We start from the raw sequence: 55580 nt of genomic DNA, 5'->3' as shown, positions 1-55580 counted from the left end.
CGAAGCCCAGACGCGTTTTGGTGTCTTTAGTGCCGTCGGATTCCGTGTGGTTGGCGGCGATCTGATATTCCCACTGGCCGTAGCCGGTCAGCATATCGTTAATCTGAGTCGCGCCTTTAAAGCCGATACGCACGTAGGTTTTATCACCGTCGTTGCCGGCATCATCGGAGAAATAATGCAGGGCCTTTACACGACCGTAAAAATCGAGTTTGTTACCGTCTTTATTGTAGATTTCTGCTGCCTGTGCCGCTTGCGCAAGTAAAAGTGCCGGAATAATAACGGCCAGAAGATTACGTTTCATGGGTTACCCTGCTTTATTCGATTGAAAGACGCTTATCATCAGTTGCATTGCTGTTTTACTGTGCCGCCTGATTGTTGGCGGCGGAGAATTTTTACCGTAGTAATGTGATCTATTTATGACAAAAAATTCATTTTCATGTCGAACGATTAAAAAAGTCGCGTAAAGAGTGAATTTTTTCTTCGGCCGACGGTCGGCGGCTGGTCTACAGTTATCGATACCTTGTTCCGCTGCGGGAGGAATCATGCACGATACTTATACTTTGTTCGGCACGCAGGGCTGCGGCTCGACGATCGTGGCCGCCGCGTTGGTGTTGACCGCTTTCCCCTGGGGCTATGAGGAGGTGGACTACACGCAGGACGGCCCGGAGCGCGATCGCCTGCTGGCGCTGAACCCGTTGGGCCAGGTGCCCACCTTAGTGTTGCCCAATGACGAAGTGATGACGGAGAGTGCGGCGATCATTCTGTTGCTGCACGATCGCGCGCCGCACGCCGAACTGGCGCCGCCCGGCGGCTCGCCGCTGTTGCCGCGTTTTCTGCGCTGGCTGCTGTTCATCAACGCGGAGATTTACCCCACCTTCACCTATGCCGACCATCCGCAGCGCTGGCAGCCGCAGGCGGCGGGGGCGGAACAGCTGAAAAACGCGGTAATGGATTATCGCGAGCGCTTATTGCGGCAGCTGAACGCCGCCGCCGGCGCTGCGGGCCCGTGGTTTCTCGGCAAGAGCTTCAGCGCGTTGGATCTGTACGTGGCGGTGATGTGCAACTGGCGGCCGGGCCGCGCGTGGTTCCGGCAACACTGCCCGCGGCTGTACGCCATCGCAGAGCGGGTGGAACAGCGGCCGGAGCTGAATGCGTTGCTGAGCGCCCATTTCGACGGTGTTGCCCCGTTGGAATCGTGATGCCTCCCCGCCGCCCGGCGGGGAACCCTCCCGTTTTTCTGAACCGAGACTGCTGAAAATCCCGATTTTCACTCGCTGCGGCGGCGGGTAGCGTAAGGCTATCTGCAACTGACAGGAGAGTGTGATGCCATCAGAATCCCAGGCCGGGCAGCAGGCGTTCGGCGATATTGCCCCCAAGCTGGCGCAGCTCAGCGACAGCGTCTTGTTTGACGATATTTGGCAGCGGCCGGCGCTGAGCCCGCGCGAGCGAAGCCTGATTACCGTCGCCGCGCTGGTGGCGCTCAACCGCGTGGAACAGCTGCCGTTTCACCTGCAGCTGGCGCAGCGCAACGGCGTGACGCGCCAGCAGCTGGCCGAGCTCATCACCCATCTGGCGTTCTACGCCGGCTGGCCCGCGGCGGCATCGGCCGTGGCGCGCCTGCGCGAGCTGGAACAGGAGGCCAATCATGCCGTTTAGCCGCATCGCCCTGCATCAGGGCAAATCCGCCGACTATCTGCAAACCTTGTCCGACAGCCTGCATCAGGCGCTGGTGGAGGCCTTTGAGGTGCCGCCGACGGATAAATTTCAGGTGATCGATCAATACCGCCCCGGTGAGCTTATTTACGATCGCGACTATCTCGGCGGGCCGCGCAGCGCGGATTTCGTGCTGTTTTACATCACCGCCGGGCGGCCGCGCGACACCGACACCAAGCGGCGCTTCTACGGGCGGCTGGCGGCGCTGCTGGCGGAAAACCTGCGGCTGCGCCCCGAGGATGTGATGGTGGTGATCACCACCACCCAGTTGGACGAGTGGTCGTTCAGCGCCGGGCGCGCCTCGATGATCGATCCGCAGGCGTAACTCGGGCTGACGCCGCGGGCGGTCTGTGGGACAATGGCGCCATCATTTCGTTTAGATAAGAGTTGAATGGCGCTCTCCTCCGCAGTTAAAGATCAGATTGGCCAGTGGTACAAAGCCCTGCAGCAGCAAATACCGGATTTCATTTCCCGTGCGCCCCAGCGCCAGATGATCGCCGAGGTGGCGAAGACGCTGGCCGGCGACTACCCGCGCCATCTGGCGATCGAGGCGCCGACCGGCGTCGGCAAAACGCTGTCTTACCTGATCCCGGGCATCGCCGTCGGGCGGGCGGAGAGCAAACCGCTGGTGGTCAGCACCGCCAACGTGGCGCTGCAGGACCAGATCTACAGCAAGGATTTGCCGCTGCTGAAGAAGATTATCCCCGATCTGAAATTTACCGGCGCCTTTGGCCGCGGGCGTTACGTGTGCCCGCGCAATCTGGCGGCGATGAGCACCGACGTTAGCCAACAGGGCGATCTGACGCTGTTCCTCGACGACGAGCTGGCGCCGTCCAGTGGCGAAGAGCAGGCGCTGTGCCAGAAGCTGACCAAGGCGCTGGCCCGCTTCGAGTGGGACGGGCTGCGCGATCACTATCAGCAGAGCATCGACGATCCGCTGTGGGCCAAGCTGAGCACCGACAAGGCCAACTGCCTGGGGCGCAACTGCCACTACATTCGCGAATGCCCGTTCTATATCGCCCGCAAAGAGATCGAGAGCGCCGACGTGGTGGTGGCCAACCACGCCCTGGTGATGGCGGCGCTGGAGACGGAATCGGTGCTGCCGAACCCGAAAGAGCTGCTGCTGGTGCTGGACGAAGGCCACCATTTGCCGGAGGTGGCGCGCGACGCGCTGGAGATCGACGGGGAAATCACCGCGCTGTCGACCAACCTGCAGCTGGACATGATCGTGCGCCAGGTCGAGCAGTGTATGACGCAGTACCGGCCGAAGAATCCGCCGGGGCTGGCCAACAGCGAGCGGCTGAAAAACCATTGCGAGGAGCTGCGCGAGCTGGTGCAGATCTTCGAGCATCAGGTCAGCGCCTATCTGCCCGGCGACAGCGTGGCGGCCGAGCACCGTTTTGAAATGGGCGAGCTGCCGGCGGAGATGGTGGAGAGCTGCGCGCGGTTGTTTAAACTGACCGACGCGCTGCGCGGGCTGGCGGAGTTCGTGCTTAACGATCTCACCGAGCAGACCGGCAAGCATGACATCGTGCGCCTGCACCGGTCGATCATTCAGATGAGCCGCACGCTGGGTTATCTGGAGGCGATGAGCAAGCTGTGGCGGCTGGCGGCGCTCGACAAATCCTCCAACGCGCCGATCTCCAAATGGGTCACGCGCGAGCTGCGCGATAACGTCACTCATCTTTACCTGCACTGCGTCGGCATCCGCGTCAGCGACCAGCTGGAGAAGCTGCTGTGGCGCAAGGTGCCGCACGTGGTGGTCACCTCGGCCACGCTGCGTTCGCTGAACAGCTTCGCGCGTTTGCAGGAGATGAGCGGGCTGAGCGAGAAGGCCGGCGATCGTTTCGAAACGCTCTCTTCGCCGTTCAATCACGTCGAACAGGGCAAGATTGTCATTCCGCAGATGCGCTACGAACCGGCGCTCGCCAACGAGGCGGAGCACCTTGAGGAGATGGCGCGATGTTTCCGCGCTGAGCAGGCGAGCGGCAAACACAAAGGCATGCTGATCCTGTTCAGCAGCCACCGGGCGATGCAGACTTTCCTCAGCTACGTGACCGATCTGCGGCTGATGCTGCTGGTGCAGGGCGACCAGCCGCGCTACCGGCTGGTGGAAGAGCACCGCAAGCGGGTGGAGAAGGGCGTCGCCAGCGTGCTGGTGGGGCTGCAATCGTTCGCCGAAGGGCTGGATCTGAAAGGCGAGCTGCTGACCCAGGTACACATTCACAAAATTGCGTTCCCGCCGATCGACAGCCCGGTGATCATTACCGAAGGCGAGTGGCTGAAATCGCTGAAGCGCTATCCGTTCGAAGTGCAGAGCCTGCCGAGCGCCTCGTTCAACCTGATCCAGCAGGTCGGCCGCCTGATCCGCAGCAACCAATGCTACGGCGAGATCGTGATCTACGATCGCCGGCTGTTGACCAAAAACTACGGTTCGCGGCTGTTGGCGTCGCTGCCGGTGTTCCCGATCGAACAGCGCGCGGTGCCGGAGGCCGACAAGGCGCATCTGGCGGCGCTGAAATCCGCCGCCGACGCGGCCAAAAAAGAGAAGAAGCGCGGCAACCCGTTCGCCCGCAAGCGGCGGCGTTAATCAGAGCAGCGGCGGCAGGCGGCGTTTAACCGGCGTGGTTTTCACGATCGAGGTGTTGCTCTGCGCATGCTCGGCCAGCCGATCGAGGGTGTGGTCGAGCTGCGCCATCGAGTGCGCCACCAGCCGCACGATAAAGCAGTCTTCGCCGGTCACCTTATCGCATTCGACCACTTCCGGTATCGCCTGAATCAGCTGCTCGACCTTCTTCAGCATGCCCGGCAGCGGCTTGATGCGCACCAGCGACTCGAAGGCGTAGCCCACCGCCTGCAGATTGACGTTCAGGGTATAGCCCTGGATCACGCCGCTTTCCTCCAGCCGCCGCAGCCTTTCCGACGTGCTCGGCGACGACAGCCCCACCTGCGCGCTCAGCGTCTTCAACGACGCGCGCGCGTCCTGCGCCAAAAGAGTCAGGATCTGGCGATCGATATCATCCATAACGCCTCCGTTAGGTATTTTCTTTATTATAACTACGAGAAAAAGGCAGTTAAGCATATCTGCCTTTTTTATGCTATGGAAAGCCGCCCGGCGAAGCCGCAAGCTATGCCTCTGGGCAAGTTTGGAGGAACGCAGAATGAATGCAGAGATAAAACGCGGCTCGCTGGAGATGACGGCGGCGATGCTGATTTCCGGCTCCATCGGCTGGTTTGTGCTGATGTCCGGCCAGCCGGTGGTCAACGTGGTGTTTTGGCGCTGCGCGGTGGGGGCGCTGGTGCTGCTGGCGGTGTGCGGCGCGCTGGGGCAGCTGCGCCGCGATGTGCTGACGCGCGCCACGCTGCTGCTGGCGATCGCCGGTGGGGTGGCGCTGGTGATCAACTGGCTGCTGCTGTTTGCCGCCTATTCCTATGCCTCTATCTCCATCGCCACGGCGGTGTACAACACCCAGCCGTTTATGCTGGTGGGGCTGGGGGCGCTGTTTCTGGGGGAACGGCTGACCGCCCGCAAGCTGCTGTGGCTGGGGCTGGCGTTCGGCGGCATGATGCTGGTGGTACTGGCGCAGCCGCGGCAGGCGGGGGAACAGAGTCATTATTTGGCGGGTATCGCGCTGGCGCTCGGCGCGGCGTTTTTCTATGCCCTGATGGCGCTGGCGGCCAAGCGGCTGAAGGGCACGCCGCCGCATCTTATTGCGCTGATCCAGGTGGCGGTAGGGGCGGTGATGCTGTTGCCGCTGGTGGATTTCCACGTTTCGGCCAGCGCTGGGCAGTGGGGCATGCTGGCGACGCTCGGCGTGCTGCACACCGGCCTGATGTACGTGCTGATGTACGGCGCGCTGCAGAAGCTGCCGACCAACCTGATCGGCTCGCTGTCGTTCATCTACCCGATCGCCGCCATGCTGGTGGATCGCCTGGCGTTTGGCCACCAGCTGTCGGCCTGGCAGCTGTTGGGCGCGGCGATCATCCTGCTGGCGGCGGCGGGCATGAACCTGCTGGGCGAGCGGCGAGCGCGGCTGCTGCCGGCCTCGGACGGCCGGCGCGCCGGCTGATGCTCAGTTCGTTTTTTTCAGCCGGCGCCATAAGGTGGTGCGGCTGATCCCGAGCAATCGGGCGGCGGCGGCGTGGTCGCCTCCGCATCGCGCCAGCGCTTCGTGGGCGGAGACGGGCGCTGGCGGCGTCTCGGGCGGCGTGGCCGCCGCCAGCTCCGGCAGCAGCCAGCGCAGCGTCTCGCCGCTCGGCGCGGTGCCGGTGCTCAGCATCAGCGCCACCCGCTCCATCATGTTGCGCAGTTCGCGCAGGTTGCCGGGCCAGGCGTAATGACTCAGCGCGGCGTAACAGCCGGCCAGGGCGGCGCGCAGCGGCTCCGTCAGCGGCACGTCGAGCGCCGCCAGCGACCGCTTCAGAAAGTGTTCCGCCAGCATCGCGATATCGTCGCCGCGCGCCCGCAATGGCGGCAGCTGCAGCCGCAGGGCGCTCAGGCGGTAGAACAGATCGGCGCGAAAGCCGCCCCGTTGAATCGCCTGCTCCAGGTGGTTGTGGGTGGCGCTGATGACGCGAAAGTCGACCGCCACCGGCTGCTGCCCGCCGACCCGGGTGACGGCCTTCTCTTCCAGCGCGCGCAGCAGCCGGGTTTGCAGGTGCAGCGGCATTTCGCCGATCTCATCCAGAAACAGAGTGCCGCCGTTAGCGGTTTCCAGCAGTCCGCGTCGGCCGCCGCGCCGTGAGCCGGTAAAGGCGCCTTCCTCATAGCCGAACAGCTCCGCCTCCAGCAGCGATTCGGCGATGGCGCCGCAGTTGATGGCGACGAACGGCGGCGTCGCGCCCCTGGCCGGCGCGCCGCGCCGGGAAAAGTATTCCCGGTGGATAGCCTGCGCCGCCAGCTCCTTGCCGGTGCCGGTTTCTCCCTCAATTAATACCGCCGCCGGCGAGCGGGCGTACAGCATGATGGTGCGCCGCGTCTGCTCCATCTGCAGGGACTTGCCCTGCAAATCGCCCAGCCCGTAGCGCGGCTGCAGGGTATTGCGCGCGGCGTAATCGCCGCCGCGTTTGCCGCCGCCCAGCATCAGGCGCGTTACGTCCAGCGCATCGCTGAAGGCGGCGCGCAGGGTGGCGGCGGAATAGAGAAAAATGGCGGTGAGCCCGGCCTCTTCCGCCAACTCGCTGATGAGGCCCGCTCCAACCACGGCCTGAATGCCGGCGGCTTTCAGCTCGGCGATCTGGCCGCGCGCGTCCTCTTCGGTGACGTAGCTGCGCTGCTCCAGCGGCAGATCGAAGGTCTGCTGGAACTCCAGCAGCGCGGGCAGAGGGGTTTTATAGGTGATGACGCCGATCCGATCGGCGGTTCTGCGCGCCTTGCTCAGCGCCTGCAGCAGGTCGAAGCCGCCGGGCTTGACCAGGATGACCGGCACCGACAGGCGGCTTTTCAGGTAGGCGCCGTTGGAGCCGGCGGCGATGATGGCGTCGCAAGGCTCGGTAGCCAGGCGGGCGCGGATGTGCTGCACCGCCTCCTCAAAGCCGAGGCGGATCGGGATGATGGTCGCCAGATGGTCGAACTCGAGGCTGATGTCCCGGAACAGATCGAACAGGCGGGTGATGGAGACGGTCCAGATCACCGGTTTGTCCGGCGTGACGTGATCGCTCATGGTGGGTTACCGAATGGAAGTGGCTGCATTAGGTGTAGCCCGGTTTCAGTTATGTTTCAAATTTACTGCGTGAAACAGCAATTGAAACGTTAGCTGAAACGTTTTTTACCTCTTTGTCTGGCCAATGGCGCTGCAGATGTTGTAACTCGCTTATTTTTATCGATTTTAATTTTTCCCCTCACCGAAGTGCAACCTGGCCCGCCCCTTGCTCTGTCTGTTTCATCTGGCTAATCGGAGAAAACGTCATGACGCTGCGCTCACCCGGGCTCGCCTTTCGTCAGGCCCTGAGTAAAGAAAAACCCCTGCAAATCGCCGGCGCGATCAACGCCAACCATGCGCTGCTGGCCCAGCGGGCCGGATTCCAGGCCATCTACCTTTCCGGCGGCGGCGTGGCGGCCGGTTCGCTGGGGCTGCCGGATCTGGGCATTTCGACCCTGGGCGATGTGCTGACCGACATTCGCCGCATCACCGACGTTTGCCCGCTGCCGCTGCTGGTGGATGTGGACAGCGGTTTCGGCGCTTCGGCGTTCAACGTCGCCCGCACGGTGCGATCGGTGAGCAAGGCCGGGGCGGCGGCGCTGCATATCGAAGATCAGGTCGGCGCCAAGCGCTGCGGCCATCGCCCCAATAAGGCCATCGTTTCCACCGGAGAGATGGTGGATCGCATCAAGGCGGCGGTGGATGCGCGCAGCGATCCGGACTTCGTGATCATGGCGCGCACCGATGCGCTGGCGGTGGAGGGGCTGGAGGCGGCCATCGAGCGCGCTCAGGCTTACGTGGCGGCCGGAGCCGACATGCTGTTTCCGGAAGCGATCACCGAGCTGGGCATGTACCGCCGCTTTGCTGAGGCGACGCAGGTGCCGATCCTGGCCAACATCACCGAATTCGGCGCAACGCCGCTGTTTACCACCGACGAGCTGCGCAGCGCCCAGGTGGATATGGCGCTGTATCCGCTGTCGGCCTTCCGGGCGATGAACCGCGCGGCGGAGCGGGTGTACCGCGCTTTGCGCGAGGAGGGCACGCAGAAAAGCGTCATCGACACCATGCAGACCCGCAACGAGCTGTATGAAAGCATCAACTACTATTTGTTCGAAGAGAAACTCGACGCCCTGTTCGCTCGCCAGCGCGACGAATAGGCGCCATTCACGCACAAGCCAAACGAGGACGGTATGAGCCAAGCGATCCCCCCGCAAAGCCCGACTGGCGTTAAGCCGAAAAAATCCGTGGCGTTATCCGGCGTGCCCGCCGGGAATACCGCGCTGTGCTCCGTAGGGCGCAGCGGCAACGATCTGCACTATCGCGGTTACGACATTCTCGATCTCGCGCGCCACTGCGAGTTTGAAGAGGTTGCCCACCTGCTGATCCACGGCAAGTTGCCCAACCGCGATGAGCTACAGGCCTACAAACACCGTCTCAAAGCCCTGCGCGGCCTGCCCGCCAGCGTGCGCACGGTGCTCGAGGCGTTGCCTGCGGCGTCTCACCCGATGGACGTGATGCGTACCGGCGTCTCGGCCCTTGGCTGCACGCTGCCTGAAAAAGAGCAGCACGGCGCGGCCGGTGCGCGCGACATCGCCGACCGGCTGCTGGCGTCGCTGGGATCGATGCTGCTGTATTGGTATCACTACAGCCACAACGGCGAGCGCATTCAGCCGGAGACCGACGACGACTCCATCGGCGGCCACTTCCTGCACCTGCTGCACGGCGAAGCGCCTTCCGCCAGTTGGGAGCAGGCGATGCACGCGTCATTGATCCTGTACGCCGAGCATGAGTTCAACGCCTCGACCTTCGCCGGCCGGGTGATCGCCGGCACCGGATCCGACGTCTATTCGGCGATCGTCGGCGCCATTGGCGCGCTGCGTGGGCCGAAGCACGGCGGCGCCAACGAGGTGTCGCTGGAGATCCAGCAACGCTATGAAACGCCGGACGAAGCGGAGGCCGACATTCGCCGCCGCATCGACAACAAAGAGGTGGTGATCGGCTTCGGGCACCCGGTGTACACCGTCTCCGATCCGCGCCATCAGGTGATCAAAGAGATCGCGCTGCGCCTGTCGCGGGAGGCGGGGGCGATGAAGCTGTATGACATCGCCGATCGGCTGGAAAGCGTGATGCGCGACACCAAAAAGATGTTCCCCAACCTCGACTGGTTCTCGGCGGTGTCTTATCACCAGCTGGGGGTGCCCACCGAAATGTTCACGCCGCTGTTTGTCATGGCGCGGGTGAGCGGCTGGTCGGCGCACATCATCGAGCAACGGCAGGACAACAAAATCATTCGCCCGTCCGCCAACTATACCGGGCCGGAAGCGCGGGCGTTCGTACCGCTGGATCAGCGCTGAGCGCCGATCGCTATCGTGTCGTTTTCACTATGGAGCCTTTGGGAATCATGATGCTTGAGTCTGCCAACACCCGCCGTCCGCCGTTCGATCGCGAAATGGTCGATATCGTCGATTATGTGATGAAAGAGGCCGTCGATACCCCGGCGGCGTACCGCACCGCCCACTATTGCCTGCTCGATACCCTCGGCTGCGGGCTGGAGGCGCTGAGCTATCCGGCCTGCAAGAAACTGCTGGGGCCGGTGGTGCCGGGCGCCGAGGTGCTGAACGGTAGTCGGGTGCCGGGCACCCGCTTCCAGCTGGATCCGGTGCAGGCGGCGTTCAATATCGGCGCCATGATTCGCTGGCTCGACTTCAACGATACCTGGCTGGCGGCGGAGTGGGGGCACCCGTCGGACAACCTGGGCGGGATCCTGGCGGTGGCCGACTGGCTCTCGCGCCAGGCGGTGGCGGCGGGCAAAGCGCCGCTGACCATGCGGCAGGTGCTGATCGCCATGATCAAGGCGCATGAGATCCAGGGCTGCCTGGCGCTGGAAAATGCCTTTAACCGGGTGGGGTTGGATCACGTGCTGCTGGTGAAGGTGGCGTCCACCGCGGTGGTGGCGCAGATGCTCGGCCTGAGCCGGGCGGAGATCCTGAATGCGGTGTCGCTGGCGTGGGTGGACGGGCAGTCGCTGCGTACCTATCGCCATGCGCCGAACGCCGGCACCCGCAAATCCTGGGCTGCGGGGGATGCGACCGCGCGCGCGGTGCGGCTGGCGCTGATGGCCGCCACCGGCGAGATGGGCTATCCCTCGGCGCTGACGGCGCCGACCTGGGGGTTCTACGACGTCTCTTTCAACGGCAAACCTTTCCGCTTCCAGCGGCCGTACGGCGCGTACGTGATGGAGAACGTGCTGTTTAAAATTTCGTTCCCGGCGGAGTTCCATGCCCAGACCGCCGTGGAAGCGGCCATGACGCTGCATCGCCAGATGCAGGCCGCCGGTAAAACCGCCGCCGACATCGCCAGGGTGAGCATCCGCACCCACGAGGCCTGCCTGCGCATTATCGACAAGCAGGGGCCGCTGGATAACCCGGCGGATCGCGATCACTGCATTCAGTATATGGTGGCGATCCCGCTGCTGTTCGGCCGGCTGACGGCCGCGGACTACGAGGATCGGGTGGCCGAGGATCCGCGCATCGATGCGTTGCGCGGCAAGATCCGCTGCCATGAAGATCCCGCCTTCACCCGCGATTATCACGATCCGGAAAAACGCTCGATCGCCAATGCGCTGACGGTGGAGTTTACCGACGGCAGCCGTCTGGATGAGGTGGCGGTGGAGTATCCTATCGGCCATGCGCGGCGGCGCGAAGAGGGCATCCCGCTGCTGATCGAGAAGTTCAAAACCAACCTGGCGCGCCAGTTCCCGGCCCTGCAGCAGCAGCGCATTCTCGAGGTGTCGCTGGATCGGCAGCGGCTGGCGCAGATGCCGGTCAACGAGTACCTCGATTTGTGGGTGATCTGACGCGAGCGGCGCTGACAAGCCACGTCGGCGCCGCTATGATGGAGGCTCCATCCCCGTCCGTCTTATTATCAGGTGATTCATGATTGATGCCGCAACGCTGTTGTTGTTTTCCGGCGCCTGCGTGGCGCTGGCGCTGACCCCCGGCCCGGATATGCTGCTGATCGCTTCGCGCAGCGTCAGCCAGGGGCGGCGCGCCGGTTTCGCTTCGCTGGCGGGCATCCAGCTCGGCACGTACTGCCACGCGCTGGCGGCGGCGCTGGGGTTGTCGCAACTGTTCGTCGCCGTACCCCTGGCTTACGACGCGGTGAGAATGTTGGGCGCGGCCTATCTGCTCTATCTGGCGTGGAAAACGCTGCGATCCGGCAGCAGTCTGCAGGCTTCCGCCGGGTTGCAGGCGGTGCCGACGGCGCGCATTTTCCGTCAGGGATTGTTCACCAACATCCTCAACCCGAAGATGGCGCTGTTCGTGCTGGCGCTGTTCCCGCAGTTTATCGATCCGCGCGCCGGCTCGGTGGTGGTGCAGATGCTGGCGCTGGCGACGGTGCTGAATCTGGTCGGCTTGCTGATTAACGGCGGGGTGATCCTGGCGGTCAGCGGCATGAAAAGCCGTTTCGCCGGCCGCCGTTTCAGCGCCCGCTGGCCGAACTACCTGCTGAGCGGCGTATTCGCCGGGCTGGCCTGCAAACTCATTTTCGACAGCCGTCGTTAATCCTCACGCAGCAGCGCTTCAAACGCCGCGCTGGCCGGTTCGTCCGGCAGCGCGCTGTACATCACCAGCCGCAGGTGGTTCTCTTCGTCGACGATGAAAGAGGCATGGTCAAAGGTGACCGGGCCGATCTCCGGGACGACGAAGCTGCGCCGCCCCTGACAGCGTCCGTGAATATCATGCTGCCGCCAGAGCTGGCGGAACTGCGGCGATACCTGCTCCAGCGCCTGTACCCGTTGGCGCATCACCTCATCCTCCGGCGCACGGGCGTAGTCGCGGCGGAAGCTGGCCAGGATTTGCGGCGCCTGCGCCCGCCACTCCAGCAGGCGCGCATTAAGCTGCGGATCGGCAAACAGCATCCACAACATGTTGCGCTCTTGCGCCGGGCGCTCGCCGATGGCGAACAGCCGCTGCGCCGCCGGATTCCAGGCGATGATGTCCCAACTGAGGTTCATGACGTAGGCCGGCCGCAGCGCCAAATCGTCCAGCAGACGCCGCACCAACGGCGAAACCTGGCACCACTGATGCCCAACCGGCACCGGCGGGCGCTGATGCGCCAATAAGAACAGGTGGTAGCGGCCGGCGGCGTCGAGCTGCAGCACCCGCGCCAGATTTTCCAAAAACGTCACCGACGCATTGATTTCCCTGCCTTGCTCCAGCCAGGTGTACCAGGTGAGGCCGACGCCGGCCAGCGCCGCCACCTCCTCGCGCCGCAAGCCCGGCGTGCGGCGGCGGCTGCCGCTCGGCAAGCCGACTGCCTCCGGCGACAGTTGTTCTCGCTTTTGCCGCAGAAAATCCCCCAGTTCGTGGCGGGTGCGTTCGAGGGTGCGTGGGGGCATGTCGGCCGTCCTGTTGCTGTCAGTAATAGTATAAATGGCTATATAGTAACAGTTTAAACTCTATTCCATACTGCGACCATCATAATCTCTGGAGGTGGTATGGAACATTCATTATCTGTTGAACGGCGGGGATTGCCCGGCCTGCCGGTGCTGCTGTTGGGCGGTTTCGTCACGGTGTTCGATCTGTTTGTGGTCAACGTGGCGGCGCCGGTGATCCAGCGAGAATTCGCCGCTGATTTTGCCGGCGTCGGGTTGATCGTCGCCGGTTATGAACTGGCGTTCGGGGTGCTGTTGATCGCCGGCGGGCGTCTGGGCGATCGCTTCGGACGTCGGCGTCTGTTCAGCCTCGGCATGCTGGGATTCACGCTGACTTCATTGCTGTGCGGGTTGGCGGGATCGCTCAGCCTGCTGATCGCCGCGCGTATTCTGCAGGGGGCGGCGGCGGCGCTGCTGTTTCCGCAAATTTACGCCTTGATGCGGGTGCTGTACGAGCCGCAACAGCGGCGGCGCGCCTTCGCCTGGCTGGGCATGACGCTGGGGCTGGCGGCGATCTTCGGCCAGATCCTCGGTGGTTTTATCATCGAGGCCAACCTGTTCGGCAGCGGCTGGCGCATGATCTTTCTGATTAATCTGCCGATCGGCGCGCTGGCGCTGTGGGCGGCGCGGCGCATTCCCGAATCGCGGATGGCGCAGGCGCAGCGGCTGGACGGCGTTGGCCTGGGGCTGGCGGCGACCGGCCTGTCGCTGTTGCTGCTGCCGCTGCTGGAAGGGCCGGCGCGCGGCTGGCCGTGGTGGATCGCGCCGATGTTGGCGCTGGCAATGCTGACGCTGTGGGGCTTCCTGCGTTGGGAGCGCCGTCTGGCGCAGCGCGGCGACGATGCGGTGCTCGATCCGGCGCTGTTCCGCCAGGCGGGCTTCGCGCCTGGTATGGCGGTGGTGCTGGCGATTTATGCCACCGCTTCCTCGTTTTTCTTGTGTTTCGCGCTGCTGCTGCAGGCGGGGGCGGGGCTGACGCCTTTTCAGGCGGGCAGCCTGTTCGCCCCGGCCAGCGCGGCCTTTATGCTGGCGTCGATGTTGGCGCCCCGGCTGGCGCTGCGTTGGGGCAACCGTGCGTTGAGCGCGGGCGTGGCCATTTACGCCGCCGGGCTGGCGCTGCTGATGGCGCAGGCGCTGTGGGGCGCGGCGCTGGCGCATCCGCTGCGGCTGCTGCCGGGGTTGGTGGTGCTGGGATTCGGCCAGGCGCTGAGCATGACGCCGCTGCTGAATCTGGTGCTCGGTTTGGCGCACGAGCGGCAGGCGGGCATGGCGGCGGGGCTGGTTGCCACCGTGCAGCAGGTGGGGGGCGCGCTGGGCATCGTGGTCAGCGGCGTCGGTTTCGTGCCGCTGCTGGCGCACGGCGGCGCGGCGGAGCGCTATGCCGAGGCCTTTGCCGGCGCCATGGTATTTAATCTGTTGGCGATGGGCGTCGCCCTGATCTTGTTAAACCGGATCACGCGAAATAGTCAGAAAGCGGATCTTAAGTAGGCCGCCGGCGGGTGCTTTACTGTCGTCATGATGAGAGAGCGTAAGGAGCCACACTGATGTTTCAACCCGCCGCATTTCGCGAAGACGATCTGGATGCCCAACTGGCGCTGGTGCGCGCCCACCCGTTGGGGCTGCTGGTCAGCCACGGCGAGCAGGGATTGACGGCCGATCCGCTGCCGTTTTTGGCCGATGTCGAACAGGGGCAGATCCGGCTGCGGGCGCACCTGGCGCGCGCCAACGAGCACTGGCGGCGGCTGCAGCACGCGGCGGAATGCCTGGTGATTTTTCAGGGGTTGGAGGGCTATGTGTCGCCCGGCTGGTATCCGAGCAAGCGCCAGACCGGCAAGGTGGTGCCGACCTGGAATTACAGCGTGGTGCAGCTGTATGGCGTACCGACGGTGACGGACGACCCGGCATGGCTGCGGCGCCAGCTGATCGATCTGACCGCGCAGCAGGAAGGAGGGCGCCCGGCGCCCTGGCGGCTCGACGATGCGCCGGCCAACTACATCACCGCGCAGCTTAAAGGCATCGTCGGTATCGAGATCGCCGTCACCCGGCGCGAAGGCAAATGGAAGATGAGCCAAAACCGCAGCGCCGACGATGCCGATGGGGTGATCGCCGGGCTGCGCGACGGCGATGAAACGCAGCGGCGGCTGGCGGAGGAGGTTGAGCGGCGGCGCGGATAGGGTATGCTAACCGAAGAGTGAGCAAGGGGAACCTTCGGATGGATTACACCAAAATTATCAAAGAAATAGGCCGCGGCAAAAACCATGCGCGCGACCTGGACCGGCAGACCGCCTTTGAGCTGTATCAGGCGATGCTGGCCGGGGCGATCCCCGAGCTGGAGCTGGGCGGCATTCTGATCGCGCTGCGCATCAAGGGCGAAGCCGAGGAGGAGATGCTGGGCTTCTACCAGGCGATGCAGCAGCAGGTGTTGCCGCTGCAGGCGCCGCAGGGGCGGCCGCTGCCGGTGGTGCTGCCGAGCTATAACGGCGCGCGCAAGCAGGCCAACCTGACGCCGCTGCTGGCGCTGCTGCTCGCGAAAGTGGGCCTGCCGGTGGTGGTGCACGGCGTGCTGGACGACAGCACCCGCGTGACCAGCGCCGAGATTTTCCGCGCCCTGGGGTTGCCGTGGTCGGAACAGGCCGTTCACGCCCAGCAGCGTCTCGATAACGGCGAGGCAGTGTTCATGCCGGTTTCCACGCTGTCGGCGCCGCTGGCGCGGCAGCTCGGGCTGCGTTGGCGCATGGGGGTGCGCAACAGCGCCCATACGCTGGCCAAGCTGGCGACGCCGTTCGGCGAACAGGATGCGCTGCGCCTCGCCAGCGTCTCACATCCGGAGTATGTCGGCCGGGTGGCGTCGTTTTTCCGCCAGATCGGCGCCCGCGGGCTGTTGATGCACGGCACCGAAGGCGAAGCCTACGCCAACCCGCTGCGCTGCCCGCAGATTCACCATATCGTCGGCGGCGAACAGCGCGTGTTGCTGGAGCGCACCTTGCAGGATGAAACGCCGACGTTGCCGGCGGCGAAAGACGCGGAAACCACCGCGCGCTGGACCGAGCGCTGCCTGGCGGGCGAGGTGGCGATCCCGCAGGCCATCCAGCGGCAGGTCGCCTGTTGCCTGGTGGCCGCCGGCGAGAGCGAAACGCTGGAACAGGGGCTGCAGCGCCTGCGTCAGGCCTGAGCGCGACTATACTGGGATATTTCCTCATCGGCAGAGAAGGACGGTTATGCAACAGGCTCTCGATTACTTCAATCAATTGAACCAGGATTACCTCGACGTACACCGCGCCAAAGAAGAGCTGTTCTGGCAAAACTACATGGGCACCGGCGGTGAAGAGGTGTCGGCGCGCTTTGCCGCCGCGGAAAGCGCCTATAAGCGCTTTATCGCCGAACCGCGCCGGCTGGCGGAGATCCGCAATCTGCTGGCCGGATTGGAAACGCTGCCGCAGACGGCGCAGCGCGAGGCGCTGATCCACGGCCTGCAAGGTTGGCTGCGTTTCTTCGACTGCAACGCCATTGAAGATCCGCAGGCGCAGGCGCTGTTGGATCGGATCATCCACGCCGAATCCGATCTCTACTCGCGCCGCAAGGGCTATCAGGTTACGCATCTGAACGCCGAAGGCCGGCGGGTGGCGGCCTCGCTCGGCGAGCTGTTGACCAACCAGGCGACCAACCCGAACGAAGACTACCGCCGCAGCTCGCAGCAGGCGCTGCGCGATCTGGAGCAATGGCTGCTGCATAACGGCCTGCCGGAACTGATTAGCTTGCGCAACCGCTTTGCGCGCCAGATGGGCTATCGCAACTATTTCGACTACAAGGTGAACAAAACCGAGCGCATGACGCCGGAGCAGCTGTTCGCCATTCTGGATCGCTTCGAGCGGGAAACCCGCGAGGCCAACGCGCGCAGCCTGCAGCAACTGGCGGCCGACAAGGGCAGCCAGGCGCTGGAGCCGTGGAACGTGCGCTTTGCCAGCGCCGGCGACGTCACCCGCCAACTGGATCCTTACTTCCCGTTTTCGCGTTCGCTGGAACGCTGGGTCGACAGCTTCAAACGCCTGCACATCGGCTTTGGCGGCGCCGAGATGAACCTCGATCTGCTGGTGCGCAAAGGCAAGTATGAGAACGGCTTTATGCACGGCCCGGTGCCGCCGTTTGTGCGCCAGGGGGAATGGGTGCCGGCGCGCATCAATTTCACCAGCCTGGCGCAGCCGGGGCAGGTGGGAAGCGGCGCTTACGGGCTCAACACGCTGTTCCACGAGGGCGGCCACGCGGCGCATTTCGCCAACATTCGCCAGAATGCGCCGTGCTTCTCGCAGGAATTCCCACCGACCTCGATGGCCTATGCCGAAACCCAGTCGATGTTCTGCGACAGCCTGCTGGACGACGCCGACTGGTTGAAACGCTATGCGAAAAACGCCGCCGGCGAAGCGGTGCCCGATGCGCTGATCGAAGCCGGTATCGCGGCGCGCCAGCCGATGCGCGCGTTCAACGAACGCCATATCCTGCTGGTGCCGTACTTCGAGTGGGCGCTGTATCAGTGGGATGACGAACAGCGCACGCCGGAAGCCATCACCGCGCTGGCGCGCGAGGTCGAGCAGAAGATCCTCGGCATCAGCGGCAGCCCGCGCCCGACGCTGGCGATCCCGCACCTGCTGTCGCTGGAGTCCGCCTGCTCTTATCAGGGTTATCTGCTGGCGATGATGGCGGTGGAACAAACCCGCCAGTTCTTCCTGCAGCGCGACGGTTACCTGACGGACAACCCGGCCATCGGCCCGGATCTGGCGCAACACTATTGGTTGCCGGGCAACAGCGTCAGCCATGATGACACGCTGCGCAGCCTGACCGGCGAAGGGTTCAACCCGGACTCTCTGGCGCAGGCCTGTAACCAGACGGTGGCGCAGGCGTGGCGCGAGGCGCAGCAGACGATGGCCGCCGCCGCCGCGCGCCCGCAGCCGCCGGCGGATTTCGATTTGGAGGCGCATATTCGGGTGGTGGACGGTGAGACGGTATTGGCGGACAACGCCGACGGCGACGAACGGATGTGTCGCGATTTCGCCGCGGCGATAGAGGCGCGTTTGGTTTAAGGCTGACAATAAAAAAATCCACGCGGCAGCGTGGATTTTATTTAATGATAAAATCTGGGCGTTATTTTATTCGAAATAGACGTCGGGATTATCGGCCAGGGAAACGAAGCTCTTGGTGTTTCTATCCAGCGTACGAATTTCGCCGCTTTCGATGTCGTACACCCAGCCGTGCAGGCGCAGCCCGCTGTTGCGCAGACCCACCGCAACGGAAGGGTGGGTTTTGATATTATTTAGCTGGGCGATAACGTTCTCTTCCACCATAGCGTTAACTTTGTCTGTTTCGCTATTCCAGGTTTTCTTCTCGACCACCGCTTTGGCCGCATCCGCGTAGTGCAGCCAGTGGGCTACCGCAGGCATGGGATCGAGGCACTGACAGGACGCGATAGCCTTCATGGCGCCACAGTTCGAGTGGCCACAAATCACGATATCAGTGACGCCCAGCGCCACTACCGCGTATTCGATGGTCGCAGAAACCCCACCCGGCTCCGGGCCAAAGGAAGGAACGATGTTACCGGCGTTGCGAATAACGAACAGTTGCCCAGGCTCTTGCTGCGTCACCAGCTCGGGCACCAGGCGGCTGTCAGAACAGGAGATAAACAGCGCTTTAGGATTTTGGCTGGAGGCCAGGCTGCGAAAGAGTTCCTTACGCTGCGGGAAAATCTCTTTCTGGAAACTGAGGAAACCTTCAATGATATGTTGCATACAACGCTCTCTGCATCTGTAGTCTGCGTAATATGATAATCATCCTCTTCCGTTAGTCCAGCAATGGCACGGTAAAAAAATGTGTGTACATATCCCCTGTAAAACCCATTAAATACGGGGTTTAAACCCGTTTCAGGCAGCATTGTCCGGTTCGCTTACGCGTGGGTTGCTGATAAAGCGGGTGGCAAAAAACCGGCTGTCGTGCCCATGCAGCGCTGACGCAAGCGAAGATAAAAAAGCCCGCCGGGGTGATAGCCGGCGGGCTTTTTGGCGTCTGGGGCGGTGATTATTTGTAGATAACCGCGGTGGCGTGCATCAGGTTGTTACCGCTGGTGGAAGTGATGGTGAAGGCCTTGGCGCCTGCGGCATCGGCTTTGGCGGCCAGTTGAGACTTCAGGCTGCTCAGGTCGGTTGCGCCGCTGGCGACGATCACGCCGGCTTTTTCGAATTGGGCGGCATCCTGGGCGCTGACGTGTTCAGCGGCGAAAGTGGTGAAAGAAACGGTGGCCAGGGCGATAGCGGCAGCAAAAGTTTTGATGGTTTTCATGTTCGTCATTCCTGTCAAAGTGAATTAGGGAGAAAGGGGTTTGCCTTTCGATGGGAAGATTATTGCGCAGTGACAGGCGGGATGAAATCGGAGAGTGTTGATGGTTTATTTCAGTTTTTTTGATTATTTATTCCCCCGTTCATCTTCTGCCTAAACGGGGGAGACGATCAGCGCGTCGGGCGCGCCAGATCGAAACGGTGCTGTTCGGAAATGCCATAGTAGGCGGTCGGGCCGCCGGCGCGCAGAATAGGTTCGGCAGCGGCGGTCTGGTAGACGCCGTGTTCGTCCAGCAGCGCCGGATCGAGGTGCACCGCCACCACCTCGCCCAATACCAGCCAGGTTTCCACCTGTTCGCCGGCGGCGGTTTGCAGCTGAATGCACTGGGTCAGCCGGCATTCGAAGTTAACCGGGCTTTCGGCCACGCGCTCGGCTTTGACCCGGCGCCCGGGCAGCGGCGTGACGCCGGCGAAGGCGAATTCATCCTCGCCGCGCGGCAGGGGGATGGAACTGTTGTTCATCGCTTCCGCCAGCGGGCGCGTCGCCAGGTTCCAGACGAATTCGCCGGTTTCCACGATATTCGCCACGCTGTCTTTCCAGCCGGTGCTGGCGAAACCGACGATCGGCGGACGGTAGTTGAAGCAGTTGAAAAAGCTGTAGGGCGCCAGATTGCGCAAGCCGGCGGCGCTGCGGGAAGAGATCCAGCCGATGGGGCGCGGGCCGACGATGGCGTTCAGCGGATCGTGCGGCAGGCCGTGGCCGGCGGCGGGTTCATAATAATAACGAGATTCACGGCTCATGGGGGATCCTGTGGCAATCGATGAGGTTTTCATTGTGCCGGGTTTCCCGCCGCTGCGCCATTGCGGGCGGGATGTGTTATCTTACGCGCCGGAAATACCTTCAAGAGAGCCCGTCACGGTGGAAAAAAAGAAAACCTTCCCGCAGCAGAAAAGCGGCCTGCATCCGCGCAACCGTCATCGTTCACGCTATGACTTCCCGGCGCTGATCGCCAGCTGCCCGGCGTTGGCGCCGTTCGTAAAACCGAACGCCTGGGGCGATGTGTCGGTGGACTTCGCCGATCCGGCGGCGGTGAAAATGCTCAACCGTGCGTTGCTGCAGCACTTTTACGGCATCGAACACTGGGATATTCTGGCGGACTACCTGTGCCCGCCGATCCCCGGCCGCGCCGATTATCTGCACCACCTGGCGGATCTGCTGGCGACCAGCAACGGCGGCGAGATCCCGCGCGGCAAGGGCGTGGCGATCCTCGACGTCGGCGTCGGCGCCAACTGCATTTACCCGATCGTCGGCCTGCGCGAATACGGCTGGCGTTTCACCGGGTCTGAAATCGATTCGGTGTCGCTCAACGCGGCCAAAATGATCGTCGAGATGAACCCGACGCTGCGCAACAGCGTGCGTCTGCGGTTGCAAAAACAGCCTGAGCTGATTTTTAGCGGCATCATCGGCGCGGCCGAGAAATTTGACGCCACCCTGTGCAACCCGCCGTTCCACGCGTCCGAGCAGGAAGCGCGCGCCAGCACCCGCCGCAAGCTGCATAAATTGGGCAAAGGGGAAGTGGCCGACAAGCCGGTACAAAACTTCGGCGGCAAGAACAACGAACTGTGGTGTGAAGGCGGCGAAGAAGCCTTCGTGAGCAAGATGGTGGAAGAGAGCGTCGGCAAGGCCAACAACTGCCTGTGGTTCACTTCGCTCATCTCGAAAAACACCACGCTGCCGGCCATCTACCATGCGTTGAAGGTGGCGGGCGCGGCCGAGGTGCGCACCATCGAGATGGCGCAAGGGCAGAAGATCAGCCGCTTTGTCGCCTGGACCTTCCACGACGCCGAGCAACAGGCCGCCTGGGCAGCCGAACGCTGGCGCTAATCCTTCCGGTGCCTCGGTATGGGAGCAAAGTCCCATACCGAGGGCCGGTTTTCCCCGTTTTATTGACTTATCGCATCAGCATTTCTTAACTGTAGAAATACCAATAAAACCCATTCAGGCAGTGTGCAATGTCTCTTTTCACGATGCAGGAGACAGGCCGCGGTGCAGCCATGCCGCGAACGTAATCCATCACACTGACGGGATTTATTATGATTCCTTTAGCTACGCAACAAGAGGTCGGCGCCTTAATTATCGGCATTTTCGGGCGTTTGCCGACGGCGGCGGAAATCGATTACTACGACAGCGCATTTGATATCGGCAGCCAGCCGCCCGCCTATATGGCCAGTATTTTAATGAGCCAACCCGATGCCGCTTGGATGAGCGGCCAAAGCGAATACGACATTCTCAGCCAGGTTTATTTCTCCGTTTACAATACCGCTCCCGATCCGGATTACATCAATGCCTTGCTGCAGCAGGGGCATTTCAACAGCGCTGTCGCCAGCGTTGTCATCGAACTCTTCAACTATCTGGGGGACGATCCGGTAATGCTGGCGCAGCGTGATGCGCTCGATCAGCGCATTGCAGAAGGTTTGTATCCCGGCACTGCAGCCGATGCCGCCGGCGGAAGCGGCGACGCGCAGGCGATGTTTTATCTGCTGCGAGCGCCCTGGCAGACCGATGAAATTGCCCATGACGGCAAGCTGCTCAATCAGGGGGGCAATCTGGCGGCGTTGGCGCAGAGCAAGATTGCCACCCTGCCAATCAACGATCTTTCCGATCATGACTTCATTTTGCATCTGTTCGCTCAGGGATTTGAACGGCCACCGACGGCTCCTGAACTTGCCACTTACCAGCAACGACTGGCGGAGGGCGCGACGCGTGGCGATCTGCTGGTGGATATGATCGCGCAGTTGCGCGGGGTGGTGGCGCCGGAAGATGCTGCGGCTCAACAGCATTTCAATGCGGCGGGCCAGGAATATTCGCCGGGCGAACTGCCGGCGACCGAGTATCTGGAGCAGATAGCGGCGCTGTTCCGTGCATTGCCCGAACGGGCGATGGACAGCGCCTCGCTGGACAATTGGAGCAAGACGCTGGCCTCCGGCACGTTGAGCTATACCGAATTGGTCACGGCCCTTCTGGCGACGCCGGAATTTCAGGCGCAGGTCGGTGGTTTGCAGGGCGACGACTTTATTCAGCACGTCTATCAGGCGGTGCATGGCCGGGCGGCGGATGAACAGCAGCTGGAACACTATCGGGCATTGGGCGGCGACAAGGCACTGGTCACGCAGGCGGTGATTGCCGATCTGATCAATGCGCCGCCGGCAGGTGACGTTCAGTATGAACAGTGGATGTTCGCGCGCGATGTCGGCGCCAGCCTGGCGTATAAAACGACCGCTTCTCTCGCCACCAGCGAGGGCGGCGGCAACGCGTCGGGTACGGTGAATACGCATGCTCACCATACGCTGAGCAATGCGGAAATCGCCGTGCTGTTCAGGGTATTCCTGCATGCTGACGCGGACGTCATGGTTGACCTGAGCTATGCCTCGCAGCTTTCTTATCTGATCGTCAATGGCGACGCTGCGGCGGATATCTGGCTGCATAATAACCCTGCGGCTCGGTATGGGGTGGACATGACGGTAAACAATGCCAATGTGATAATGCATGGCACCTATGGCGACGATCGGGTGCAGCTCACCTCGCAGGCCGACCTCGCCGCCGCCCAAGGGCACTTTTATCTGAACAACGGTAATGACAGTCTGCTGTGGGGAGGCAATGCCGATGGCGGCGCCAATCATGTGGGGTGGGTGTTCAGCGCCGATGGCGGTGACGGGCACGATATTTTGTCCGCCAACCTGATCGTCAAAATGACCTCGACGCTCGATCTTTTTGGCGCGCGCATCAGTACGGTGAGCAGCAACGCCGCCAATTTCAGTCATTTCGAACAGATAGATATGGCGGGTTATATCGGCCAGGCGGAAGCCACGTTGACGCAAATCGGTTGGAACGGTTACAGCACGAAAGCGCTGGCGACGAGTGCTCATGTGTTTGACTACGGGGTATTGAGTGGCAACGCCACCGTAGAGGGAACGGACGGCGGGACGATCGTACAGAGCTGGGCGGCGCAGGCGCTTGGCCGTGAGGGATTACTGTTGTCCGGCCGGGCGGATAACGTCAAGGTGATTAACGCCAATGCCGATGCGGCACGCCTTGAAATCAGCGGCATCGGCGATCATGCGGACAGCCGGCTGGAGATAGCCTTCCTTGAGAATGCCACCGATCGTTTCGACCTGTTGTTCTCCGGGCGCGGTAACGCCGGCTCATTGGCGCTTGACTCGTATGGCGATGAAAACCCATTGACACTGATCGCCATCACCACCGGCGCCTGGGGAAATGGCGCGCTGACGCTGACGGGGCAAAATGATCAGGTGCAAGACATTACGTTGTCCGGCGGCGCGAATTTCAACCTGACGCTGACCGAGGGGTATACTCAGGTCCGCCTGGTTGACGCTTCGGCCTTCGCCGGTAATGGGTTCACCCTGACGTCCTCTCATGGCGGCAGCGGTGACGGCACGATCATTCAAATGTTGGATTCGCTGCCGTTAAGTGGTGACACGCAGGCCAAATTGGCGCCGCTGCTGGAAGATCTTGGGCTACAGGGCGAACAGCTGCTGGTCAAAGGCGGGGGAGGCAGCGATCAATTTAACGTGCTGGGAGACACGACGATCGTGGCCGGCGCAGGGAAAAGCCACGTGACGCTGCACAGCAGCACGGCGGCGTCAGGCGTGACGTTAAAAGACTTTTCGCTGACGCAGGGCAGCATCGACGATGTGCTCTCAGGCCTGCGGATCGTTCATGGTACCGGCGGCGGCGCGCTGGCAGATTATGGCGTCAGCGATGCGCAAGGCGTGGAGGCGAGAATCGGCGCCCTGACGGCCGAACAAGGAAGCAGTGCCAGCCAGCTGTTGGCCGCGTTGCTCGATCTCGGCCAGCCCGGCGCGTTGAGCGCCAAGGTCGGGGTCAGTAGCGTTCTCGGCGGGCAAAACAGCAGCTATCTCATTGTCGATAACAATGATGACCACCGTCTGGATGAAGCGGACAGCGTCATCCTGCTTTTGGGACAGGATCATCAAAGTTTGCTCAACGAACTGCGCTATGTTCCGGAAATCATGCTCAACGGCACGGTGGTTGAGCCGGAGCCTCTGGTCGCGTAAGGGCAATGTTTTAGCTCAACGGCGCCGGTTATCCTGCCGGCGCCGATAAAAATCCGCATTTTACCTTTCAATTTTCATCACTTACGTTATTCTCAATACGGAATTAATAATAAAAATCTTAGGTTGTTGGTTTATTTAAATTCGAATAATTACTTTACTGAATAAATAAATTTAATCCGGTTAATAGCAATAACCAGAAGGAACGGCGCTGCCCGTTCCTTCCGCGATGGCACGTCTGCGTGTGGGCGCGGCATGTGGCCAGGCAAAAATAAGAAAAGCGCCATCATCTGCCACAAGGACTACACCTTATGCTGTTACGATTCAGTCAGTTAACTACCCACAAAGGCGCCGAACTGAGCGCGATAGAACACGCCGTTCCGATGATCGTATTCTCGCCCGACGGCACGGTATTGCGCGCCAACGATCTTTTCCTCAACACGCTGGGATTTCAACGCGATGACGTGATAGGCCGGCATCACCGTATTTTCTGCGATCCGAACTATGTTGCCAGCCCGCTGTACCGCAAACATTGGGAGACGCTGAATAAGGGCCAACCCATCACGGACACCATAAAGCGCATCGCGAAAAACGGGGAGGCGGTGTGGCTGCAAGGCACCTATGCGCCGGTGCTGAATAAACAGGGTAAGGTGGTGGAGATCGTCAAGATCGCCAGCGAAGTGACCGAGCGAGTGACCCAGGCGCAGGAGCATCGCAGCCTGCTGGCGGCGCTGAATCGATCGATGGCGATGATCGCTTTCACGCCGCAGGGCACCATCGTCAGCGCCAACGACAATATGCTGGCGCTGATGGGCTATCGGCTGGAAGAGGCGTGCGGGCAGTCGCATGCGGTGCTGTGCCCGCCGGAGTTCGCCAATTCCGACGATTATCGGCGGCATTGGCAGCGCCTGGCGCGCGGTGAGTTCATCACCGGGCGTTTTGAGCGCCTCAACCGGCGCGGCGAACGGGTATGGCTGGAGGCCAGTTACAACCCGATCCTCGACAACGAAGGCCAGGTGGTGAAGGTGGTGAAGATTGCCCAGGACATCACCCGGCTGATGCAACAGCAGCAGCATGAAGAAGAGATGGTGCGCAACGCGCATCATCTGTCGCTCGATACCGACCGGCAGGCGGCGCAGGGCGCGATTATCGTGCAGCAGGCGGTGAAAGGCATGCAGCAGGTCGAAGCGGCGGCGCGCGAAACCTCGGACGTGGTCACCGAGCTGGGCAAGTGTTCTCAGCAGATCGGCACCATCGTCGAAGCCATTCGTAAAATCGCCTCCCAAACCAACCTGCTGGCGATTAACGCCTCGATCGAAGCCGCCCACGCCGGCGAGCACGGGCGCGGTTTTGCGGTGGTGGCCAACGAAGTGCGCACGCTGGCGGAACAGTCTCGCAAGGCGGCGACCGAGATCGAACGCATGACCAAGTCCATCCAGCAAGGCGTGGCGGCGGCGATTGCCGGCATGGCAACCTGCGTAGAGCAGGCCGGCGGCGGCGTGGCGCTGACCCATGACGCCGGTGAAGTGATCAACCAGGTCAACATCGGCATGCACGACGTCGTGAAGCTGATGCAGGCGTTCACGTCGGTGAAGCAGGGCGACGCGCTGCACTGAATGGTCCGGCCCCGTACCGGACGGGGCCTGAAAGCTAGCGTTCGGCGGGCGGTTCCTGCGGCTGCGGCGCGCGGGAGATCTGCATCGCCTGCTGCGGCATGCCGATGCCGGCCCGATCGAAATGGATTTTCACCAGCCGATCGAGGGCGTACTGCACCACCCACTGTTTCAGCGCCTGCGTGCGCACCGTTACGCGGGTGGTGAACGATCGGTCGCCCAGCGCCACCACGCCGTTGAAGACCGGCTCGCCAATCAGGAAATGCTTCACCTGTTCATCCTGTTTCAGCGCCGCGACGGCCTGATGCAGCACCTCATTGACCCGATCGATGTCCTCGTCGCGGCTGACGGTGTAGTTGGCGCGATACACTCCGAATTCACGCGCATAGTTGGCCAGCGTGGTGATCGAGGAGTACGGCACGATGTGGTAGACGCCGTAGTCGTCGCGCAGGCCGATCGAGCGGATGGTCATGCGCTCCACGGTGCCGGTGATGCCGCTGACGGTGACATATTCGCCGGTGTTCATGCCGTTTTCGAACTGGATGAACACGCCGGTGATCACGTCTTTCACCAGCGTCTGGGCGCCGAAGCTGATGGCCAGCCCCAGCGCGCCGGCGCCCGCCAGCAGCGGCGCGATGTTCAGCCCCACCTGCGACAGCACGATCATCACGGTAATGGTGCTGATAACGATGGCCAGCACGTTGCGAAACAGCGTCAGCAGCGTGCGTTCGCGTGCGCTCGGCCGCACGCCGTTGCTCAGTTCCAGCGCCAGGCGGTGCTCGATGATGCTGGCCATCAGCGTCCAGCTGAAGACGGCGATCAGCAGGATCAGCAGGATATGCACCAGCCCGCCGAGCGTTCGCTGGCCATTTTCGCTGCCCGCCCACTGGTACAGGTTGATCAGGTGCCAGGCATCGAGCAGGAACAGCGTCACTGCCAGCACCACCATCACCCGCAGTATCTTCAGCCCGTTGGGGATGTAGGAGTTGATGCGCCGCTCGAGCATCGGATAGCGCAGATTAACGTCGGTCGGCAGCGAAATGCGGCGGAAAATCCAGCGGGTCAGCATGCCGGACAGCAGAGCGCCGACGCCGACCACCAGCAGGCTTTTCACCGTGGCGCTCATCATAAAGCGCAGGCTGTTGCCGATGTCGAACTGGGACAGCACGAACAACACCAGAAAATAGGCGATCGCCAGCAGATGCCAGATATGCCCCAGGCCGCGCAGGATCGCGCTGAAAAACGCCATCGACCGTTCGGCCAGCAGGTTGATCTGTTGCTGTATCGGCTTGCGGTTGTGCAGGATCAGCCAGATGGCGTACAGCGTCAGCGCCAGCATCACCACCAGATTGACGGCGGCGGCGGCCGGGTAGCTGATCTGCACCGCCACCACCGGCACCACCACCATCAGGCCGTAGCCGATCAGGCCGCTGAGCCAGGCGAGGCGCGTGTTCCAGTAGCGCGCGCTCTGGTCGCTGAAGGGGAAGGGGCGCAGGTAGTCGAAGTTGGGAGCGAAAATCAGCCGCAGCACCGCTTTGAAAAACTCAATCACCGCGAAGGCGCTGAGAAACAGGGTCTGCAGCCGCAGAATGGTGGCGCTGTCGGCGTGGACGTGGCGGGCGAACAGGTTGCCCGCCGCCAGCGCCAGCAGCAGCACCAGCAGATCGACGGCGAAAGCGCCGAGAATGGCGGCGGGGCGCTTATACCACGGGCCGCGCTGTAGCCGCGCGTTGTGCCCCCAGCTGCCCATGCGTTTGTACAGCGGCGCGATCAGCCGCCGGATCAGGTGGAACAGCGCAAAGGTGACCGCCACCGTCAGCAGAAAGTAACCCAGCGCGCGGAAAAAGCCGGCGGGATTGAAAATGCGCTTCGGGCCGGAGTCGATCAGCTTTTGCAGCGCGCCGAGCTTCTGGTTAAAGGTGCCGATGCCTTCCTGCGCCAGAGAGTTCAGGCTGTCGCTCAGCGTGGCCGGCGTTGATTCCTCCGGCGTTGTTGGGGCGGCGGCGGGGGCGTCGCCGGCGGCCTGTTTCAGGTGGTTGATGAGTGCCGCGCGCGCTTTGTCGTCTTGCAGCAGATCGGCCAGCGCGGCGTAGGCGGCCTTCTGCTGCTCGCTCTTGTCGGCGGGCGCGGGCGGCGCGTTTTGCGCCAGCGCCGGTGGTGCGAAGACGTTCAGGGTCAGCAACAGCAGCAGGAAAAGCAGGTGTTCTCGCAGATGAGAACCTCGTCGGGAGTCTGCGTTTGGCGGCATTGTTCCTCTCTTTAGCGTTCTGTGATCGGCGGATGTCAGAGCAATACGATGAAAAACAATGAATATAGTAGGAAAGGTGGCGCGATGTGGCGTGGGAACGCGTGCGGAATGAAAGCGGCGGGCGCGTGGCGCGCCCGCCGTGAAACCGCCAGGATCAGGATACGTGCTGCAGGAACTCCTGCAGACGCGGGCTGGGCGGATGGTTGATCAGGTCGTGCGGGTTGCCGTCTTCGGCAATCCGGCCCTTATCGATAAAGATCAGGCGCGACGCCACTTTTTCGGCAAAGCCGACTTCGTGGGTGACGATGACCATCGTCATGCCTTCCTCGGCCAGATCCTGCATCACCTTCAGCACTTCGTGGCGCAATTCCGGATCGAGCGCGGAGGTCGGCTCGTCGAACAGCATCATTTTCGGCTTCACCGCCAGCGCGCGCGCAATCGCCACGCGCTGCTGCTGCCCGCCCGACAGTTCGGACGGATAGTGGTGGGCACGCTCCGCCAGACCGACCTTGGCCAGCAGCTCGCGCGCCAGCTTTTCCGCATCGGACTTCTTCGCGCCGCGCACGCGGATCGGGCCGAAGGCGACGTTTTCCAGCGCCGTCAGGTGCGGGAACAGGTAGAACTGTTGGAACACCATGCCGGCTTCCTGGCGGATCAACCGATCGTCCACTTTCGGATCGTTGGCTTTCAGGCCGTCGACGATCAGATCGCCGCTGGTGACCTCTTCCAGCTTGTTGATGCAGCGCAGCAGGGTGGATTTGCCGGAGCCGGACGGCCCGATGATCACCACCACTTCGCCTTTGTCGATCTTCAAATCGATGTTATGCAGCACCTGGGTTTGGCCAAAATGCTTGGAGACGTTTTTAAATTCAATCACAGGATTTTCATCCTTCTTTCCAGACGACGCAGCACGAAGCTCAGCACCAGGGTAATAATCAGATAGATAACCGCCACGGCGCTCCAGATTTCCAGCGCGCGGAAGTTACCGGCAATAATTTCCTGACCCTGACGGGTCAGCTCCGCCACGCCGATCACGATGAACAGCGAGGTGTCTTTGATGCTGATGATCCACTGGTTGCCCAGCGGCGGCAGCATGCGGCGCAGCGCCAGCGGCATAATGACGTAGCGGATGGTTTCGCGGCGCGACAGGCCGAGCGCCAGGCCGGCCTCGCGGAAACCGTTATGAATCGACAGCACCGCGCCGCGGGTGATTTCCGCAATGTAGGCGCCGGAGTTGATCATGATGGTCACCACCGCCGCGGTGAACGGATCGATGCGCAAATCGGTGAACGCCATCGGCAGGGCGAAGTAGATGAACATCACCTGCACCACGATCGGCGTGCCGCGGATCACTTCGATAAACACCAACGCGATGTGGTTGGCGATCCAACCGCCGTAGGTGCGGGCAAAGCCGGCGACGAGGCCGATGATCAGGCCGCCAATCAGACCGAGGACCGAAATCCACAGGGTCATTTTGGCGCCCTCTAACAAGATAGGAATGGCGGGCCAGATGGCGCTCCAGTCGAACTGCATGATATTTCTCCCGGTGATCCCGAACGTGGGTATCAGATACAACGAAGCGCAGGGGGGTAAGCGCCCCCTGTGCTTAAGTTAATAGCTTGCCAAATTCACAGCTTACTTAGGTTCGGTGCCGAACCACTTCTTGTAGATCTCGTTATAGGTGCCGTTCTCACGCAGGGTTTTCAGCGCGCCGTTCACCTTCTCGCGCAGCTCGTCGCTGCCTTTAGGGAAGGCGATGCCATACTGCTGTGCTTCCAGCGAATCGCCTACGGTTTTGAACTTGCCGGCGCCGGCCGTCTTGATGAAGTACAGGATGTTTGGCGTGTCGTGCAGCACCGCATCGGCGCGCTTGGTGCCCAGCTCCATGTAGGCGTTGTCGATGTTAGGGAACTGACGCAGATCCTTGGTTTTGATGTGCTGCTTGGCGTAATCCACCGAGCCGGTGCCGCTCTTCACCGCCACCACTTTGCCGTTCAGATCGTCGATGCTTTTCACGCTGTTGTTGTCGGCGTTGACCATCACCAGCAGGCCGCTCTTGTAGTAGCCGTCGGAGAAGTCGATGGCTTTCTTGCGCTCATCGGTGATGGTGATGCCGGCCAGCGCCAGATCGACGTTTTTGGTCTGCAGCGCCGGAATGATGCCGCCGAAGTCCATTGGCTTCAGGGTGTAGTCCAGCTTCAGCTCTTTGGCGACGGCGGCCCACAGGTCGATGTCGAAGCCGACGTATTTGTCGCCTTGTTTGAACTCAAAAGGAACGAAAGCGGTGTCGGTGGCGACCACCAGTTTGTCTGCTGCGTGGGAACTTACGGCAAAGGCCAGAGAGAGTGCGGCCAGGGAGACTTTAAAAATCGACTTCATGAGAGGAATTCCTGTACAGGTTGCGGATTACCCATTTTTTATATTGCAGTTGGTGCCATGAAAAAATCGTGCCATGTTTTCAACTACTATAAAAACAAAGAGTTATTGCGTGATGTTGTGCCGTAAAGGCGAATTGTTATGGTTATGCACCAACGTGAGGCACCAAAATGGTGCGTAAGAATTATCTTGGTGCATGGGGCTATCATTAACCAAACTTTGGCTGTGAAACAACCGTTCTTTAACGTTTTTGCTTCAATATTGATAACTAACTCTAACTTTCATGATGCACTGACGGTGCAAGCGGAGCCGCGTGCGGCGAAAAGGGAGGGCAGGTAATGCTAGCGCAACTGGCTGTCTTTGCTGCCGCGCCGGTTATACAGGCTGGCGGCCGCGTGTTTTTTGTCTTGTTCGGTCTGGCAGGCGAGGCAAAAACGCACGCCGGTTAACGCCTTGCGGCGCGCCTCGGGGATCGGCTCTCCACATTCCTGGCAATAGCGCTCGCTCTCGCCGTGCCCGAGCGCTTCACGCGCGCGCTGCACCGCATCGTCGACGGTGGAATCAATCTGATCTTGTACGGCGCCGTCCGCCGCCCAGCCGCTGGCCATCGTTACCTCCTGACAAAGGAACCTTACCGTTTAATATGGGCCGTTTTTTGTACAATGCAACGGCCGCGCAAAAGAAAACAGGCCGGGCGAAGCCCAGCCTGTTCTGCCCGGAACGACGGGCGCTCTGCAACTTTTTAGCGTTATTCGATGTTGGATTCGATGAACCACAGGAACTTGTCCAGATCGCGCGAGGCGGCGGTGAACATGTCGGCGGTATCTTCGTCTTCCACTTCGGTAATGGCTTTACGGATGTCATTCGCGACCGCGCCGTAGCGATCGGCCAGCGCTTTCAGGTGCTCTTGCACGCTGTGGATATTGGTCGGATAGCTTTTCAGCGGCGTGCGATCGTTAACCACCTGTACGGTGCCCAGCGCCACGCCGCCCAGTTGCACCACGCGTTCGGCGAAGGTGTCCTGATGCTCGATGATGGCGGTGCGGAAGCCGTCCAGCATTTCATGGACCGCGATGAAGTTTGCGCCGCGCATGTTCCAGTGCGCCTGCTTGGTGATCAACGAAAGATCGATGAATTGCACGACCTGATGGTTCAGCGCCTTGATGGCGGCCAGTTTGACTTTTTCGTCCAGATCGTTACGGGTATACAGCAGATCAGAAGATTTCGTTTTCACCAGTTTAGCGGTACTCATATCAGATATCCTCTTGATTAGTCGTTGTCCTATTTCGTTACGGGATCAATTATAGCAGGGGTATTTATTTTTGCCGCACGAAAATGGCTATTGCACAAATAGGAATGGACGAATGGCACTATTTTTATTTGTTTTTTGTTTTTGTGTAACTTTATGAAAGTTATTGTTATTTCAATTTAAGTTATTATTTATGTCAGTGAAGATTTACCCCTGTTATTTTATTTTCTGGCGGCATGCGGGTTCGGCTAAATATTTGCTTTGTTATCGGGGTGTTAATTTCAAGCCTATTCAGATTGATAGCCGTAATTGATGCGGATAAAGTAAGGGAATTAACCCCGGTCTTTATTGGCGAATGATGAAAATTAACGTCGTCGGCACCAGCGGCAGCGGTAAAAGCACCCTGGCGCGTCAACTGGCGGAACGGCTTGACGTTCCCTATATCGAGATGGACAGGCTCTATTGGCGGCCCGAGTGGCAGGGGACGCCCGATGATGCGTTTCTGGCGCGGCTTGAGCAGACGCTGGCCGAAGCGGGAGGAGGCTGGGTGCTGGACGGCAACTACAGCCGCACGCAGGCGATCAAGTGGCGCGAGGTCGACTATATCCTGTGGCTGGACTACGGCTTCTGCCGCACGCTGTGGCAGGCCGTGCGCCGCGCGTGCCGGCGCGCGGCCAGCAAACGCGAGCTGTGGCCGGGCACCGGCAATCGGGAAAGTTTCCGCCGTTCTTTCTTCAGCCGCGAGTCGATCGTGCTGTGGACGATCCGCACTTACTCGAAGAACCGACGAAAATACCTGGCGGAGATGGCCCGTACCGATGCAGGGCGCCGTTTCAAGCGCTTGCGCTCTCCCCGCCAGGCCGCCGATTTTCTACGGACGCTGCCGCAGGTTCACAGCAGCAGGCGGTGATGGATCCTCACTACCGCTTTCTTGATGTGCTGCGGCCGCTGCCACAGGCAGCCGGTTTTGTGCGCTTCCATCTGGAAAAAGATCGCGAACATGCCGTGCGTCATGTGCAGCGTTTGCGGGTGGCGTTTGATGTCCAGCAGCAGAAGGTCGCTATTTTCCGCGTGGGGATGTTCGCGGTGCCAGTCGCCCGCCAGGCCGTATTCGATGCGTTCTTCGCCGCTGATCAGCAGATGCAGCGCGATGTACTCCTGATGCATTTCGGCGCGCTTTTCCGCCGCCGGCACGGTGGTCAGCGTCATCACGTCCATAAAGATGTTGTCGCCGTCGATCGGGTGATGGCCCAGCGCCAGTTCGGGCAGGTCGCATCGGCGTAACTCGGTCAGGGTTGAAACCAGCGCCGGCGCGAGTCCGCGGCCGAAGCGGGGGTTGAACAGGCTGTTGTGAATCACTGTTATTCTCCATGTGAGCGAAAGTCCAAAGAGCCTGCGATACAGGCTAAGGGGAAGTATGCCGATTTGTCACGAGGAAAACAGTTAACCCGCCTGCATTCCGACGTTGCGGTCGGCAGGCGAGTCAGGCGATCAGGAAAGGCTTTCGAGGCGCGGCTTGGGGCGAATGGTCAGGGCGGAGCCCATGGAGGCGGCGATAATCGCCGCCAGCGCCAGCCATTGCACGCCGCTCAGGTGTTCGCCGAGGAACAGCATGCCGGACAGCGCCGCCATCGCCGGTTCGAGGCTCATTAAGGTGCCGAAGGTGCGCGCCGGAATTTTGGGCAGCGCGATGATCTCCAGCGAATATGGCAGCGCGGTGGAGAGGATCGCCACCGCCAGCGCCACCGGCAGAATATCGAGATTGAACAGCACGCTGCCGGTTTGCCAGGCGCCGATCGGGCAGAACACCAGCGCGGCGATCAAGGAGCCGAGCGCCACCGTACCGGGGCCGTGATCGCCGCCGGCTTTCTGGCCGAAGATGATATAGACCGCCCAGCAGGCGCCGGCGCCGAGCGCACAGGCGGCACCGAACGGATCGATCCCGCCCACGCCGTGGCCGAGCGGCAACAGGAACCATAACCCGGCGATCGCCAGCGCCACCCAAAGAAAGTCGATCGGCCGGCGCGACGAGAACATGGCCACCGCCAACGGGCCGGTAAACTCCAGCGCCACGGCGATGCCGAGCGGCACGGTGCGCAGCGACAGGTAGAACAGGTAGTTCATCGCGCCGAGCGACAGGCCGTAAATCAGCAGCGGCAAGCGGCTGCCGGCGACGATGCGCATACGCCACGGGCGGAAGATAATGAACAGAATCAGGGTGCCGATGAAAAGGCGCAGCGTCGTAATGCCTTCGGCGCCCACGATCGGGAACAGGCTTTTGGCCAACGAGGCGCCGCTCTGGATAGACACCATGGCGATGATTAACAGACAGATGGGCAGCAGCGCGGAGGGCGCTCTGCCGGAAGTAGATAACGACATCCTTAACGAGCCTTTTTTGCGCCGTTCCTCAGCCTTGAGAAAACGGTCGAAACGGGGATGCGAGCAGTGTAAATGAAATGGCGAAAATCTGTCTGAGAAAAGCGCGCATCGCGGTGAAATCCGCCGATCCTCGGATGAGATGCGGCGGATTTGGTCAAAAAGTGCGCTTTTTCTTAAGAATTATCTGGATATTAAATTGGTGATTTTTGTCACAGAAAGCCGTAGAATACGGCCGAAAATAGAGCGAAAAGAAGCAGATACACTGTTCTTGAAATCTTCTGTTACACGATATAAAGCTTTAGACACTCATTTCAAGGCAGAGTTTCACGCTAATTTTTGTTATATTTTCAAAGCATGAACAAATGGATGTACTTAATAATAAAACGCGTTTGAGGTGGTTATGAAAAAAATTGCATGTCTTTCCGCAGTAGCAGCTTGCGTATTAGCAGTTAGCGCAGGTACCGCATTCGCTGGTCAGAGCACCGTATCCGCTGGCTATGCGCAGGGTGATCTCCAAGGCGTTGCTAACAAGGCCGACGGTTTCAACCTGAAATACCGTTACGAGTTCGACAACAACCCACTGGGTGTGATCGGCTCCTTCACCCACCTGGAAAAAAATCGTTCTGAAAACGGTTTCTACAAGAAATCTCAGTACGATTCCATCACCGCAGGTCCAGCTTACCGCTTCAACGACTGGGCGAGCATCTACGGTGTGATCGGTGTTGGCTACGGCAAAAACATCGACAACGCCCAGGCTGGTGGTAACAAAGGTGGCAACAGCGACTACGGCTTCACCTACGGTGCCGGTCTGCAGTTCAACCCAATCGAAAACGTTGCCCTGGACGTTGGCTACGAGCAGAGCCGCATCCGCAGCGTGGACGTTGGCAGCTGGAACGTTGGCGTAGGCTACCGCTTCTAAGATTTCTTCATGCCTGCGGGCGTGAATGCGCGGCACAGGTTGCCGCGCGGATAAAAAATCCGCCTTCGGGCGGATTTTTTTTATCTGTCATTGGCCGCCGCGCCCCGTCGGCTGCGTCGAAAAGCGTGCGCTGCGGGCATCGCGCTCATAGCCTTGCGGTTCGGTCAGTAAACCGTACAGCTCGGGGCGGCGTCCGTAAATCCAGCGGCGGCCGGTGCTGAGCGGGATCAGCGTCAGATCGAGATCGGCACTGACCATCCGGTCTTCCGCCGCCCAGGTCTCCGCCACGATGCGGCCGTAGGGATCGAGGATCATCGCATTGCCGGTGCGTACCTCATCGTCATCGCGGCCCACGCCGTTGCTGAACAGCAAAAACAGCCCGTTGTCGTGAGCGCGCGAGGGCAGCCAGCGCATCAGCCAGCCGCGGCCGTGTTCGCCGCGAAAGGCGGCTTCTATCGCCTGCGGATCTTCCGCCCGCCGCTGCCACAGCGCCTGTGGGATCGGCTTCATGCCGTGCGGGCTGCGCGAATGGGTGCCGCCGGTCTGGTGCGGGGCCATCAACACCTCCGCGCCCAGCAGCGCCGTTGCGCGCACATTCTCCACCAGATTGTTGTCCCAGCAGATCAATACGCCCACGCGCACGCCCCAGGGGGTGTCGAATACGGTATAGCGATCGCCGCTGGCGATAGCCGGGTGTTCGAAGGCGTGCAGTTTACGGTGCACATGCAGCGCGCCGTCCGGCAGGCATACGGCGTAGGCGTTGTAGCAACGGCCGTCGTCGCCCAGCTCGATCAGCCCGACGCCGATCGCCATGTTGTAACGCTCCGCCAGCGGGCGAATGCGCGCCAGCGAAGGGCTGGCGGCGATCGGTTCCGCCAGCGCCCGCACTTCGGCGTCGGACAGATGGCGCACGTGCCAATAGCCGGTGATGCACATTTCCGGGAAGGCCAGCAGCTGTACCTGCTGCTCGGCCGCCTGAGCGATAAAGCGCTCAATGATCGACAGGTTGTAATTCTTATCGTTGGCGCGATGCTGGAACTGCACCGTGGCGGCGCGCAATGAGATGGTCATGGTGTCTCTCCGGTTAGGGTCTGCGTTGATTACAGCAGGTGGATTGATTACTGTATAATCAATTAAATTCCTTATTTGATAACCTGATGGAATGGATATAAAACAACTGCGCGCCCTGGTGGCGCTGGCCGAGCAGGGCAACTATCGACAGGCGGCGAGCCGGCTGTGCATCAGCCAGCCGGCGCTGAGCAAGCAGATTCAGGCGCTGGAAACCCAGCTCGGCGTTCGATTGTTCGAGCGTGGCCGACAGGGCGCGGTGCTCACCGCCGGCGGGCAGCGGCTCTACCCGGAGGCGCAGGCGCTGGTGGAACAGTACCAGCAGTTTCAGCGGCGCGCCCGGCGGGTGGCGCTCGGGGAAGCGGGGCGGCTGGCGCTGGGATTTGGCCTCTCCAGCTTTCATCTGGCGCCGCAGCTGGTGGCGGCTTTTCGCCAACGGTTTCCCGAGGTGGCGATCGGCCTGGAGGACATCCCGTCGGAGCGGCAGTATCAGTTGCTGTTACAGGGGGAGTTGCAGGCGGGGTTCGTGCGTTTGCCGGTCAATACGCCGCTGTGCGGCGTGGCAATGCTGAGTGACCGGTTGGTGCTGGCCGCGCCGGGCGCGCTGGCGCTGCGCGCCGACGATCTGATGGCGCGTTTCAATCAGCTGCCGCTGTTGCAGTTGACTCCGAAGCGCGGGCGCGGGCTGAGCGATCAGTCGCTGCGGTTTATCGCCGCTCACCGCTTGACGCCGAACGTGGTGCAGCAGGCCGGCGATATTCAGACGCTGTTGGCGCTGGTCGCCGCCGGCGTCGGCGTTGCGCTGCTGCCGCACAGCATCACGCATATCGCGCCGGCCAGCATCGACATTTTACCGCTGAGCGGCGAGGAAACGGAGTGGCAGGTCGGTATCGCCTGGGACCCGCAGCGCGCCGACGCGCTGCGGGACAACTTTGTTCAGACGGCGTTGGCGATGCAACGCGGTTAGGTTTTAGAGCGGGCAATGCATCACGACGATCGGGCTTTGGTGATACTCGCTGCGGTGGCTTTCGCTAAAGCCGACTTTTTTCGCCAGCGCCAGCGAAGCCTGGTTTTCCGGCGAGATGATGCAGACGGTTTTCTCCCCCGGCAGGTGCGTTTTACCCCAGGCCAGCGCCGCCCGCAGTGCCTCGGTGGCGTAGCCTTTGCCGTGCGCAGAACTCACCAGCGTCCAGCCCATTTCCGGCGCGTCGAGCGCCGGGGTGATATCGCGCAGGCCGTCGAAGAAGCCGATGCTGCCGAGGTACTCGCCGCTCTGTTTGTCACGCACCGCCCAATTTCCATACCCCAACAGCGCCCAGTGGCCGGCGTAGCGCATCAGGCGCCCCCAGGAGTCTTCCCGGTCGCGCGGCGTGCCGCCGATATAGCGTACCACCAGCGGATCGGCCCACAATGCGGCCAGCGACTCGAAGTCGTCCAGCCTGTGCGCGTCCAGCTGCAGGCGTTCGGTGACGAGCGTTGGCGCGGTGTTGATTATGGTCATGTTGCAGCTCCTGCACAGGGTGAAAGGCGATGAAAAACAACGGCGTTCAGTATGCCAGAGAAATCACACCGCCAGCCACAACAGCCAGGTGAACAGAAAGCCGCTCAGGCCGAGCAGGGTGGTCAGCACCGTCCAGGTTTTCAGGCCGTCGGCCACCGACAGCCCCAGATAGCGCGTGACGATCCAAAAACCGGAGTCGTTGACGTGGGAAAGCCCCAGCCCGCCGAAACAGGTCGCCAGCGTCACCAGCACCAGCTGCAGCTGATTCAAGCCGCTGACCGCCTCCGACAACAGGCCGCCGGTGGTCAGGATCGCCACGGTGGCGGATCCCTGCGAAGCGCGCAGCGCCAGCGAAATGATAAAGGCGGCGGGCACCAGTGGCAGGCCGATGGCCGTCAGCACCTCCGCCAGCGCCTTGCCGACGCCGGATTCTACCAGCACCTTGCCGAACACGCCGCCCGCGCCGGTCACCAGGATCACCACCGCGGCGGTCGGCAGCGCAGCGCCCATCACATCGCTGGCGTGTTGCAGGCTCCAGCCGCGGCGCAGCGCCAGGAAGTAGAAGGCCAGCAGCAGGGCGATCATCAGCGCCACCGCCGGCGAGCCCAGCAGCGACAGCGTATCGCGCAGCGCCGAGCCGGCAGGTAACAGCGTGGCGGAGACGGTGCCGAGCATGATGATGGCGATCGGGATGACGATCAGCGCTGCCACCAGCCCGGCGCCGGGCGGGTTGATGCGATCGCTGAGCGGCGCTTGCCCTTCCGGACGCGGTTCAGGCGCCGCCAGCTGCAGCTGTTCCAGCACTTCTATCGATAACGGATAGGTTTTGCGGTTGAGGTAGTTGGCGGCGAAATAGCCGATCGCGCCGACCGGAATACAGATCGCGAGGCCGATGATAGTCAGCCAACCGATGTCGGCGTTGAGCAAACCGGCGGCGGCCACCGGGCCGGGGTGCGGTGGCAGCGCGACGTGAACCGTCAACATCACGCCGGCCATCGGCAGGCCGAACTTCAGCGGCGACACTTTGGCGACCTTGGCGAAGCCGTAGATAATCGGCGCCAGAATGATAAAGCCGACGTCGAAGAACACCGGAATGCCGAGGATAAACGCGGCGAGGGTCAGCGCGGCGACGGTGCGTTTCGGCCCCAGCCCCTGGCTGAAGCGCTGCGCCAGCGACTCGGCGCCGCCCGAGTGTTCGATCATGCGGCCAAGCATCGCCCCCAGGCCGATGATGATGGTCACCGAGCCGAGCACGCCGCCCATCCCGGCGGTCATCACTTTCATCACTTCACCGGTCGGAATGCCGCTGGCCAACGCCACCAGCAGACTGACCACCAACAGCGCGACAAAGGGTTGCACCTTCGCCTTGATGACCATCAATAACAGCAGCACCACGCCGAGTACGGCAATCAGCAACAGCAGAGAGGTAGACATGAAAAAAGCCTTTCGTTGGGTAAGCGTTGGGCACCGCGATCGCCGCGTGGCGATACGGGTGCGTTTCATTGTTATAAAATCGATTTCCTGGTGTCGGCGGCGGCGTTAGCGGTAAGGTTTCAGCCAGCCGAGCCCGGCGGCGGTGTCGCCGCGCGGCCGGTATTCGCAACCTACCCAGCCTTGATAACCGAGCGCATCCAGCCTGTCGAACAGCCACGGGTAATTCAGTTCGCCGTCATCCGGCTCATGGCGATCCGGCACCGAGGCTATCTGGATATGCGCGTAGCGCCCGGCCAGCGTTTCCAGCAGCCCGCTGATATTGCCATCTACTAACTGCGCGTGGAAAAAATCGAACTGAATGAACACGTTCGGTCTCTCGATAGCCGCCACCGCCTCCGCCGCCTGATGTTGACTGGCGAACAGGTAGTCGGGTTTGACCGGTGGGCTGAGCGCTTCGATCAGCACCTTGACGCCGTGCGGGGCGAAGGCGTCGGCGGCATAGCGCGCATTGGCGATAAAGGTGTCGAGATAACGCTGCCGGTCCGCGCCCGCGGGCACCACGCCGGCCATCAGGTGCACGCAGGGGCAGGCGAGGGCGATGGCGTAGGCCAGCGCGCGATCGATATCGGCGCGCGCATCCTGCTCGCGGCCCGGCAGCGCCGCCAGCCCCCATTCGCCGGCGGCGACATCGCCGGGCGCGGTGTTGAACAGCACCTGTTGCAGGCCGTGTTCGCGCAGTTTTTCCGCCAACAGCTCGGCGGGATGCTCGTAAGGGAACAGGAACTCCACCGCGTTGAAGCCTTGTTCGGCAGCGGCGGCGAAGCGCTCGAGGAACGGCACTTCGTTAAACATCATCGATAAATTGGCGGCAAATTTAGGCATGGGTCAGCTCCGTAATTCGGCAATTTCATCATCGGTCAAATAGCGGATCGGACGATCGCCGAGGGTGAAGATCAGCCGCGCCGCATCTTCCATCTCTTCGGTATTGTCCGCCGCCGCTCGCAGGTCTTTACCCGTCACCACCGGCCCGTGGTTGGCCAGCAAAAAGGCGCGGTGGGTGGGCGCCAGGCGGGCCAGATCCTGCGCCAGCCTTTCGTCGCCGGGGCGATAGTAGGGCACCACCGGCACCTTGCCGACGCGCATCACCACATAGGGGGTGAACGGTTTGATGGCGTTGTCGACGTCCAGCCCCTGCAGGCAAGAGAGCGCCGTGAGGTAGGTGCAATGCAGGTGCACCACCGCTTTGCATTCCGGGTTGTTCAGATACAGCGCGCGGTGAAAGCTGATCTCTTTCGACGGCTTGTCGCCGGACAGCCAGTCGCCGTTCAGGCTCACTTTAGACAGACGATCGGCCTGCAGCTCGCCGAGACAGGAGCCGGTCGGCGTCGCCAGCAGCGCGCCGTCCGGCAGCAACAGCGAGAGGTTGCCGGCTGAGCCGGTGGCGTAACCGCGTTGGAAAAACGAGGCGCCCAGGCGCACCATCTCTTCTCGTGCCTGCTGTTCGATGGTTGTGGTCATACTGGAAACTCCGTTTGCGCGCGCGCGAAGAAGGCTTCATCGCCAAAATTGCCTGATTTCAATGCCAGGGAAATGGCCCGATCGCTGGCGCGCACCCAGGGAACGCCGGGGGAAATGCTGGGGCCGATATGGAAGCCGCGAATGCCCAGCGCCTGCGTGACCACGCCGGAGGTTTCGCCGCCGGCGACGATAAAGCGGCTGAATCCCAACTGGCGCAGTTGCACTACCAGCTCGGCGAACAACGCCTCCACCGCCTCGCTGGCGGCGCTACCGTACTGCCGTTGCGTTTGCTGCAGCGCTTCCGGCGCTGCGGTGGCGTAGATCAGCGGGGCAAGCGCCTCCCCGGCGTGACGCTGCGCCCAATGCGCCAGCTCGGCGGCGTAGGCGGCGCGCGCCTGCGGATCGAGACAGCGGCCGATATCGATGGCCTGCGCCGCCGCGCGTTCGCGGTAGTGCGCCACCTGCCGGTTAGTCATGACGGAGCAAGAACCGGACAGCACCGCCGCTTTCTCGCCCTGCGGCGCGCCGGCCGCCTCTGCCGAACGCTCGCCGTTCTGCGCCCACTGCCGCGCCAGGCCGATCGCCAGGCCCGAACCGCCGGTCACCAGCTTCATCGTTTTCAACGCTTCGCCCTGGCTGAGCAGATGCCGTTCGTTGAGCGTATCCAGCACCGCGTAGCGCACGCCTTCCTGCGCCAATTGCCGCAGTTTCTCGCTGACCGCCCCGGCGCCGCGATCCATTTCCGCCGCCGTCACCAGCCCGCAGCGCCCGGTGGCCTGGGATTCCATCAGGCGCAGCAGGTTGCTGTCGGTCATCGGCGTGACCGGGTGATGACGCATGCCGGATTCGGACAGCAGCTGTTCCCCGACGAACAGGTGGCCCTGATAGACCGTGCGGCCGTTTATCGGCAACGCCGGAGATACCACAGTGAAACTTTCCCCCAGCGCGGCGAGCAGGGCGTCGGTCACCGGGCCGATATTGCCCTGCGCGGTGCTGTCGAAAGTGGAGCAGTATTTGAAGTAGAACTGGCGGCAGCCCTGTTTTTGCAGCCAGGCCAGCGCCTGCAACGACAGTTCGACCGCCTGCTCTGCCGGGCAGGAGCGCGATTTCAGGCTGATGACCGCCGCCTGCGCGCTGACCGGCGTTTCGTCTTGCGGCACGCCGTTCAACTGCACCGTCGGCAGGCCGTTTTGCACCAGAAAACTGGCGATATCGGTCGCGCCGGTAAAATCATCCGCGATTACGCCGAGCAGCATCAGATTGCCTCCTTTTTCTGCGGCAAATCGATGCCGGCAAAGATTTTGATTACCGCACTGTCGTCTTCTTTACCGTAACCGGCGTTGCTGGCGGCGGTAAACATGGTGAAGGCGGTGGAGGCCAGCGGCAGCGGGAAGTGCAGCGCCTTGGCGGTATCGGCCACCAGCCCCAGATCCTTGACGAAGATATCCACCGCCGATTTGGGCGCATAGTCGCCGTCGACCACGTGGCGCATGCGATTTTCGAACATCCAGGAGTTGCCGGCGGCGTGGGTGACCACGTCGTACATCACGTCCAGCGGGATGCCGGCGCGGGCGGCCAGCGCCATGGCTTCCGCTCCGGCGGCGATGTGCACCCCGGCCAACAGCTGGTGGATGATTTTAACCGTCGCGCCCAGGCCGATCGCCTCGCCGATGCGGTAAACCTTGCCGGCGATGGCGTCCAGCACGGGTTGCAGGCGCTCGAAGGTGGCGTCGGCGCCGGCGGCCATCACCGTCATCTGGCCTTCCTCCGCCTTGGCCGCTCCGCCGGAAACCGGCGCATCCAGCATCGGCAGCCCGTAGTCCAGCAGCCGTTGCTCGATCTGTTTGGCGTCATCGGCGGAAATGGTCGAAGAGACCATCACCGCGGTGCCCGGCTTGAGCTTTGGCGCCAGGCCTTGTTCGCCGAACAGGATCTGCTTCACCTGGGCGGCGTTCACCACCAGCAGCAGCACGGCGTCCAGTTCGGCGGCGAAATCGCGCGCGCTGGTAGACGCGTGTTTTGCGCCGGCCTGTTGCAGCGCCGCCAGCGCCTGCGGATTCAGGTCCGCCCCGTAGGTGGTCAATCCGGCGCGGAGGCACGAGCGCGCCGCGCCCATGCCCATCGCGCCCAGCCCAATGACGCAGACGGCATAATTCCCTGGGTGTGTCATACTGCACTCCTGTTAATTTTAGTGATAATTTGTTTTGTTGTGTTAAATGTAAGCGCTTGACGGCCGTTTATCCGCGATCGATATCACAATAATTAACAATGTGTGAGACGAATTCTTCGTACGGTTTCTGGCCTGTATCAACATTATTGTTATGTTTTTAAATAAGTTTATGTTTTTCTGGCGTCACTGCGCGCGCCGTCACGCCGCGAAAAATTAGGGCTATCGGCGAACGAAAATTGACGTAAAATCACAATTATTATCACCGCAGCAACGAGAGGGAACCGTGATACCTGTAGAACGCCATCAACAAATTCTTGCGCTGGTATCCGAACGCGGCGTCGTCAGCATTGCCGAGCTGACCGAACGGCTGGGGGTGTCGCATATGACGATCCGCCGCGATTTGCAAAAGCTGGAGGAACAGGGCGCGGTGCAGTCGGTCTCGGGCGGCGTGCAGGCACCCGAGCGGGTGGCGAGCGAACCTTCGCACCAGGCCAAAGAGGGGATGTTCAGCCGGCAGAAAATCGCCATCGGCCGGCTGGCGGCGCGGCAAATTCCCGCCAATAGCTGTATTTATCTGGATGCCGGCACCACCACGCTGGCGCTGGCGAAGCAGATCGGTGAACGTGACGATTTGACGGTGGTGACCAACGACTTTGTCATCGCCGGCTTCCTGATCGAACACAGCCAGTGCAGAATCATCCACACCGGCGGCACCGTGTGCCGGGAAAACCGCTCCTGCGTCGGCGAAGCGGCGGCGCAGGCGCTGCGCGGTCTGTTTATCGATCTGGCGTTTATCTCCGCCTCTTCGTGGAGCATGCGCGGCCTGTCGACGCCGAACGAAGACAAGGTGATGGTAAAGAAGGCCATCGTCGAGGCCAGCCGCCGCTGCATTCTGCTCAGCGACACCTCGAAATACGGCAAGATCGCGACCTACCTGGCGCTGCCGATCGCCGCCTTTGACGCCGTCATTACCGACGAGGGGCTGCCCGCCGCCGCGCGGGAGGCAATCGAGCAAGCGGGGCTTGCGTTGCTGACGGCAGGGGAAGAAGAGTAAGAACGAACCGGAGTCAGGATGAAAGTTCGGTATCGATGCCACATGCGGGCGGTTCACTTGCTTCAACGCCGTCGCGTTCACGCCATTCGCGGCGCCTTTGTTCCGCCCATTCTTCGTGGAAAGCTTGCATCTCTTTTTGGTGCCGTTCCTTCATGCTCATAGGGGTTGGGTGGGATTCTGCCGTTAACAGGCGGGATTTCGATGACATATAATCCGTCCTCAATAAGCTCCTGGTTGTACAAATAATGTACGCGACGCGCGTGTTTTTTCAAGAGCGAGTCATAAATTCTGGCTAATGCCGGCCTGAGCGGTACGCTGAAAACCAATCTTGCTTGGTATTGCGCAACAAAGGTGACGATCGCCAGACCAATGCCATTAATGAAGAGTTGTTCTCGTTCATATCGGGTGTACGCCATCCTGGTATAGGTATCAAATAAGGATCTGGCTACTTCGGCGCGGACTTCCAATGCTTTTACATCATACAGTTCCATGGCATACGCATTGTCCAATATTTCCGAGGTGGGATAAGCCCCAATAAGCCATTGACGCATCCTTAACGTCGCTTTTTTAAAATCAAGGTAATACGCAGCAGCAGCGCCTGCATTTTTATAAACCGTTATTCGGTATCTATACTCTGTGGCTGGTCGCGCATTGATCTCCCTCACATCAATCTCCATGATGAAATCATTTTTACTATTATTTTTCCTATAGTTATCCCCTTTGTGACGAACCGATTATTAACTGCGGCGGAGAAGATCCTCCAGCCGCCGATGGCGCTTATGCGCAGCGCCGCGCAAAACTAAATGCCGCTGAACCAGTTGTAGCCCTGATCTTCCCAATAGCCGCCCGGATTGACGTCGCTGACGAAGATGGCGGCGATATGTTTGGCGTTTTTGAACCCCAGCTTGGTGGGCACCCGCAGCCGCAGCGGGTAGCCATAGTCCGCCGGCAGCGCCTTGCCGCCGAAATCCAGCGCCAGAATGGTCTGCGGGTGCAGCGCGGTGGCCATGTCGAGGCTGGAGTAGTAGCGATCGGCGCATTTGAAGCCGACGTAACCGGCATTCAGATCCGCCCCGACGTGCTGCAGAAAGGTGCGCAGCGGCACGCCGCCCCATTGGCCGATGGCGCTCCAGCCCTCAATGCAGATCAGACGCGTGATCTGGCTTTGCTGCGGCAGCCGCTGCAGCTGTTCCAGCGTCCAGGGCGCTTTTTTCTCCACTTTCCCTGCGACTTCAAGCCGGTAGCCGGCCAGATCGATCTCGGGGACGTTGTATTCCGGGTAAAACGCGTTGAAGGGGAAAGGCTGGGTAATCTGATCGGGCCGGTAAGTTTGCGCCAGCCGCTGGCCGCTGAACAGCCAGGCCTGCACCCGGTCGTTCCAGCGCGACATGGCCCACAGCACCTTATCCACCCGATCGCCGTCTTGCAGGTTGCAACCGGTGAGCATGGCGATGCCGCCCAGCGTCAGGCCGGAGCGCAGCATCAGGCGGCGCTGCAGATTGACCAGCTGCTTTTTTTGGTCCGGTTCCAGTTTTGGCGCGGTTGCCCGCGGCTTTTTCTCATTCATGTTTGCCACCCGTTATCATCGCCCACAGCGTTTTGGGCACGACGATCACCATAAAGACGTGGATCGCCACGAACAGGCCAATGCCGACCATGGCGAAGAAATGCACGTAGCGCGCGAAATCGAAGCCGCCAAACAGGGCGACCAATCCCTGCAGCTGAACCGGCTTCCAAATCGCCAGGCCGGACAGCACCAGCAATAGGCCCAGCGCCAGCACGCCGAGGTACATCAGCTTTTGAATGGCGTTGTAGTGGCCATGCCGGTGGCGCAGGCGCAGCGTCAACGCCAGCCAGATATCCTGCCGCAGCGCGCCGACGCGAAGCGGCAACAGATCGCGGCGAAAATGGCCGCTGAACAGGCTCCACAGCAGATAGCAGGCGGCGTTGAGCGCCAATAGCCACATCACCGCCAAATGCCAACCAATCGCGCCGCCCAGCCAACCGCCCAGCGTCATCTGCGGCGGAAAGCGGAAATCGAACAGCGGCGAGGCGTTATAGATCTCCCAGCCGCTCATAAACATGCACACCATGGCGAACAGGTTGATCCAATGAGTGATTCGAACCGGCCAGCGATGCACCGGCCGCGACGCGTTGGTTTTCATGGCTTTCTCCGGTTACATCGGCGGTACGGTGCCGTCTTTGCCGGCGGATATGCGGGTGGCGACGCGCTCGCCCTTATCGTTGACGGCGGAGAACAGCACGATGTGCACGCCCGGCTTCAGCAGGCTCAGATCGCCCGGATCCAGCGTCACGATTGGCACGTCTTCCGGCACGACGACGGTTTTCTGCTGGTTGCCGTAGGTGACGGTCAGGGTGCGGCCGTTGGATTTCACCAGTTTGCCGACGGTGCCGTTGGTCATGGTGTCCACTTTGCCGTCGGCGGATTCCCAGGCCGAGTGCCCTTCGCCGGTGCCGCGCAGGCTGGCGGCGAACACGTGCACCTCCAGCGCTTTGAGCGTGCCGTCCGGCTGCGGCACGGCGGCGGTGCCGATAAAGCTGTCCGGTTTGATGTCGTCCAGCGTGGCCTTGGACACGCTGAGCACTTTGGTCTGATCGTTCAGCTTGACGCTGAGCGTCTCACCCTTGCGATCGGTCAGCTGCAGATTGCCGTCGGCCACCTGGCTGATGGTGCCGCGCAGCGGCGCGATAACCTTGCCCGGCGTTTGGGCGGCGGCGGCCAGGCCGCTGGACAGCAGCAAGGTGGACAACAGTAAACCGGCTATACGATGACGGGTAATCATAACGTTCTCCTGAAATGAGTTTGCCGGGTAAGCATGGTTGAGCCATTGGGTCAGCGCCATGGCCGTTTGATGACATTAATGTCATCAAGTTTGTCCGCTGAAGCTGCTAGTATTTTTGCAGACGTAACGAGGTGGCGAGCATGCGAATACTGGTAGTTGAAGACGATATCGGCACAGGGGATTACCTGAAGAAAGGGCTGAGCGAGGCGGGGTACGGCGTCGATTTGGCGCGCACCGGCACCGACGGGTTGTTTCGCGCGTTGGAGCAGGATTACGATGCGATCGTGCTCGACGTGATGCTGCCGGGGCTGGACGGTTGGCAGATCATCGAGGTGCTGCGCAAGAAAAGCGACGTGCCGATTCTGTTTCTCACCGCTCGCGACGGCGTGCAGGATCGCATCCACGGTCTGGAGCTGGGCGCGGACGATTATCTGATTAAACCGTTTTCGTTCACCGAACTGGTGCTGCGTTTACGCACCTTGCTGCGCCGTGGGCCGGCGCGCGAAGCCGATCATTATGCCATCGCCGATCTGCAGCTGGACGTGCTGCGCCGCCGGGCGGTGCGTCAGGAACAGGTGATCCCGTTGACCAACAAGGAGTTCATGCTGCTGCACCTGCTGGTGCGGCGCGAGGGAGAAGTGCTGTCGCGCACGCAGATCGCCTCTCAGGTGTGGGACATGAATTTCGACAGCGACACCAATGTGGTTGACGTGGCGATCAAACGCCTGCGCGCCAAAATAGACCGGCCGTTCGACGTCAAGCTGATCCACAGCGTGCGCGGCATCGGCTATGTCTGCGAGCCACGCTCGTGAACGGGCGCACTTCACGTCGGCCGGTGTCGCTGACGCTGCGCACCGCCACGCTGTTCGCGCTGGTGGCCGCTTTGGTGGTGAGCGGGACGGGCGGGTATCTGTATAGCGCCATGCGCCAGGAAATGACGCTGCGCAGCGATCTGCAGGTGACCGGGCGCGTAGAGTATTTCCGCCATTTGCTGGGACAGCGCTTTCCTTTGGCGCGCCTGACCGCCAATAACGGCCTGTTTGAAAACATGCTGGGCAATGAACAGGACGTGCTGATTTTCCAAATTCCGGGGCAAAAACCGCTCATCAACGTGAACCCGGCCGGGGTGGCATTGCCGCCGATCGCGCCGACGCCGGCCGGCCAGGCGCAGACGTTGGCCGCCGTGCGCGGCGGGGAAACGGCGCAGGGGGTGCCGCTGCGTGCGGCGTCGGCGATGGTGCGCCTGGAAGACGGCAGCCTGTTGCAGATCTCCGCCGCGCACGTGATGGTCAACGAGCAGAAGATGCTGGCGCGTTACCTGTGGCGCATCGTCGCGGCGGTGGCGGTGGCTTTCCTGCTGATTGCGCTGCTGGGGTATGGGGTCATGCGCCGGGGATTGAAGCCGTTATGGCGCATGGCGGCGCAGGCAGCGCAGATTGCGCCCAATACGCTGTCGACGCGCCTCAGCGAGCAGGGGGCACCGAAGGAATTGCAGCAACTGACCCGTTCGTTCAATGCGATGCTCGATCGATTGAATGAAGGCTATCAGCGCCTGACGCAGTTTTCCGCCGATCTGGCCCATGAGATCCGCACCCCGATAGGGGCGCTGATGGGCCAGTGCCAGGTGGCGCTTTACCAGCCCCGCAGCGTGGAGGAGTACGAAACCCTGCTGTCGAACAATATGGATGAGCTGGAGCGCATTTCCCGCATGGTGGAAAACATCCTGTTCCTGGCGCGCGCCGGGGAGGCGCAGTCTGCGCTGAACTACAGCCGTCTGGATGTGGCGCTGGAACTGCGGCGGGTGGCGGATTACTTCGAAGGGCTGGCGGAAGAACGCGGCATCGCGCTGAGCTGCGAAGGGGAAGGCGAGCTGAAGGCGGACGCGATGTTGTTCCAGCGGGCGCTGAGCAACCTGGTGGCCAACGCGGTGCGCTATGCCGATGAAAACAGCCTGATCGCGTTGCGGGCTGAACGGCGCGCCGATGCCTGGTGGGTGCAGGTTATCAATCAGGGGCCGCCGATCGCGCCGGCACAGCTGGAAAAACTGTTCGATCGTTTCTACCGCGCCGATCCCGCGCGCAGCGCCGGCAATCATGCCAGTGGGCTGGGGCTGTCTATCGTGCGCGCCATCATGACGCTGCACGGCGGTGAGGTGCGCGCGCAGTGTTCCGCTGGCCAGGATGCTGCTTGCTTGACCTTTAGCCTGATATTCCCTTCATCAGTTCAATGAACTGCGCGAATGTTTTCGCCTGTTGCGAATAATGCGACAGGCGTCATTCGTAAGCTTTTCCTTTCATTATTATTTCCCCAGCGCCTTGGCTGAACCTAAATTTTAACATTTGCGTCGCGGCAAGCGTGTTAATTCATCAGGCTAATGCGTATGCCGGCTATATGTGATTGCGCTCAACATTCACGTGTTATTATTTTTTTATTAAAATTTAGTTCTTCGACCATTTTTTGAGATGATTTTCCTTAAAGTTTGTAATCTGCGATATAAAAAACTAACTTTGTGGTTTTTATCGCGTCAATATATCAATGGGCGTGGTGATTGGTTAACCTTTGGTTATGGTTTGCAAGAAAAATCCTATATAACGGTGGTGAGGTGAAAAAGCGTATTTCGTGGCGTTGATTGCGTGGTTTTTCTTGCCTGCATTTGGGTGTTTTTGCGAATTAACCCGATTTAATATTTCATTAACATTTGACGCCAAACTATAAATTATCGCTATAGTGAAAACATGTGAATAAAATGAAATATAGATTTAATGACCATATTCTCTTTGACGCAGACACCAGAACCCTTAGCCCAACTGATTTTTCTGACGATCCCATATCCATATCCAGTCCTTCCAAGCGGTTGTTGCTGCTGCTGATTGCCCACCATGGCGAGGCCGTGGGGCGTGAATTGATATTCAAGAAGGTCTGGGACGATTACGGCATGGTTTCCAGCAATAATAATCTTAATCAGTGCGTCAGCAAATTACGTCGGGTGATTAAAAATCTGGGCGTCGAGGAAGAGGTTATTGTCACTGTCCCTAAAGTGGGTTTTATGCTGCGTGATGAGATTACCATCGAGTCTTATGAGGAAGCGGAAGATAGACACGATGCAGAACCCGCCGCCTCTTTGCCGGAGCCTGCGCCCGAAGCGGCGATAAACCCGCCATCCGCAACCGTCATCAACCGGGCCACCTCTTTTTTCGGTGATTCCCGCCGCGGCTGGCTGATGATCTGTGCATTGGTCCTGGGGGGCATCCTCATGGCCATTGCTGTCACCGCCTATTTCAGCGGCTCGGAGGCCCGGCAGGAGAGCTACCTGGGAAAGTCCGGCAATTGTAAGGTTTTCATGTCCTTGCCTGCCGCCTCGGCGTCGGTCAACGCCAGCCTGAATCGGGACATTCTGGCTTACGCCGCTCACCAAACGGGAGAATGCAGCGGCGATGAGTTTTTGCTGGTGGTGCGCAGCAATCAGGTCAGGGCTTACATTTCCGGCATTTCCCGCTTATTCCTGCTGCGCTGCAAGATTTTGCGTGAACATAAAATGGAGATCTGTTCCGGTTTGGAAAGCGACAATGCCGAGTTTATTAATTGACCATCGTTAGCCGTCGGCCCAACGCGATTGAAAGGACGGTGGATATGACAAAAATATTACAGCATTGAAATTGAACGTTTGATTTTCATTTGGCGGGGTGCCGTGTGGCGTTTATCGAGAGGTATTTCCCTTTCTCTACCGCTTTCTACCTCATTATGGTGATTATGTATGGTTAAAGCCGATTTCGGTGATGCGCTGCTATTTTTTGAACCCAGCTATTTAGTGAGAACAGGAATGGAAGCATTTCTCGTTACCCGATCAAGTGACAGGTATTTTATCGATACCTTGAGCGAGCTGGAGGGAGCATTGAAAGGGGGGAAGCCGCGCACGCTTATTATGGAGTTATATCATCAGAACGAATATTTGTATGATGTATTGCGGTTCGTTCTGACGGCAAAAAATGTCTGGCCGGAAATTCCCTTGGTGATTTTCACCGCGGTAGAACACCCCGGTATATTAGCGCTGTTAGCGACGGATGCGCGCATAGCTATAGTGGCAAAGGAGGAGCCTTTGCATTGCCTGCGTGATGCCATTGCGGCTGCGGGTGAGTTCTCCGGCTATCGTTCCCCGCATATTCGCGCCCGGTTGGCCCATTCGCCTGTCGCATTATCTGACGGTGAATGGCGAGTTTTGGCCATGATGGCTGCCGGCGCATCTCCACGAAGCATTGCCAACCTGACCCGGCGAAGTTACAAAACCATCAGCTCCCATAAACTGAATATTATGCGAAAACTGGGCCTTAATCAGGCCGGTTTTATGCGGCTTATTCTTACCCTGAGAACCCGCTATCCTTCCTGAAATGTGGCAAGAGTCACCTCTTCTCTGCAGCAGTCGATCTTCATTGGCTGCTGCTCTCCTGAGTTAATCCAATCAATCTTCTCTCCTCAACGAATGATGCGGCGCTGAAATTCTGTACGGACATGGCAAGGATAAACAGGGCTGCTTTGTGGTTAAACAACAACCGCTTTGATGGGGGTAAACCACAATATGATTGTGCTTTCATCAAAGGCTTAATCCGTGTTTTAACGTGACTGGAGGTGGTTAAAACCTTAATTGCGGTATTTAAATCTAAATATTTGAACTTTAATAGTTAATGATTCTTTTTTGATCGGCTGGGGATATTCTTGTGGCGTCAAGCAGACTGGCTAAACGCAGTGATGCAAACGGCTGGCTGAGAATGGACGAAAGAAAGAAAACATATTCAACATTGAAGGGAGTTATACCATGAAGAAAATGACACTGGCTCTGGCGATCGTTTCCGCCTTTGCAGCGGTCAGCACTGCTCAAGCCGCCGACGTTACCGCTCAGGCGTTGGCAACCTGGTCTGCGACCGCCAAGAAAGACACCACCAGCAAACTGGTTGTGACGCCGATTGGCAGCCTGACCTTCAACTATGCAGAAGGCATTAAGGGTTTCAACAGTCAGAAAGGCCTGTTTGACGTCACCGTGGAAGGCGATACCACGGCCACCGCTTTCAAACTGACCTCAAAACTGGTCTCCAATACGCTGACTCAGCTGGATACTTCCGGTTCTACGCTGGAAGTCGGGGTGAACTACAACGGTGCTGCGGTAGAGAAAACGGCTGAAACCACCATGATCGACACCACCGCCGGCATTTTGGGCGGCAATCTGAGCGCCCTGTCCAACGCCTATAACCAGGCCGGCCGCACCAGCGCGCAGGATCAATTCACCTTCAGCATCATCGGCGCGACGTCAAACGGCACCACCGCCGTCACGGATTTCAGCACGTTGCCGGAAGGTATCTGGAGCGGCGACGTCAGCGTCGAGTTCAACGCGACCTGGACTTCCTAATCCCCCGAACGATCTGCACCTGGCAGGGGGGAGACCTCCTGCTATTTATCGCTCATCAACGCCAGTGGAATACCGCAATGACACGCTTTTCTCTCGCCGTCACCCTGATGTTAATGCTGCTGCGGCCGGCTTTGGCTCTCGATGTGGGTGAGATCAGCTCCTTCATGCCTGGCGACAGCGCGCGCCTGAGCAAGGAAATCAAAAACACCACCGACAGCGGCCGGCTGGTGAACATCAAGATCGAACGCATTTCCAGCCCCCTGGCCTCCGGTACGGCGATCCCGATGAGCAGCCGGGATGAAATGCTGCTGTCGCCCGCCAGCCTGATCTTGCCGGCCAACGCCAGCGATGTGATCCGCTTTTACTACAAGGGGCCGAACGATGCTCAGGAGCGCTACTACCGCATCGTTTGGTTCGATCAGGCGCTGAGCGAGGCGGGGCAAAACTCGGCTCGGCGTAATGCCATGGCCACCACGTCGGCGCGCATCGGCACCATTTTGGTGGTGGCGCCTCGGCAGGATCGCTTCGCCTATCAGTTCGCCAACGGACGGATCAAAAACACCGGCAACGCCACGTTCAAAGTGGTGGCCTACGGCAATTGCAGGAACAAGCAAGACGGCAGCGACTGCAAGGAGAACTATTTCGTGATGCCGGGCAAGGAACGCGCCTTCAGCAAGGTTGACGTCAACGATAAAAAAGGGCGCGTCGCGCTGTGGCACGGCGAACAGTTTATCCCGGTGAAGTAATGCGCGCGTTATCCACGATGGATGCAAAACAATCACGCAAGGAGTGGCATGTGAACGCTGTGCTGTTGAAAACGCTTTTGGCTGCCGGTGCGCTGGCGCTGCCGACGCTGTTGCCTGGCCGTATGGCGATGGCGGCCGGTTTGACGCAGATTAACGGCGTGCTGATCCCGCAAACCTTCAGCCTGGCGTTGCGCGAGGGGATGAGTATTCCGCTGTTGTTGCATTATGAAAAGAGCGATGGCGTCAAAGACGACAGCCGCATCGGCCATGCCTTTCTCTACCTGGATCAGGACAGGCTAACGATTCGTCGGGTGACGCTGGAGGATAACGACGACGGCGCCCGGCTGACGGCGGCGATAGCCGGCCAGCTGCAGGCTTTGCAGGATGCGCCATTCGATCGGCAGCAGCATATCCGGATCGCGGACGACGCTTGGCTGGCGCTGGATTTCCGGCAGCTCAACCTGCAGCTGGTGGTGAAGGAATCCGCGCTCGGAACGGTGCTGCGCGCCCGCTCCAGCGACATCGGCGCGTCCAGCGTGGATGCCGTAAGCAGCACGCTGGATTATAACCTCGGAGTCTACGATAACCGGGCCCGCGCCAGCGAAGGCAATACCTCCAGTTATTTATCGCTCAACAGCGTTACCGCATTGCGTGAACACCACGTGGAGTTGAACGGTTCCATCTACGGTATCGGCAGCGGCGATGAAAACGCCACGTTGTACAAAGCGATGTACGAGCGTGATTTCGCCGGCCGCCGTTTCGCCGCCGGCATGCTGGACAGCTGGAATCTGCAGTCGCTGGGGCCGGTCACCACCATCAACTCGAGCAAGATTTATGGTCTGTCCTACGGCAACCGCGCCAACTCGACGGTATTCGATAATTCCCAATCGCTGACGCCGATCGTGGTTTTTTTCCCCTCGGCCGGCGAGGTGCATTTGTCGCGCGATGGGCGGCTGCTCAGCGTGCAAAACTTCACGATGGGCAACCATGAAGTGGACACCGGCAGCCTGCCCTACGGCATTTATGACGTCGAGGTGGAGATCGTGGTCAACGGCAAAGTGGTGGATAAACGCATGCAGCGAGTGAATAAACTGTTCAGCCCCAATCGCGGCGCCAATGCGCCGCTGGCCTGGCAATTCTGGGGCGGGATGCTGCGCATGGACGACTGGCGCGGCGAACGGGAACGCCACCGCCCGGCAAAGGACTCTTATTTGCTTGGCGCTTCGGCTACCGGCAATCTGCAAACGCTTAATTGGGCGCTGTCGGGGTATTCGTTTGACGGCAACGCCGTCGGCGAGAGCCGCGTCAGCCTGCCGGTGACCGAGTCGATTCAGATCAACCTGCAAAATATGGCGGCCTCCGATCGCTCCTGGAGCCTGGTCAACAGCGTCAGCGCCGCGTTGCCCGGCGGCTTCAGCAGCGTATGGATCAATCAGGAGAAAACGCAGATTGGCGATCGTCTGTTGCAAAATGACGCCTATAACCGCGCCGTTGGCGGCAGCCTTAATCTGGGGGCGCTGTGGTCTCCGCTGGGCACCCTGAGCGCCAGCTACAACGACGATAAGAAGAACGACAGCCACTATTACAACGCCGACTATTACCAGAACATCTTTACCGGCCGCTTCGGCACGCTGGGCGTGCGTGCGGGCGTGCAACGCTACAACAACGGCAGCAGCAACGCCAATACCGGCAAGTACATCGCGCTCGATTTTTCACTGCCGATGGGCAACTGGCTAAGCGCCGGCGTTTCCAATCAAAACGGCTACACCACCGCCAACCTGGCGGCGCGCAAGGACATCAAGGACGGGCCGATCCGCACCCTGGGCGCCAACCTGTCGCGGGCGATTTCCGGTGATACCCGCGGCGACAACCGCTTCAACGGCGGTGGCTATGCGCGCTTCGACACCAAGTATTCTGCCGGCACGCTCAACGTCAGCAGCTCCGCCGACGGCTACGTTAACAGCAGCCTGACCGCGAGCGGCAGCATGGGCTGGCAAGGGCGTGATATTGCCATCAGCGGCCGCAACGAAGGCAACGCCGGGATTATCTTCAATACCGGCATTGAAAACGACGGCCTGCTGACCGCACGGGTTGACGGCCGGATGGTGAAGCTGAGCGGCAATAAGAATTACCTGCCTTTGTCGCCTTACGGTCAGTACGACGTTGAGCTGATGAACAACAAAAACTCGGCGGAGAGCTTCGACATCGTCACCAAGCGCAAGAGCAAGCTCACCCTGTATCCGGGCAACGTGGCGGTGATCTCGCCGGAGATAAAACAGATGGTGACGGTGTTCGGCCGCATCAAGGCGGAGGACGGCACGCTGCTGGCCAACGCCTATATCAAGAACCATATCGGCCGCACCCGCACCGATGAGAAAGGCGAATTTATCATGGACGTCGACAAAAAATTCCCGGTTATCGATTTTACCCACAGCGGCAATCAGACGTGCGAAGTGGATTTGGATCTCAGCAAGGCGCAAGGCGCGGTGTGGGTCGGCGACGTGATCTGCACCGGGCTGAAAACCTATGCGGGCAATCTGTCATCCGGGGAGTCTGACCATGAGAGCTAACGTTGCGCTGTTGTTGTTGGCGCTGGTCGCCCCCGCGCTGCAGGCGGCGGTCAGCCAGACCAACTGGCCGGATGCGGCGGTCATGAAATTTGTCTTCGTGGAGAACAACGCCGACGACAATTTTTTCGTTACGCCGGCCGGCGGGCTGGATCCGCGCATGACCGGCGCTAATAAGTGGACCGGGCTGAAATACGGCGGTTCCGGCACTATTTATCAGCAAAGCCTGGGGTACGTGGACAATGGTTACAACACGGTGCTGAATGCCAACTGGCGCTATGACATGTGGCTGGAAAATGCGCCGATAAAGAATCCGTTCCTCGGCTTGCG

General features: G+C 60.8%; 54 protein-coding genes (2 of these 54 cut by a window edge). 28 read left to right on the top strand and 26 right to left on the bottom strand.

Features of this window, described 5'->3' with window-relative positions; all coding sequences use genetic code 11:
* Positions 1-301: the start of a porin OmpC gene (ompC, locus tag ACJ8MK_RS03915; RefSeq protein ID WP_033646909.1), read on the bottom strand. It extends 797 nt beyond the left edge of the window; 301 of the gene's 1098 nt are visible here — the first part of the coding sequence; it begins with the start codon at positions 299-301; the stop codon falls past the left edge of the window.
* 241 nt (positions 302-542) lie between these two features.
* Here ompC and ACJ8MK_RS03910 point away from each other — a divergent pair, with 241 nt between their 5' ends.
* From ACJ8MK_RS03910 to dinG, 4 genes are all read left to right on the top strand, one after another.
* Positions 543-1199: a glutathione S-transferase family protein gene (locus tag ACJ8MK_RS03910; protein WP_041034091.1), complete on the top strand. Its 657-nt coding sequence runs from the start codon at positions 543-545 to the stop codon at positions 1197-1199.
* A gap of 124 nt (positions 1200-1323) precedes the next feature.
* Positions 1324-1656: a carboxymuconolactone decarboxylase family protein gene (locus ACJ8MK_RS03905; RefSeq protein ID WP_164037354.1), complete on the top strand. Its 333-nt coding sequence runs from the start codon at positions 1324-1326 to the stop codon at positions 1654-1656.
* Positions 1646-2038, top strand: a complete 393-nt coding sequence (locus tag ACJ8MK_RS03900; protein ID WP_033646903.1) for a tautomerase family protein — start codon at positions 1646-1648, stop codon at positions 2036-2038. Before ACJ8MK_RS03905 ends, ACJ8MK_RS03900 begins: the two co-directional genes overlap by 11 nt.
* Before the next feature lie 66 nt (positions 2039-2104).
* Entirely contained in the window at positions 2105-4303 is a 2199-nt protein-coding gene (gene dinG / locus ACJ8MK_RS03895) for an ATP-dependent DNA helicase DinG (RefSeq protein ID WP_033637643.1), read from the top strand.
* On the opposite strand, the gene ACJ8MK_RS03890 is transcribed toward dinG, so the two are convergent.
* Complete coding sequence (locus tag ACJ8MK_RS03890) at positions 4304-4738, bottom strand: Lrp/AsnC family transcriptional regulator (RefSeq protein WP_033646897.1); 435 nt, start codon at positions 4736-4738, stop codon at positions 4304-4306. It abuts the gene before it with no gap.
* 136 nt (positions 4739-4874) lie between these two features.
* Here ACJ8MK_RS03890 and ACJ8MK_RS03885 point away from each other — a divergent pair, with 136 nt between their 5' ends.
* Positions 4875-5783 (top strand): DMT family transporter, encoded by a 909-nt coding sequence (locus tag ACJ8MK_RS03885; protein ID WP_442517514.1) that lies wholly within the window; start codon positions 4875-4877, stop codon positions 5781-5783.
* 3 nt (positions 5784-5786) lie between these two features.
* Here ACJ8MK_RS03885 and prpR read toward each other — a convergent pair whose 3' ends face one another.
* On the bottom strand, positions 5787-7376 hold the full coding sequence (gene prpR / locus ACJ8MK_RS03880; protein WP_442517513.1) for a propionate catabolism operon regulatory protein PrpR: 1590 nt from the start codon (positions 7374-7376) through the stop codon (positions 5787-5789).
* 245 nt (positions 7377-7621) lie between these two features.
* On the opposite strand from prpR, the gene prpB reads away from it, so the two are divergent.
* From prpB to ACJ8MK_RS03860, 4 genes are all read left to right on the top strand, one after another.
* The gene (gene prpB / locus ACJ8MK_RS03875) at positions 7622-8512 is read left to right on the top strand and encodes a methylisocitrate lyase (RefSeq protein WP_308333099.1); all 891 of its coding nucleotides are present in this window, start codon (positions 7622-7624) and stop codon (positions 8510-8512) included.
* A 33-nt stretch (positions 8513-8545) separates the two neighbouring features.
* Positions 8546-9709 (top strand): bifunctional 2-methylcitrate synthase/citrate synthase, encoded by a 1164-nt coding sequence (gene prpC / locus ACJ8MK_RS03870; protein WP_033646891.1) that lies wholly within the window; start codon positions 8546-8548, stop codon positions 9707-9709.
* Between the two features lie 50 nt (positions 9710-9759).
* On the top strand, positions 9760-11211 hold the full coding sequence (locus ACJ8MK_RS03865; protein ID WP_442517606.1) for a bifunctional 2-methylcitrate dehydratase/aconitate hydratase: 1452 nt from the start codon (positions 9760-9762) through the stop codon (positions 11209-11211).
* 79 nt (positions 11212-11290) lie between these two features.
* Positions 11291-11920, top strand: coding sequence for a LysE family translocator (locus tag ACJ8MK_RS03860; RefSeq protein ID WP_025302070.1), 630 nt, complete (start codon positions 11291-11293; stop codon positions 11918-11920).
* On the opposite strand, the gene ACJ8MK_RS03855 is transcribed toward ACJ8MK_RS03860, so the two are convergent.
* Positions 11917-12756, bottom strand: coding sequence for a helix-turn-helix transcriptional regulator (locus ACJ8MK_RS03855; protein ID WP_442517512.1), 840 nt, complete (start codon positions 12754-12756; stop codon positions 11917-11919). The two genes, ACJ8MK_RS03860 and ACJ8MK_RS03855, sit on opposite strands and share 4 nt — an antisense overlap.
* A 99-nt stretch (positions 12757-12855) precedes the next feature.
* On the opposite strand from ACJ8MK_RS03855, the gene ACJ8MK_RS03850 reads away from it, so the two are divergent.
* The 4 genes from ACJ8MK_RS03850 to ACJ8MK_RS03835 are packed head-to-tail and all read left to right on the top strand — an operon-like array spanning position 12856 to position 17867.
* The gene (locus ACJ8MK_RS03850; RefSeq protein WP_442517511.1) at positions 12856-14280 is read left to right on the top strand and encodes an MFS transporter; all 1425 of its coding nucleotides are present in this window, start codon (positions 12856-12858) and stop codon (positions 14278-14280) included.
* Positions 14281-14336: 56 nt separating this feature from the next.
* On the top strand, positions 14337-14966 hold the full coding sequence (locus ACJ8MK_RS03845) for an FMN-binding negative transcriptional regulator (protein WP_060429008.1): 630 nt from the start codon (positions 14337-14339) through the stop codon (positions 14964-14966).
* Between the two features lie 38 nt (positions 14967-15004).
* On the top strand, positions 15005-15964 hold the full coding sequence (gene ybiB, locus ACJ8MK_RS03840) for a DNA-binding protein YbiB (protein ID WP_442517510.1): 960 nt from the start codon (positions 15005-15007) through the stop codon (positions 15962-15964).
* 46 nt (positions 15965-16010) lie between these two features.
* Positions 16011-17867: a M3 family metallopeptidase gene (locus ACJ8MK_RS03835; RefSeq protein WP_442517509.1), complete on the top strand. Its 1857-nt coding sequence runs from the start codon at positions 16011-16013 to the stop codon at positions 17865-17867.
* A gap of 66 nt (positions 17868-17933) precedes the next feature.
* On the opposite strand, the gene ACJ8MK_RS03830 is transcribed toward ACJ8MK_RS03835, so the two are convergent.
* From ACJ8MK_RS03830 to ACJ8MK_RS03820, 3 genes are all read right to left on the bottom strand, one after another.
* Positions 17934-18569: a carbonic anhydrase gene (locus tag ACJ8MK_RS03830; RefSeq protein ID WP_004939270.1), complete on the bottom strand. Its 636-nt coding sequence runs from the start codon at positions 18567-18569 to the stop codon at positions 17934-17936.
* A 286-nt stretch (positions 18570-18855) separates the two neighbouring features.
* A complete protein-coding gene (bhsA, locus tag ACJ8MK_RS03825) occupies positions 18856-19116 on the bottom strand; it encodes a multiple stress resistance protein BhsA (RefSeq protein ID WP_015377148.1) in 261 nt (86 codons plus the stop codon).
* A gap of 167 nt (positions 19117-19283) precedes the next feature.
* A complete protein-coding gene (locus ACJ8MK_RS03820; protein WP_033646882.1) occupies positions 19284-19913 on the bottom strand; it encodes a flavin reductase family protein in 630 nt (209 codons plus the stop codon).
* Positions 19914-20031: 118 nt separating this feature from the next.
* Between ACJ8MK_RS03820 and rlmF the strand changes: the two genes are divergently transcribed.
* The 3 genes from rlmF (at position 20032) to ACJ8MK_RS03805 (ending at position 25822) form a co-directional block, all read left to right on the top strand.
* Positions 20032-20997 (top strand): 23S rRNA (adenine(1618)-N(6))-methyltransferase RlmF, encoded by a 966-nt coding sequence (gene rlmF, locus ACJ8MK_RS03815; protein WP_442517508.1) that lies wholly within the window; start codon positions 20032-20034, stop codon positions 20995-20997.
* Between the two features lie 209 nt (positions 20998-21206).
* On the top strand, positions 21207-24209 hold the full coding sequence (locus tag ACJ8MK_RS03810; protein ID WP_442517507.1) for a DUF4214 domain-containing protein: 3003 nt from the start codon (positions 21207-21209) through the stop codon (positions 24207-24209).
* Between the two features lie 308 nt (positions 24210-24517).
* Positions 24518-25822: a methyl-accepting chemotaxis protein gene (locus ACJ8MK_RS03805; RefSeq protein ID WP_033653405.1), complete on the top strand. Its 1305-nt coding sequence runs from the start codon at positions 24518-24520 to the stop codon at positions 25820-25822.
* Positions 25823-25856: 34 nt separating this feature from the next.
* On the opposite strand, the gene ybiO is transcribed toward ACJ8MK_RS03805, so the two are convergent.
* From ybiO to dps, 6 genes are all read right to left on the bottom strand, one after another.
* Entirely contained in the window at positions 25857-28067 is a 2211-nt protein-coding gene (gene ybiO / locus ACJ8MK_RS03800; RefSeq protein ID WP_101427946.1) for a mechanosensitive channel protein, read from the bottom strand.
* Positions 28068-28221: 154 nt separating this feature from the next.
* Positions 28222-28944, bottom strand: a complete 723-nt coding sequence (glnQ, locus tag ACJ8MK_RS03795; RefSeq protein WP_004939230.1) for a glutamine ABC transporter ATP-binding protein GlnQ — start codon at positions 28942-28944, stop codon at positions 28222-28224.
* Entirely contained in the window at positions 28941-29600 is a 660-nt protein-coding gene (gene glnP / locus ACJ8MK_RS03790) for a glutamine ABC transporter permease GlnP (protein WP_004939229.1), read from the bottom strand. The genes glnQ and glnP overlap by 4 nt, the downstream gene beginning before the upstream one ends.
* Before the next feature lie 102 nt (positions 29601-29702).
* The gene (gene glnH, locus ACJ8MK_RS03785) at positions 29703-30446 is read right to left on the bottom strand and encodes a glutamine ABC transporter substrate-binding protein GlnH (RefSeq protein WP_004939223.1); all 744 of its coding nucleotides are present in this window, start codon (positions 30444-30446) and stop codon (positions 29703-29705) included.
* A gap of 338 nt (positions 30447-30784) precedes the next feature.
* Positions 30785-31051 (bottom strand): DksA/TraR family C4-type zinc finger protein, encoded by a 267-nt coding sequence (locus tag ACJ8MK_RS03780; RefSeq protein ID WP_033637659.1) that lies wholly within the window; start codon positions 31049-31051, stop codon positions 30785-30787.
* A gap of 140 nt (positions 31052-31191) precedes the next feature.
* The gene (gene dps / locus ACJ8MK_RS03775; protein WP_004939215.1) at positions 31192-31695 is read right to left on the bottom strand and encodes a DNA starvation/stationary phase protection protein Dps; all 504 of its coding nucleotides are present in this window, start codon (positions 31693-31695) and stop codon (positions 31192-31194) included.
* Positions 31696-32050: 355 nt separating this feature from the next.
* Between dps and ACJ8MK_RS03770 the strand changes: the two genes are divergently transcribed.
* Positions 32051-32602 carry an AAA family ATPase gene (locus ACJ8MK_RS03770; protein ID WP_033647478.1) on the top strand — a complete coding sequence of 184 codons (552 nt, stop codon included), beginning with the start codon at positions 32051-32053 and terminating at the stop codon, positions 32600-32602.
* Here the strand turns inward: ACJ8MK_RS03770 and ACJ8MK_RS03765 are convergent.
* Together ACJ8MK_RS03765 and rhtA are read right to left on the bottom strand one after the other, a co-directional pair.
* Positions 32584-33051 carry a YhcH/YjgK/YiaL family protein gene (locus tag ACJ8MK_RS03765; RefSeq protein ID WP_033646871.1) on the bottom strand — a complete coding sequence of 156 codons (468 nt, stop codon included), beginning with the start codon at positions 33049-33051 and terminating at the stop codon, positions 32584-32586. The genes ACJ8MK_RS03770 and ACJ8MK_RS03765 overlap by 19 nt on opposite strands.
* A gap of 132 nt (positions 33052-33183) precedes the next feature.
* Positions 33184-34071: a threonine/homoserine exporter RhtA gene (gene rhtA / locus ACJ8MK_RS03760; RefSeq protein ID WP_004939202.1), complete on the bottom strand. Its 888-nt coding sequence runs from the start codon at positions 34069-34071 to the stop codon at positions 33184-33186.
* A gap of 400 nt (positions 34072-34471) precedes the next feature.
* Between rhtA and ompX the strand changes: the two genes are divergently transcribed.
* Positions 34472-34990, top strand: coding sequence for an outer membrane protein OmpX (gene ompX, locus ACJ8MK_RS03755; protein ID WP_033637662.1), 519 nt, complete (start codon positions 34472-34474; stop codon positions 34988-34990).
* A gap of 87 nt (positions 34991-35077) precedes the next feature.
* Here ompX and ACJ8MK_RS03750 read toward each other — a convergent pair whose 3' ends face one another.
* Positions 35078-36061: a nitrilase family protein gene (locus tag ACJ8MK_RS03750; protein WP_033637663.1), complete on the bottom strand. Its 984-nt coding sequence runs from the start codon at positions 36059-36061 to the stop codon at positions 35078-35080.
* A gap of 91 nt (positions 36062-36152) precedes the next feature.
* Between ACJ8MK_RS03750 and ACJ8MK_RS03745 the strand changes: the two genes are divergently transcribed.
* A complete protein-coding gene (locus ACJ8MK_RS03745; protein WP_101427947.1) occupies positions 36153-37025 on the top strand; it encodes a LysR family transcriptional regulator in 873 nt (290 codons plus the stop codon).
* Positions 37026-37028: 3 nt separating this feature from the next.
* Here ACJ8MK_RS03745 and ACJ8MK_RS03740 read toward each other — a convergent pair whose 3' ends face one another.
* From ACJ8MK_RS03740 to ltnD, 6 genes are all read right to left on the bottom strand, one after another.
* Positions 37029-37559: a GNAT family N-acetyltransferase gene (locus ACJ8MK_RS03740; protein WP_338808367.1), complete on the bottom strand. Its 531-nt coding sequence runs from the start codon at positions 37557-37559 to the stop codon at positions 37029-37031.
* A 63-nt stretch (positions 37560-37622) separates the two neighbouring features.
* On the bottom strand, positions 37623-38993 hold the full coding sequence (locus tag ACJ8MK_RS03735; RefSeq protein WP_033646865.1) for a GntP family transporter: 1371 nt from the start codon (positions 38991-38993) through the stop codon (positions 37623-37625).
* 105 nt (positions 38994-39098) lie between these two features.
* Entirely contained in the window at positions 39099-39875 is a 777-nt protein-coding gene (otnI, locus tag ACJ8MK_RS03730) for a 2-oxo-tetronate isomerase (protein ID WP_049233524.1), read from the bottom strand.
* A gap of 3 nt (positions 39876-39878) precedes the next feature.
* Positions 39879-40511, bottom strand: coding sequence for a 3-oxo-tetronate 4-phosphate decarboxylase (gene otnC / locus ACJ8MK_RS03725; RefSeq protein ID WP_033637668.1), 633 nt, complete (start codon positions 40509-40511; stop codon positions 39879-39881).
* Complete coding sequence (otnK, locus tag ACJ8MK_RS03720) at positions 40508-41767, bottom strand: 3-oxo-tetronate kinase (protein ID WP_080289896.1); 1260 nt, start codon at positions 41765-41767, stop codon at positions 40508-40510. Before otnK ends, otnC begins: the two co-directional genes overlap by 4 nt.
* Positions 41767-42681 (bottom strand): L-threonate dehydrogenase, encoded by a 915-nt coding sequence (gene ltnD / locus ACJ8MK_RS03715; RefSeq protein ID WP_033646860.1) that lies wholly within the window; start codon positions 42679-42681, stop codon positions 41767-41769. The genes otnK and ltnD overlap by 1 nt, the downstream gene beginning before the upstream one ends.
* Before the next feature lie 283 nt (positions 42682-42964).
* On the opposite strand from ltnD, the gene ygbI reads away from it, so the two are divergent.
* On the top strand, positions 42965-43735 hold the full coding sequence (ygbI, locus tag ACJ8MK_RS03710) for a DNA-binding transcriptional repressor YgbI (RefSeq protein WP_033637671.1): 771 nt from the start codon (positions 42965-42967) through the stop codon (positions 43733-43735).
* A gap of 77 nt (positions 43736-43812) precedes the next feature.
* On the opposite strand, the gene ACJ8MK_RS03705 is transcribed toward ygbI, so the two are convergent.
* The 4 genes from ACJ8MK_RS03705 to ACJ8MK_RS03690 all read right to left on the bottom strand — a co-directional run bounded on the left by ACJ8MK_RS03705 (position 43813) and on the right by ACJ8MK_RS03690 (position 46539).
* Positions 43813-44412 carry a hypothetical protein gene (locus ACJ8MK_RS03705; protein WP_041034124.1) on the bottom strand — a complete coding sequence of 200 codons (600 nt, stop codon included), beginning with the start codon at positions 44410-44412 and terminating at the stop codon, positions 43813-43815.
* 122 nt (positions 44413-44534) lie between these two features.
* Complete coding sequence (locus tag ACJ8MK_RS03700; RefSeq protein ID WP_033637672.1) at positions 44535-45302, bottom strand: molybdopterin-dependent oxidoreductase; 768 nt, start codon at positions 45300-45302, stop codon at positions 44535-44537.
* Positions 45295-45900 carry a cytochrome b/b6 domain-containing protein gene (locus tag ACJ8MK_RS03695; RefSeq protein ID WP_033637673.1) on the bottom strand — a complete coding sequence of 202 codons (606 nt, stop codon included), beginning with the start codon at positions 45898-45900 and terminating at the stop codon, positions 45295-45297. Before ACJ8MK_RS03695 ends, ACJ8MK_RS03700 begins: the two co-directional genes overlap by 8 nt.
* 12 nt (positions 45901-45912) lie before the next feature.
* The gene (locus ACJ8MK_RS03690) at positions 45913-46539 is read right to left on the bottom strand and encodes a hypothetical protein (RefSeq protein WP_033653393.1); all 627 of its coding nucleotides are present in this window, start codon (positions 46537-46539) and stop codon (positions 45913-45915) included.
* Between the two features lie 140 nt (positions 46540-46679).
* On the opposite strand from ACJ8MK_RS03690, the gene ACJ8MK_RS03685 reads away from it, so the two are divergent.
* From ACJ8MK_RS03685 to ecpD, 8 genes are all read left to right on the top strand, one after another.
* Complete coding sequence (locus ACJ8MK_RS03685; RefSeq protein ID WP_033637675.1) at positions 46680-47351, top strand: heavy metal response regulator transcription factor; 672 nt, start codon at positions 46680-46682, stop codon at positions 47349-47351.
* Complete coding sequence (locus ACJ8MK_RS03680) at positions 47348-48769, top strand: heavy metal sensor histidine kinase (RefSeq protein WP_442517506.1); 1422 nt, start codon at positions 47348-47350, stop codon at positions 48767-48769. Before ACJ8MK_RS03685 ends, ACJ8MK_RS03680 begins: the two co-directional genes overlap by 4 nt.
* Before the next feature lie 516 nt (positions 48770-49285).
* On the top strand, positions 49286-50125 hold the full coding sequence (locus tag ACJ8MK_RS03675; protein ID WP_033646852.1) for a winged helix-turn-helix domain-containing protein: 840 nt from the start codon (positions 49286-49288) through the stop codon (positions 50123-50125).
* Between the two features lie 168 nt (positions 50126-50293).
* On the top strand, positions 50294-50923 hold the full coding sequence (locus tag ACJ8MK_RS03670; RefSeq protein WP_103773812.1) for a helix-turn-helix transcriptional regulator: 630 nt from the start codon (positions 50294-50296) through the stop codon (positions 50921-50923).
* Positions 50924-51349: 426 nt separating this feature from the next.
* Entirely contained in the window at positions 51350-51937 is a 588-nt protein-coding gene (gene ecpA, locus ACJ8MK_RS03665; RefSeq protein ID WP_033646847.1) for a common pilus major fimbrillin subunit EcpA, read from the top strand.
* A 77-nt stretch (positions 51938-52014) separates the two neighbouring features.
* Positions 52015-52683 (top strand): hypothetical protein, encoded by a 669-nt coding sequence (locus ACJ8MK_RS03660; RefSeq protein WP_060438939.1) that lies wholly within the window; start codon positions 52015-52017, stop codon positions 52681-52683.
* Between the two features lie 50 nt (positions 52684-52733).
* On the top strand, positions 52734-55253 hold the full coding sequence (locus ACJ8MK_RS03655) for a CS1-pili formation C-terminal domain-containing protein (RefSeq protein WP_172904872.1): 2520 nt from the start codon (positions 52734-52736) through the stop codon (positions 55251-55253).
* Positions 55243-55580: the beginning of a fimbrial adhesin EcpD gene (gene ecpD / locus ACJ8MK_RS03650; protein WP_442517505.1), read on the top strand. Its footprint extends 1297 nt past the window's final position; only the first 338 of its 1635 coding nucleotides appear in the window; it begins with the start codon at positions 55243-55245; its stop codon lies beyond the right edge, outside the window. Before ACJ8MK_RS03655 ends, ecpD begins: the two co-directional genes overlap by 11 nt.

Origin of the sequence: Serratia sp. CY38905, from assembly GCF_052168875.1 — a bacterium.
Taxonomy (GTDB): Bacteria; Pseudomonadota; Gammaproteobacteria; order Enterobacterales; family Enterobacteriaceae; genus Serratia; species Serratia sarumanii.
Note: the sequence above shows the minus strand (reverse complement) of the source record. Positions and strands in the feature narration are given on the sequence as shown.

What these genes read in the sequence shown, in the direction of transcription:
- rhtA (WP_004939202.1), bottom strand. Translation starts at nt 34,071, where the DNA reads ATGTCGTTATCTACTTCCGGCAGAGCGCCCTCCGCGCTGCTGCCCATC.
- ACJ8MK_RS03835 (WP_442517509.1), top strand. Translation starts at nt 16,011, where the DNA reads ATGCAACAGGCTCTCGATTACTTCAATCAATTGAACCAGGATTACCTC.
- dps (WP_004939215.1), bottom strand. Translation starts at nt 31,695, where the DNA reads ATGAGTACCGCTAAACTGGTGAAAACGAAATCTTCTGATCTGCTGTAT.
- ACJ8MK_RS03745 (WP_101427947.1), top strand. Translation starts at nt 36,153, where the DNA reads ATGGATATAAAACAACTGCGCGCCCTGGTGGCGCTGGCCGAGCAGGGC.
- ACJ8MK_RS03820 (WP_033646882.1), bottom strand. Translation starts at nt 19,913, where the DNA reads ATGAGCCGTGAATCTCGTTATTATTATGAACCCGCCGCCGGCCACGGC.
- ACJ8MK_RS03855 (WP_442517512.1), bottom strand. Translation starts at nt 12,756, where the DNA reads ATGCCCCCACGCACCCTCGAACGCACCCGCCACGAACTGGGGGATTTT.
- ACJ8MK_RS03890 (WP_033646897.1), bottom strand. Translation starts at nt 4,738, where the DNA reads ATGGATGATATCGATCGCCAGATCCTGACTCTTTTGGCGCAGGACGCG.
- ACJ8MK_RS03705 (WP_041034124.1), bottom strand. Translation starts at nt 44,412, where the DNA reads ATGGAGATTGATGTGAGGGAGATCAATGCGCGACCAGCCACAGAGTAT.
- ACJ8MK_RS03690 (WP_033653393.1), bottom strand. Translation starts at nt 46,539, where the DNA reads ATGATTACCCGTCATCGTATAGCCGGTTTACTGTTGTCCACCTTGCTG.
- ybiO (WP_101427946.1), bottom strand. Translation starts at nt 28,067, where the DNA reads ATGCCGCCAAACGCAGACTCCCGACGAGGTTCTCATCTGCGAGAACAC.
- bhsA (WP_015377148.1), bottom strand. Translation starts at nt 19,116, where the DNA reads ATGAAAACCATCAAAACTTTTGCTGCCGCTATCGCCCTGGCCACCGTT.
- ACJ8MK_RS03740 (WP_338808367.1), bottom strand. Translation starts at nt 37,559, where the DNA reads ATGACCATAATCAACACCGCGCCAACGCTCGTCACCGAACGCCTGCAG.
- otnK (WP_080289896.1), bottom strand. Translation starts at nt 41,767, where the DNA reads ATGCTGCTCGGCGTAATCGCGGATGATTTTACCGGCGCGACCGATATC.
- ecpA (WP_033646847.1), top strand. Translation starts at nt 51,350, where the DNA reads ATGAAGAAAATGACACTGGCTCTGGCGATCGTTTCCGCCTTTGCAGCG.
- ompX (WP_033637662.1), top strand. Translation starts at nt 34,472, where the DNA reads ATGAAAAAAATTGCATGTCTTTCCGCAGTAGCAGCTTGCGTATTAGCA.
- ACJ8MK_RS03670 (WP_103773812.1), top strand. Translation starts at nt 50,294, where the DNA reads ATGGTTAAAGCCGATTTCGGTGATGCGCTGCTATTTTTTGAACCCAGC.
- ACJ8MK_RS03850 (WP_442517511.1), top strand. Translation starts at nt 12,856, where the DNA reads ATGGAACATTCATTATCTGTTGAACGGCGGGGATTGCCCGGCCTGCCG.
- ACJ8MK_RS03770 (WP_033647478.1), top strand. Translation starts at nt 32,051, where the DNA reads ATGAAAATTAACGTCGTCGGCACCAGCGGCAGCGGTAAAAGCACCCTG.
- ACJ8MK_RS03905 (WP_164037354.1), top strand. Translation starts at nt 1,324, where the DNA reads ATGCCATCAGAATCCCAGGCCGGGCAGCAGGCGTTCGGCGATATTGCC.
- ACJ8MK_RS03805 (WP_033653405.1), top strand. Translation starts at nt 24,518, where the DNA reads ATGCTGTTACGATTCAGTCAGTTAACTACCCACAAAGGCGCCGAACTG.
- glnP (WP_004939229.1), bottom strand. Translation starts at nt 29,600, where the DNA reads ATGCAGTTCGACTGGAGCGCCATCTGGCCCGCCATTCCTATCTTGTTA.
- ACJ8MK_RS03780 (WP_033637659.1), bottom strand. Translation starts at nt 31,051, where the DNA reads ATGGCCAGCGGCTGGGCGGCGGACGGCGCCGTACAAGATCAGATTGAT.
- ybiB (WP_442517510.1), top strand. Translation starts at nt 15,005, where the DNA reads ATGGATTACACCAAAATTATCAAAGAAATAGGCCGCGGCAAAAACCAT.
- ACJ8MK_RS03695 (WP_033637673.1), bottom strand. Translation starts at nt 45,900, where the DNA reads ATGAAAACCAACGCGTCGCGGCCGGTGCATCGCTGGCCGGTTCGAATC.
- prpB (WP_308333099.1), top strand. Translation starts at nt 7,622, where the DNA reads ATGACGCTGCGCTCACCCGGGCTCGCCTTTCGTCAGGCCCTGAGTAAA.
- otnC (WP_033637668.1), bottom strand. Translation starts at nt 40,511, where the DNA reads ATGACCACAACCATCGAACAGCAGGCACGAGAAGAGATGGTGCGCCTG.
- ACJ8MK_RS03830 (WP_004939270.1), bottom strand. Translation starts at nt 18,569, where the DNA reads ATGCAACATATCATTGAAGGTTTCCTCAGTTTCCAGAAAGAGATTTTC.
- ACJ8MK_RS03750 (WP_033637663.1), bottom strand. Translation starts at nt 36,061, where the DNA reads ATGACCATCTCATTGCGCGCCGCCACGGTGCAGTTCCAGCATCGCGCC.
- otnI (WP_049233524.1), bottom strand. Translation starts at nt 39,875, where the DNA reads ATGCCTAAATTTGCCGCCAATTTATCGATGATGTTTAACGAAGTGCCG.
- ACJ8MK_RS03860 (WP_025302070.1), top strand. Translation starts at nt 11,291, where the DNA reads ATGATTGATGCCGCAACGCTGTTGTTGTTTTCCGGCGCCTGCGTGGCG.
- ACJ8MK_RS03735 (WP_033646865.1), bottom strand. Translation starts at nt 38,993, where the DNA reads ATGTCTACCTCTCTGCTGTTGCTGATTGCCGTACTCGGCGTGGTGCTG.
- ACJ8MK_RS03900 (WP_033646903.1), top strand. Translation starts at nt 1,646, where the DNA reads ATGCCGTTTAGCCGCATCGCCCTGCATCAGGGCAAATCCGCCGACTAT.
- ACJ8MK_RS03885 (WP_442517514.1), top strand. Translation starts at nt 4,875, where the DNA reads ATGAATGCAGAGATAAAACGCGGCTCGCTGGAGATGACGGCGGCGATG.
- ACJ8MK_RS03685 (WP_033637675.1), top strand. Translation starts at nt 46,680, where the DNA reads ATGCGAATACTGGTAGTTGAAGACGATATCGGCACAGGGGATTACCTG.
- prpC (WP_033646891.1), top strand. Translation starts at nt 8,546, where the DNA reads ATGAGCCAAGCGATCCCCCCGCAAAGCCCGACTGGCGTTAAGCCGAAA.
- ltnD (WP_033646860.1), bottom strand. Translation starts at nt 42,681, where the DNA reads ATGACACACCCAGGGAATTATGCCGTCTGCGTCATTGGGCTGGGCGCG.
- dinG (WP_033637643.1), top strand. Translation starts at nt 2,105, where the DNA reads ATGGCGCTCTCCTCCGCAGTTAAAGATCAGATTGGCCAGTGGTACAAA.
- prpR (WP_442517513.1), bottom strand. Translation starts at nt 7,376, where the DNA reads ATGAGCGATCACGTCACGCCGGACAAACCGGTGATCTGGACCGTCTCC.
- ACJ8MK_RS03910 (WP_041034091.1), top strand. Translation starts at nt 543, where the DNA reads ATGCACGATACTTATACTTTGTTCGGCACGCAGGGCTGCGGCTCGACG.
- ACJ8MK_RS03700 (WP_033637672.1), bottom strand. Translation starts at nt 45,302, where the DNA reads ATGAATGAGAAAAAGCCGCGGGCAACCGCGCCAAAACTGGAACCGGAC.
- ACJ8MK_RS03660 (WP_060438939.1), top strand. Translation starts at nt 52,015, where the DNA reads ATGACACGCTTTTCTCTCGCCGTCACCCTGATGTTAATGCTGCTGCGG.
- glnH (WP_004939223.1), bottom strand. Translation starts at nt 30,446, where the DNA reads ATGAAGTCGATTTTTAAAGTCTCCCTGGCCGCACTCTCTCTGGCCTTT.
- ACJ8MK_RS03675 (WP_033646852.1), top strand. Translation starts at nt 49,286, where the DNA reads ATGAAATATAGATTTAATGACCATATTCTCTTTGACGCAGACACCAGA.
- ACJ8MK_RS03865 (WP_442517606.1), top strand. Translation starts at nt 9,760, where the DNA reads ATGCTTGAGTCTGCCAACACCCGCCGTCCGCCGTTCGATCGCGAAATG.
- ACJ8MK_RS03845 (WP_060429008.1), top strand. Translation starts at nt 14,337, where the DNA reads ATGTTTCAACCCGCCGCATTTCGCGAAGACGATCTGGATGCCCAACTG.
- ACJ8MK_RS03810 (WP_442517507.1), top strand. Translation starts at nt 21,207, where the DNA reads ATGATTCCTTTAGCTACGCAACAAGAGGTCGGCGCCTTAATTATCGGC.